Source organism: Levilactobacillus suantsaii, assembly GCF_004115745.1.
GTDB lineage: Bacteria > Bacillota > Bacilli > Lactobacillales > Lactobacillaceae > Levilactobacillus > Levilactobacillus suantsaii.
The window spans coordinates 1-57671 of sequence record NZ_QXIL01000007.1 but is presented as its reverse complement, the minus strand read 5'-3'; the positions used below and the strand labels follow the sequence as shown (position 1 = coordinate 57671).

At 51.4% G+C, this 57671-nt stretch carries 46 protein-coding genes, 2 tRNA genes and 2 pseudogenes; 27 read left to right on the top strand and 23 right to left on the bottom strand.

Going from position 1 to position 57671, the window contains the following annotated elements; all coding sequences use genetic code 11:
- Positions 1-264 precede the first annotated feature (264 nt).
- Both DXH47_RS05275 and DXH47_RS05270 read left to right on the top strand, forming a co-directional pair.
- A tRNA-Lys gene (locus DXH47_RS05275) sits at positions 265-337 on the top strand.
- A gap of 445 nt (positions 338-782) precedes the next feature.
- Positions 783-1082, top strand: coding sequence for a transposase (locus DXH47_RS05270; protein ID WP_318531346.1), 300 nt, complete (start codon positions 783-785; stop codon positions 1080-1082).
- Between the two features lie 148 nt (positions 1083-1230).
- On the opposite strand, the gene DXH47_RS11645 is transcribed toward DXH47_RS05270, so the two are convergent.
- Complete coding sequence (locus DXH47_RS11645; protein WP_170954958.1) at positions 1231-1368, bottom strand: hypothetical protein; 138 nt, start codon at positions 1366-1368, stop codon at positions 1231-1233.
- Positions 1369-1704: 336 nt separating this feature from the next.
- On the opposite strand from DXH47_RS11645, the gene DXH47_RS05265 reads away from it, so the two are divergent.
- A tRNA-Lys gene (locus tag DXH47_RS05265) sits at positions 1705-1777 on the top strand.
- Between the two features lie 182 nt (positions 1778-1959).
- On the opposite strand, the gene DXH47_RS05260 is transcribed toward DXH47_RS05265, so the two are convergent.
- The 3 genes from DXH47_RS05260 to DXH47_RS05250 form a co-directional block, all read right to left on the bottom strand.
- Entirely contained in the window at positions 1960-3570 is a 1611-nt protein-coding gene (locus DXH47_RS05260) for a peptide ABC transporter substrate-binding protein (RefSeq protein ID WP_129032248.1), read from the bottom strand.
- 533 nt (positions 3571-4103) lie between these two features.
- Positions 4104-4382, bottom strand: a complete 279-nt coding sequence (locus DXH47_RS05255; protein WP_129032246.1) for a hypothetical protein — start codon at positions 4380-4382, stop codon at positions 4104-4106.
- A gap of 65 nt (positions 4383-4447) precedes the next feature.
- Positions 4448-5623: an MDR family MFS transporter gene (locus tag DXH47_RS05250; protein WP_129032244.1), complete on the bottom strand. Its 1176-nt coding sequence runs from the start codon at positions 5621-5623 to the stop codon at positions 4448-4450.
- 189 nt (positions 5624-5812) lie between these two features.
- Between DXH47_RS05250 and DXH47_RS05245 the strand changes: the two genes are divergently transcribed.
- Both DXH47_RS05245 and DXH47_RS05240 read left to right on the top strand, forming a co-directional pair.
- Positions 5813-6349 carry a flavodoxin family protein gene (locus DXH47_RS05245; protein ID WP_129032242.1) on the top strand — a complete coding sequence of 179 codons (537 nt, stop codon included), beginning with the start codon at positions 5813-5815 and terminating at the stop codon, positions 6347-6349.
- 16 nt (positions 6350-6365) lie between these two features.
- A complete protein-coding gene (locus tag DXH47_RS05240) occupies positions 6366-6878 on the top strand; it encodes a methylated-DNA--[protein]-cysteine S-methyltransferase (RefSeq protein ID WP_129032240.1) in 513 nt (170 codons plus the stop codon).
- Between the two features lie 358 nt (positions 6879-7236).
- Here the strand turns inward: DXH47_RS05240 and dnaB are convergent, their stop codons facing one another.
- From dnaB to DXH47_RS05225, 3 genes are all read right to left on the bottom strand, one after another.
- Entirely contained in the window at positions 7237-8634 is a 1398-nt protein-coding gene (dnaB, locus tag DXH47_RS05235; protein WP_129032238.1) for a replicative DNA helicase, read from the bottom strand.
- Between the two features lie 252 nt (positions 8635-8886).
- Positions 8887-9345, bottom strand: a complete 459-nt coding sequence (rplI, locus tag DXH47_RS05230) for a 50S ribosomal protein L9 (RefSeq protein ID WP_129032236.1) — start codon at positions 9343-9345, stop codon at positions 8887-8889.
- A gap of 64 nt (positions 9346-9409) precedes the next feature.
- Positions 9410-11425, bottom strand: coding sequence for a DHH family phosphoesterase (locus tag DXH47_RS05225; protein ID WP_129032234.1), 2016 nt, complete (start codon positions 11423-11425; stop codon positions 9410-9412).
- Between the two features lie 147 nt (positions 11426-11572).
- Between DXH47_RS05225 and DXH47_RS11640 the strand changes: the two genes are divergently transcribed.
- The 6 genes from DXH47_RS11640 to DXH47_RS05200 all read left to right on the top strand — a co-directional run bounded on the left by DXH47_RS11640 (position 11573) and on the right by DXH47_RS05200 (position 19281).
- Entirely contained in the window at positions 11573-11749 is a 177-nt protein-coding gene (locus tag DXH47_RS11640) for a hypothetical protein (protein WP_170954957.1), read from the top strand.
- Between the two features lie 149 nt (positions 11750-11898).
- The gene (locus DXH47_RS05220; RefSeq protein WP_129032232.1) at positions 11899-12543 is read left to right on the top strand and encodes a nitroreductase; all 645 of its coding nucleotides are present in this window, start codon (positions 11899-11901) and stop codon (positions 12541-12543) included.
- Positions 12544-13045: 502 nt separating this feature from the next.
- Complete coding sequence (locus tag DXH47_RS05215) at positions 13046-14647, top strand: peptide ABC transporter substrate-binding protein (protein WP_129032230.1); 1602 nt, start codon at positions 13046-13048, stop codon at positions 14645-14647.
- A gap of 72 nt (positions 14648-14719) precedes the next feature.
- Positions 14720-15901: a metal-dependent hydrolase family protein gene (locus DXH47_RS05210; protein WP_129032228.1), complete on the top strand. Its 1182-nt coding sequence runs from the start codon at positions 14720-14722 to the stop codon at positions 15899-15901.
- A 521-nt stretch (positions 15902-16422) separates the two neighbouring features.
- Positions 16423-18024: a peptide ABC transporter substrate-binding protein gene (locus DXH47_RS05205; RefSeq protein ID WP_129032226.1), complete on the top strand. Its 1602-nt coding sequence runs from the start codon at positions 16423-16425 to the stop codon at positions 18022-18024.
- 72 nt (positions 18025-18096) lie between these two features.
- Positions 18097-19281 (top strand): metal-dependent hydrolase family protein, encoded by a 1185-nt coding sequence (locus DXH47_RS05200; RefSeq protein ID WP_129032224.1) that lies wholly within the window; start codon positions 18097-18099, stop codon positions 19279-19281.
- Positions 19282-19839: 558 nt separating this feature from the next.
- Here the strand turns inward: DXH47_RS05200 and rpsR are convergent.
- From rpsR to dnaA, 9 genes are all read right to left on the bottom strand, one after another.
- On the bottom strand, positions 19840-20079 hold the full coding sequence (gene rpsR, locus DXH47_RS05195) for a 30S ribosomal protein S18 (RefSeq protein WP_129032222.1): 240 nt from the start codon (positions 20077-20079) through the stop codon (positions 19840-19842).
- A 30-nt stretch (positions 20080-20109) separates the two neighbouring features.
- On the bottom strand, positions 20110-20700 hold the full coding sequence (gene ssb, locus DXH47_RS05190) for a single-stranded DNA-binding protein (protein ID WP_129032220.1): 591 nt from the start codon (positions 20698-20700) through the stop codon (positions 20110-20112).
- A 40-nt stretch (positions 20701-20740) separates the two neighbouring features.
- Entirely contained in the window at positions 20741-21037 is a 297-nt protein-coding gene (gene rpsF, locus DXH47_RS05185) for a 30S ribosomal protein S6 (RefSeq protein ID WP_129032218.1), read from the bottom strand.
- A 312-nt stretch (positions 21038-21349) separates the two neighbouring features.
- Positions 21350-23842, bottom strand: coding sequence for a DNA gyrase subunit A (gene gyrA / locus DXH47_RS05180; RefSeq protein ID WP_404820009.1), 2493 nt, complete (start codon positions 23840-23842; stop codon positions 21350-21352).
- 90 nt (positions 23843-23932) lie between these two features.
- Positions 23933-25879, bottom strand: coding sequence for a DNA topoisomerase (ATP-hydrolyzing) subunit B (gene gyrB, locus DXH47_RS05175; RefSeq protein ID WP_129032214.1), 1947 nt, complete (start codon positions 25877-25879; stop codon positions 23933-23935).
- Between the two features lie 20 nt (positions 25880-25899).
- Complete coding sequence (gene recF / locus DXH47_RS05170; RefSeq protein WP_129032212.1) at positions 25900-27045, bottom strand: DNA replication/repair protein RecF; 1146 nt, start codon at positions 27043-27045, stop codon at positions 25900-25902.
- On the bottom strand, positions 27045-27272 hold the full coding sequence (gene yaaA / locus DXH47_RS05165) for a S4 domain-containing protein YaaA (protein WP_129032210.1): 228 nt from the start codon (positions 27270-27272) through the stop codon (positions 27045-27047). Before yaaA ends, recF begins: the two co-directional genes overlap by 1 nt.
- A gap of 629 nt (positions 27273-27901) precedes the next feature.
- Complete coding sequence (gene dnaN / locus DXH47_RS05160) at positions 27902-29041, bottom strand: DNA polymerase III subunit beta (protein WP_129032208.1); 1140 nt, start codon at positions 29039-29041, stop codon at positions 27902-27904.
- A gap of 240 nt (positions 29042-29281) precedes the next feature.
- Positions 29282-30637 (bottom strand): chromosomal replication initiator protein DnaA, encoded by a 1356-nt coding sequence (gene dnaA / locus DXH47_RS05155; RefSeq protein ID WP_129032206.1) that lies wholly within the window; start codon positions 30635-30637, stop codon positions 29282-29284.
- Between the two features lie 535 nt (positions 30638-31172).
- Here dnaA and rpmH point away from each other — a divergent pair.
- The 6 genes and pseudogenes from rpmH to mnmG all read left to right on the top strand — a co-directional run bounded on the left by rpmH (position 31173) and on the right by mnmG (position 37245).
- Positions 31173-31307, top strand: coding sequence for a 50S ribosomal protein L34 (rpmH, locus tag DXH47_RS05150; RefSeq protein WP_083484058.1), 135 nt, complete (start codon positions 31173-31175; stop codon positions 31305-31307).
- Between the two features lie 137 nt (positions 31308-31444).
- Positions 31445-31801, top strand: a complete 357-nt coding sequence (gene rnpA, locus DXH47_RS05145) for a ribonuclease P protein component (protein ID WP_129032204.1) — start codon at positions 31445-31447, stop codon at positions 31799-31801.
- Positions 31802-31803: 2 nt separating this feature from the next.
- The gene (locus tag DXH47_RS05140; RefSeq protein ID WP_170954956.1) at positions 31804-32637 is read left to right on the top strand and encodes a YidC/Oxa1 family membrane protein insertase; all 834 of its coding nucleotides are present in this window, start codon (positions 31804-31806) and stop codon (positions 32635-32637) included.
- A gap of 159 nt (positions 32638-32796) precedes the next feature.
- Positions 32797-33621 (top strand): annotated as a pseudogene (jag, locus tag DXH47_RS12135) (RNA-binding cell elongation regulator Jag/EloR).
- Positions 33622-33802: 181 nt separating this feature from the next.
- Complete coding sequence (gene mnmE, locus DXH47_RS05130; RefSeq protein WP_170954955.1) at positions 33803-35197, top strand: tRNA uridine-5-carboxymethylaminomethyl(34) synthesis GTPase MnmE; 1395 nt, start codon at positions 33803-33805, stop codon at positions 35195-35197.
- Between the two features lie 137 nt (positions 35198-35334).
- Entirely contained in the window at positions 35335-37245 is a 1911-nt protein-coding gene (mnmG, locus tag DXH47_RS05125; RefSeq protein ID WP_129032200.1) for a tRNA uridine-5-carboxymethylaminomethyl(34) synthesis enzyme MnmG, read from the top strand.
- A gap of 687 nt (positions 37246-37932) precedes the next feature.
- On the opposite strand, the gene brnQ is transcribed toward mnmG, so the two are convergent.
- From brnQ to DXH47_RS05110, 3 genes are all read right to left on the bottom strand, one after another.
- The gene (brnQ, locus tag DXH47_RS05120) at positions 37933-39282 is read right to left on the bottom strand and encodes a branched-chain amino acid transport system II carrier protein (RefSeq protein WP_225423503.1); all 1350 of its coding nucleotides are present in this window, start codon (positions 39280-39282) and stop codon (positions 37933-37935) included.
- Positions 39283-39394: 112 nt separating this feature from the next.
- Positions 39395-40042 (bottom strand): NAD(P)-dependent oxidoreductase, encoded by a 648-nt coding sequence (locus DXH47_RS05115; RefSeq protein ID WP_129032198.1) that lies wholly within the window; start codon positions 40040-40042, stop codon positions 39395-39397.
- A gap of 88 nt (positions 40043-40130) precedes the next feature.
- Positions 40131-40655 carry an acyl-CoA thioesterase gene (locus DXH47_RS05110; protein ID WP_318531344.1) on the bottom strand — a complete coding sequence of 175 codons (525 nt, stop codon included), beginning with the start codon at positions 40653-40655 and terminating at the stop codon, positions 40131-40133.
- Positions 40656-40815: 160 nt separating this feature from the next.
- Here DXH47_RS05110 and DXH47_RS05105 point away from each other — a divergent pair, with 160 nt between their 5' ends.
- From DXH47_RS05105 to DXH47_RS05090, 4 genes are all read left to right on the top strand, one after another.
- Positions 40816-42027, top strand: coding sequence for a condensation domain-containing protein (locus DXH47_RS05105; RefSeq protein WP_129032196.1), 1212 nt, complete (start codon positions 40816-40818; stop codon positions 42025-42027).
- A gap of 185 nt (positions 42028-42212) precedes the next feature.
- Positions 42213-43367 carry an MFS transporter gene (locus DXH47_RS05100; protein WP_129032374.1) on the top strand — a complete coding sequence of 385 codons (1155 nt, stop codon included), beginning with the start codon at positions 42213-42215 and terminating at the stop codon, positions 43365-43367.
- 152 nt (positions 43368-43519) lie between these two features.
- Complete coding sequence (locus tag DXH47_RS05095) at positions 43520-44341, top strand: Cof-type HAD-IIB family hydrolase (protein ID WP_170954953.1); 822 nt, start codon at positions 43520-43522, stop codon at positions 44339-44341.
- A 169-nt stretch (positions 44342-44510) separates the two neighbouring features.
- Complete coding sequence (locus tag DXH47_RS05090; RefSeq protein WP_129032192.1) at positions 44511-45869, top strand: sugar porter family MFS transporter; 1359 nt, start codon at positions 44511-44513, stop codon at positions 45867-45869.
- 83 nt (positions 45870-45952) lie between these two features.
- Here the strand turns inward: DXH47_RS05090 and asnA are convergent, their stop codons facing one another.
- Together asnA and DXH47_RS05080 are read right to left on the bottom strand one after the other, a co-directional pair.
- Positions 45953-46960 (bottom strand): aspartate--ammonia ligase, encoded by a 1008-nt coding sequence (asnA, locus tag DXH47_RS05085; RefSeq protein WP_129032190.1) that lies wholly within the window; start codon positions 46958-46960, stop codon positions 45953-45955.
- A 615-nt stretch (positions 46961-47575) separates the two neighbouring features.
- Positions 47576-48748: an iron-containing alcohol dehydrogenase gene (locus tag DXH47_RS05080; protein ID WP_129032188.1), complete on the bottom strand. Its 1173-nt coding sequence runs from the start codon at positions 48746-48748 to the stop codon at positions 47576-47578.
- Positions 48749-49081: 333 nt separating this feature from the next.
- Here DXH47_RS05080 and DXH47_RS05075 point away from each other — a divergent pair, with 333 nt between their 5' ends.
- The 4 genes and pseudogenes from DXH47_RS05075 to DXH47_RS05060 all read left to right on the top strand — a co-directional run bounded on the left by DXH47_RS05075 (position 49082) and on the right by DXH47_RS05060 (position 53170).
- The gene (locus DXH47_RS05075; RefSeq protein WP_129032186.1) at positions 49082-50068 is read left to right on the top strand and encodes a cation diffusion facilitator family transporter; all 987 of its coding nucleotides are present in this window, start codon (positions 49082-49084) and stop codon (positions 50066-50068) included.
- An 81-nt stretch (positions 50069-50149) separates the two neighbouring features.
- Positions 50150-50554, top strand: a complete 405-nt coding sequence (locus DXH47_RS05070) for a winged helix-turn-helix transcriptional regulator (RefSeq protein WP_129032184.1) — start codon at positions 50150-50152, stop codon at positions 50552-50554.
- Between the two features lie 274 nt (positions 50555-50828).
- A pseudogene (locus tag DXH47_RS05065) lies at positions 50829-52006 on the top strand (NADH-dependent flavin oxidoreductase).
- A gap of 147 nt (positions 52007-52153) precedes the next feature.
- The gene (locus DXH47_RS05060; protein ID WP_129032182.1) at positions 52154-53170 is read left to right on the top strand and encodes an aldo/keto reductase; all 1017 of its coding nucleotides are present in this window, start codon (positions 52154-52156) and stop codon (positions 53168-53170) included.
- A 91-nt stretch (positions 53171-53261) separates the two neighbouring features.
- Here DXH47_RS05060 and DXH47_RS05055 read toward each other — a convergent pair whose 3' ends face one another.
- Positions 53262-53681 carry a MerR family transcriptional regulator gene (locus DXH47_RS05055; RefSeq protein WP_129032181.1) on the bottom strand — a complete coding sequence of 140 codons (420 nt, stop codon included), beginning with the start codon at positions 53679-53681 and terminating at the stop codon, positions 53262-53264.
- Positions 53682-53879: 198 nt separating this feature from the next.
- Here DXH47_RS05055 and DXH47_RS05050 point away from each other — a divergent pair, with 198 nt between their 5' ends.
- Entirely contained in the window at positions 53880-55220 is a 1341-nt protein-coding gene (locus tag DXH47_RS05050) for a dihydrolipoyl dehydrogenase family protein (protein WP_129032179.1), read from the top strand.
- Between the two features lie 363 nt (positions 55221-55583).
- Positions 55584-56795 (top strand): MFS transporter, encoded by a 1212-nt coding sequence (locus DXH47_RS05045; protein WP_129032177.1) that lies wholly within the window; start codon positions 55584-55586, stop codon positions 56793-56795.
- Positions 56796-56900: 105 nt separating this feature from the next.
- Here DXH47_RS05045 and DXH47_RS05040 read toward each other — a convergent pair whose 3' ends face one another.
- Positions 56901-57563, bottom strand: a complete 663-nt coding sequence (locus DXH47_RS05040; RefSeq protein ID WP_170954952.1) for a LysR substrate-binding domain-containing protein — start codon at positions 57561-57563, stop codon at positions 56901-56903.
- Positions 57564-57671: the final 108 nt, after the last annotated feature.

The following is a 57671-nucleotide window of genomic DNA, read 5'->3' as shown; positions in this document are numbered from 1 at the left end:
TCCCAGGAAATGTCGAGATGTGGGACTAATCGAGTCGAGCACCCCATTTTATCGTTATTAAAAATAATTAATCGGTTTTAAAAGTCCAAGGCTAACCTTTTAACTTTATATCGAGTTTTAACTGAAAAGTTTGCTTTTTAACGTTTATTTATCATGCGATAACACGTTATTTTTAAAAAAATTCCAATTTTAAGTCAAATTTTTTGACAAAAAGGATTGCGTCCCCTTAGCTGACATGCTATGATAGTTCTCGTCGAAAGATATGGGCAGTTAGCTCAGTTGGTAGAGCAACGGACTCTTAATCCGTGGGTCCAGGGTTCGAGCCCCTGACTGCCCATCATAGCATCACCACTAATCAGCTTTCACGAAGATTAACTTCGGGGTTGCTGATTTTTTTGACCAATAAATCATGAGTCTTCGTCAACTGAAGGTGAAAGATTGGCCCTATAACATCTGTTATTGATGATCAAGATAAACTTGATTGTTAGTAACAGATATTTTTGTGTGGACTTGATGGTACATTTTAAAGTACGCAAAAAAGAGATATAGTCAGCAGACTTATATCTATCCACTACCACATTTCAAAAAAAGAAGCGACTATACCCTAATGTCTCGGAATATCAAAAAAATGTTCGAAATTGAAGGTGCTCATATTAAAAGCGTTAAACTGATTAACCTCAATAGTACTGGCCCCTTTAAAGTAAAGAATACTTTGGACTATCATCCGCTATGATTGGCGCAAAGTTATGTTGAAATTGCTACGTTGTAGCGAATGAAACGTCATCCTATGTCTAAACAAGCGCTATTTTAGATATAACGAATGCAATATTCCTTTTGGCAGAGAGCGTGTAAAGGCCACCGTCACCGATATGAATTATACCTATCCACAGTTAGTCTCAGTCCTCCCTAATGCGCTTGTTGTCACGGATAGATTCCGCATTGTAAGTACTGCTACTAAAGCCTTTAATGCGACCCGAGTTCGTATCATGAAACGATACGGAACCACAACTCCTAAGTACAAATCCTTAAAACGATATTGGAAGCTTTTGCTTAAACCCAACGAACACCTCAGGCTACTATAGACACTTTCCGTTCATTAATTTCTAATTACATATTCGTTTAATTTTTAACCTAAAAAGGATACCTAAGTCGTTGTGCGACTAGGTACCCGAATATAAATTATCAACAACAGTTTATAAAGAACCGGAATTCCCCCGGCCAGTTATGTATCTATTCCGTTAATATTATTGTAATTGCCCAAATTAGTATCCAAGAAATAACCCCACAAACAGCGACAACAAATAAACCTTCAATCACCTCAAACAAATTTTTAATTAGCTCTCCCAAATCCTCCAAAAAATCAATCATTAATTAACCTCCTATATTATATATTGTACACGCCACAAGTATCAAAGTAATTAATTTCTTTATCCATTAGGCCGTATAAATCGCTTGAAGGTACTATACCACTGTCCTTCAATCCTAATGCGTTTAATACCATAATGTTTGCCCAAGTTCGCCATAACTTAAGTAGTCCCAGATTCAATAATTGCATCTATTAGGGCGCTCCTTATTCAATTAAGCGTTGTCCTTCATAAATTCAGCTCATTCAGTTTTAGGGATGTATAAACATGATTATTTTTTCAAAAAAGACTTGCATCACCCCCAGCTCGCATGGTATGATTGTTTTCGTTGAAAAGTTATGGGCAGTTAGCTCAGTTGGTAGAGCAACGGACTCTTAATCCGTGGGTCCAGGGTTCGAGCCCCTGACTGCCCATCTTATACAAAAGCGATGTCGGTAACGGCATCGCTTTTTTCGTCCGTGTATTTATCCACTTTCATTGATACTTATTCATTCATTGAATGAGTTGCTCATCACCTTTTACTCAGCTACGCCAAACGGGTGTCGCAGAACGTTTAATCGTTCTGCGGCACCCGTTTTTTGTGGCTCAGCGCTGATTATTTCCAATAAGCGTATTTATATTGGGCATCGCTCATCATAGTGTACTTCAACCCACCAACCTGTTTCGAGACCAAGTGAGCCTTAGCCTGCTGATACAACGGGACTAAGCCAGCTTGTTGTGTCACATACGTATCGGCTTGCTTCATTAAATCCCACCGTTGCTGAGTGGTGTATTTGCTCGTGTCATCGATTTCTTTCATTAAATTGGTGTAATGGGCGTTGTCCCACTTGGTGAAGTTGACCGAACTGGTCCCGTCCGCCATTTGCAGGAAGTCCGCGGGATCCCGCCAATCGGTCGTCCAGCCATCGAGGTCGATATCGTAATTGCCTTCGGACCCCTTATTGATCTGTTGGGCCAGCGGTAACGCCTTAATGGTCACGGTCAACCCCGGCATGTACTTTTGGGCTTGTTGCTGCAGATACTGGGCCACGTGTTGTTGTTCGTCCGTATCCGCCGTCAAAATTTCCAGGCTCGTTTTCTTGATGCCCAGTTCTTTTTTCGCTTGTTTCCAAAGGGCTGTGGCCTTCTTGGGGTTATAACTAACCAGGTTCCCCACTTCCTTGGAGAAGTCCTCGCCCGTCTTCGGATCATTGCCGTCGCCATAAGGAATCAGACTTTTAGCCGGTTGCGACCCGTCTTGTAAAACCTTATCGGTGACTTGCTTCCGGTTCACGATGTAGGAGAAGGCTTGCCGGACCTTAGTATTATGGGTGACCGACCGTTTGTCATTGAACTCTAAGAACCGCATCGAACTGTTCAACGTCGTGGTCAGTTGTGAGTTATTCGCATTTTGCTTGATGTATTGTCCCGATAAATAAGTTTCTTGGACCTTCCCCGATTTGAAAAGGTTGGCCGCGGTACTTGGCGTCTTGACCACTTGCACGCTGACCTTCGGAATTTGAACGTTCTTAGCGTTCCAGTAATGCGGGTTCTTCACGTAGGTCCAACTGTCACTGTTACCACTCCAGCCGACCAGTTTGTAAGCCCCCTCAGACATGGTCTTGGTGGCCGACGTCCCATAATGGCTGCCATACTTCTTAAAGAGATCCGTCTTCATCGGATATTCCGCCGTGGCTAAGATGTCCGGTAACCAGGGTTGCGGTTTCGATAACGTTAATTGCAGGGTCCGTTTGTTGAGGGCCTTGACTCCTAGTGCGCTGGGATCCTTCTTGCCGCTTTGCACAGCTGAATAATTCTTCAGATACTTTAGTTTATTGGCCACCTGCGACTTGGACTTCGGGTTGACCTGCCATTCAAACGAGGTCACGAAGTCTTGGGCGGTCACGGGGTCGCCGTTTTGCCACTTGGCATTCTGCTTGATTTTGAACGTGTAGACCGTGCCGTTTTTCGTTGGTTTGACCACCTTTTCGGCCACGCCCGCCACGACCTTGCCCTTCTTGTTCAGGGTATAAAGCCCCTCTTCCGTTTGCGAAATCATGCTCGAACTGTTCACGTCACCGGAGATGGCCGGGTTGGCCGTTGCGGGGTTGCCCACCAAAGTCACGTTCAACGTCGCGTCGTGACTCTTCGCTTCCGACGTCCCACAACCGGCTAATCCAATCACGGCCAATAAGCCAATACCCAATCCCATCATTTGTTTATGCATTCCGCTCAACTCCTCATTTAGACCAAAAAAGCATCCACTCTCGCCGACCATCCCTGGTCGACAAGGGCGAATGCTTCGCGGTACCACCTTGTTTTATCACTTATGGCATCAAATTCGATGCGCGCGGGGTAACGGCCGCCAGCCGGCATTGGCTACTTAGGTTCACCAATGAAACATCGCGATGCGGTTCACGTGGATTTGCGGTTTCGGCTGACAGCTACCCGAACTTGCTGGACGGGCCTTCACGTTACTCTTCGCAATCTAGTCTTTGCTTTGATTAATATTTAATTTATCACCATTCATTTTTAAAGTCAAACACTTTATAAATATTCATATTATTCGAAAATAATGCATAATCGCGTCTAAAAAAGGCAATCGGCTTAAAAATCAGGCACCACGTCATCCGCCGACAAAACTTTCTGGACGGCAAAAATCCCCACGTACCAGCCGCTTGGGCCTGATCCGTGGAGATTTTATCGATTACTTTTTCAGTACCGTTATTTATAATTGCCTTAATTTTCACCCAAACGTCATTACCGTTGGGAGGTGGTCGGCTGTTGCGGCGTCATCTTGGTGGTCTCGCGACTCACCGTTTTCCCCGCCTGACTAGTCGTTGTTTGAGTCTTCATTTCCACTTGACCGTGATGACCACTCGTACTATCCAACCGTACTGCCGTTTGGCCGGAAGTCGGTTGGACCACCGAATCCGTCACGGTCGATTGGGTCGGCGCCGTATGGATACCACCCCATAGAAAGAAGCCCAGCACTAACCCCAGTAGCAGGCCACTCATTCCCCGAATTTTCTTTTTCATGTGCATTCCCCTAATAACCTATATTCCACTACTATGATTTTATTATACACCCTACCCCCACAATATTATTTATAAACTTCCGCTTGTCGCCGATTTCCCGTGATAACGACCAGGTTCAGTCCCAAAACCAGGAGATTCGCCACCGCCGCCACCACGAAGAGTAGCGTATAGGAGCCAAAGTCGATGACCAGGCCCCCGAACAGCGGTCCGAACGCCCGGCCGACTGAAGCCCAAGCGTTGGCCATCCCCTGATACTGCCCTTTGACCACGGCCGGTGTCAGACTGTTAACGATGGCCGGAATCGCCGGAAAAGCCGTGGCTTCGCCCATGGTCAAGATGACCATGGCAATCACGAAGTGGGCGTAGTCCTTGGCAAAGATCAGCGTGACAAACGACAACGCCACGAAAAAGATGCCAGCATAAACTTGCAGGTACAAGTTGGTAAAAAAGTTCGCCAGCCAGTTCAACAGTGCCTGAAACACCACAATCAACGCGGCGTTGATGGTCCACAACAGACTATAATCGCGCATCAAGATGCCCATCCCGGTCATGTACACGGACAGATTAGAATTCCACTGCTCGTACATGATCCAGATGATGACCAGCGAAAAGAAAAAGCTGCCCATGATGTACCGATTCGCCTTGGGCAGGGTCACATGGTGTGTCGTTTTAGTTTGGACTTCGCGGTGCATCACCGCCGGGACGTGATAGGTCGTCAAGATGACCACCAAAAAGGCCCCAAACAAGCTGGTCGCGATGCTAAATAGCAACGTGATACTGACACTGTAGACGAACCCGACCATCGCGGTCCCCGCGACAATCCCCAAATTTTGCGCGAAATACAACATATTGAAGATATAGCGGCCATCGCGACTATGAATCGTAGTGCCCAGCGAATTGACCATGGTCAGTGACCAGCCCGACGCAAAGCCCAAGGATAAAAGTGCGATGGGAAACGCCGGCCAGCCGTGATTGAAAATCAACACCAGCATGGTAACAAAGGATAGCGTCACGCTGCCAATGATCAAATAAAACGGGTTCAACCGGTCGAACAACCGCCCCCCGCTGATACTCCCCAACACGTTGGCCAGGGAATAGAACAGTAAAATCACCCCCACTTGGGTCAAGGAGATGCCCAGGTGGTTATGTAAGTAAATGGTCGTTAGCGGCCAAATAAAACTCATGCCGATACTGCTGAAGAGCTCCCCCAGCAATAACCAACGCAGTCGAATCTCCCGCATTGCATAGCCTCCCTCTCTTCACGTGCATCCTGCTCCTCGCAGAGACGCGGACGCTAACATTAAATTTAGATGAGACACAAATTAAGACCCATTCTATCACGGATACCGGCGGGCGACTAGTTGCTTGGCCATATTAATTGCTTTTCGCCGGCACCTTTTCTACACTGAATTTAAAGGAGGCAATTACAGATGACGACACTCTTTATCGACGGCAGTTCCCGCTCCGACGGAAATACCGCTGCGCTAGGTGAACGCTTACTGGCGGACATCCCCCACCACACCGTCCACCTAGCACAGACACATTTAAATTTTGAACGGGATCACCGGGAGACCACCATGCCCCAACTCGACGAGTCCGACGACTACCTGACCATCATGGCACAGTTTCAGGCGGCCGACAACATCGTGTTGGGGACCCCCGTCTACTGGTACAACATGAGTGGCCAGCTCAAGGTCTTTATCGACCGCTGGTTTGACAGTTTCACGGCAGGAACATCGTTTGCTAATAAGCGGATTTTTCTCTTGATTGTGGGCGCCGATGACCCCCTCCACAAAGCCAAGCCCCTCATCGAACAGTCGATAAAGTTGTCCTGCGATTGGCTCAAAATGACCTTTATGGGGACCGCGACTTTGGTGGCCGACGCTCCCGATGATATTCGTAACTTACCGTCGCTACCGGCCAACGCCCAGGCGCTCCGGCAATCGTTGATTATGATTGAAGACTAAGAAAGGGAGACTTGCTATGTCGACCCAGTTGACCACGCCCTCACCCTTAGGCCCCTTGACGTTACTGGGCGATGATCATCATTTATACGGCTTATGGTTCAACGACCAAGCCCACTTTGGCGCTAATTACGACTTGACCGCTATCCCCACGGGCCAGACGGAATCACTACACTTAGCTCTCGATTGGCTCCACGCCTACTTTGCGGGTGAAGCACCAGACCCGTTTGCGTTACCCTTAACGCCGGAAGTGACCCCATTTCGTGCGCAGGTTCTCCAAGTGCTGACTCAGATTCCGTACGGGAAAACCGCGACATACCAACAAATCGCGACTCAGTTAGGGAAACCGCAGGCCGTGCGAGCCGTAGGTGGTGCCGTAGCCCACAATCCGCTAGCCATCGTCATCCCCTGTCATCGGGTGGTGGGCCATGATGGTGCCCTCACCGGTTACGCGGGTGGACTCGACCGCAAGCTTGCCTTGTTGACGTTAGAAGGACACGATTCCGTGGCGTTAGCCCACCATCATATTTAATCTCGACGCTAAAAGCGACCGTCAAGCCATCACGTGATGGCTTGGCGGTCGCTTCAATTTTGCGTAAAGAAAAACCACCGCTCGGGGAAAGCGATGGTCATCGGAGTAGGGGTAACGTCATAAGAATTATGACGTTAACTATTTTTTCATTATTCCAGGGGAGGAGGAGTACATGAAAAAAGATTGTTAATCTTTGGTAGAAGCAACGTTTGGGTTAACTTCTATGTTGCTTATAATAACTGGTAAATATGACGAAAATGTGAACTTTCTCGCACATCCTGATGAATTTTGCGTCTCACTGGACAATTCCCCAGTTAGCCGGTCTCCACCGTTCCCTGGAATCCAAGCTTAACCCTCGTTAGCCCTGGTCGTCCGGCACGTAGGCCACCGACGAGAATTTGTTAAACGACTTAACAAACAGTAATTTGACCGTTCCCCGCGGACCTGACCGGTTCTTTTCAATAATGACTTCGACTTCACCGACGTCTTGGTTCTCGTCATCACGGGGATCACTGTCACCCCCACCATCAGCGTCATCGCCTTCTCGTTCGTAATAGTCGTCCCGGTACAGGAACGAGACGATATCGGCATCTTGTTCGATCGACCCGGATTCCCGGATATCGGATAAGACTGGCCGCTTATCCTGCCGTTGTTCCACGCCCCGAGAAAGCTGAGATAATGCAATCACCGGGACGTGCAGTTCCTTGGCCAGCTTTTTCAATTGCCGAGAGATATCGGAAACTTCTTGCTGACGGCTCTCGTGATTGGTTCCTTCGATCAGTTGCAAATAATCGATCACAATCAGTCCCAGGTTCTGCTTTTCCTTGGCGAGCCGTCGACACTTGGCCCGAATCTCGGTAATCTTGTTCCCGGCCGTGTCGTCGATGTAAATGCTGGCCTTGGATAAACTCCCCATTGCCATGACTAAGTTGTTCCACTCGTCTTCGGTCAACTGACCAGTCCGCAAATGATTGGCGTCGATGGAGCCCTCCGCACACAGCATCCGGTTGACCAACGATTCGGCACTCATTTCCAGACTAAAGATGGCCACGGTCTTGTCGGTCCGGGTCCCCACGTTTTGCGCGATATTCAGGGCAAAGGCGGTCTTCCCGACGGCCGGCCGGGCCGCAAGAATCATCAGTTCATCGTCGTGTAGGCCGGTCGTCATCTTATCGAGTTCGGCGTAACCCGTCGATAATCCGGTGATGGCGTCACCCTTTTTCGAGAGTTCGTTGATGTCTTCAAAACTCTTGCTTAAGACTTCGCGAATCTGCCGGAACCCCGACTGACTGCGCATTTCCGCAACGTTCATGATATCGCGTTCGGCGTTGTCCAGGATTTCGGTGACGTTACCGTCCTGCTGATATCCCGTGGTGGCGATATTCGTCGCGGTTTGAATCAATCGCCGCAGAACGGCCTTGTTTTGCACGATCTTGGCGTAGTAGGTGGCGTTAGCGGCGGTCGGTACCGAACTCGCCAGTTCAGCGATATAGGAGACCCCGCCCACGTCATCCAATTCGTTTTTAGCGGTCAATAAATCCGTGATGGTGACCACGTCGATGGCTTCGTCGCGGTCATTTAGATCCACCATGGCTTGAAAAATAATTTGATGTTCCCGGCGATAAAAATCTTCCGGGGTCAAGACTTCCAACGCATCCACCAACGCGTCGGTACTCAAAAAGATCGCCCCTAAGACGGCCTTTTCGGCTTCGAGGTTTTGCGGTGGTGTGTGGTCTGTTAGTGCACTATTGTCCATTCGTATCTCACTAACTCCTCTACTTGATCTAGGCTGCCGATTTAACGGTCGTCATCCATTTTATACCATCTACAGTGAAACGACCCGGTTTAAAATTCGAAAATCAATTGGGGATGGTCTCGGACTTACAGTCCCAAGCACTCCCGTTTTTTAACTAAAATTCCCCCGGTCAATTCAGATAATCCATCATACCACGGAAAGAAAAAGCCGCCAACAGGGGGCGACTTTTTATCATCAATCTATTAGAACCTTTTATTTTTGCTTTTGAGCGACGTGGACCCGAATCTTGGCGGTCACGTCGGGGTGGAGCTTGACCGGCACGTTGGTGTAACCCAACGAGCGAATCGGTTCAGGCAAGTCGACCTTGTGCTTATCCAGCTTCAGGTCAAATTGCTTGGCTAAAGCCTGAACGATTTGCTTGCTCGGAATCGACCCGAACAAGCGGCCATCATCTCCGGCCTTGGCTAAGATTTCCACGACCGTCTTGTCGTCTTCCAAGTGTTGCTTGAGGTCGTTGGCTTCAGCCAATTCTTCGGCTTCGCGCCGTTGTTCGGCCTTCCGTTCGGCGTTGAGTTGACTCATCGCAGATTGGTTGGCTTGCTTGGCTAATCCTCGCTTGATTAAAAAGTTCTGGGCGTACCCATCAGGTACGTTCTTGATTTCACCGCGTTTACCTTTTCCGCGGACGTCCTTGGTAAAAATCACTTTCACGTCGGTCACTCCTCAATTTATCACTTATTTTATCCTACGCCGAATCCGCCCTTAACGCAATTAACTACTCGTCGGCGTTGGCTTCTTCGACCGTGTGGTTCAAGATGTCCAATAACTGTTGCTTGACTTCGGCCATCGACTTATCGGCGATTTGGGTCGCCGCGTTGGACAAGTGACCGCCACCGCCCATGGCTTCCATGGTCAGTTGGACGTTGATCTTGCCTAGCGACCGGGCCGAAATGCCGACCCGCCCGTCGTCGCGGCGGGTGATGACGTACGACGCATCAACGCCAGACATGTTCAGCAGGTCATCGGCTGCCTGCGCCGCCGTGACCGGATCGTAGGTTTGGTCCTCCTCACCGGCGACCACCGCCATGTCTTCATTGACGAACTCGACTAATTCAATCAGGTGGTTACGTTGCAGGTAACTATCAACGTTTTCCTTCATATATTGTTGCATCTTCATGGCATCCGCTCCCGCCGAACGCAGGTAACTGGCCGCATCGAAGGTCCGCGTCCCGGTCCGTAACGAGAAGTGCTTGGTGTCCACGAAGATCCCGGTCAGCATCGCCGTTGCTTCGACCTTGTTGATGGGTTCACTCTCTTGCGACTGGTACTCGAACATCTCGGTAATCAGTTCGCAGGTCGAGCTGGCGTACGGTTCGATGTAGACCAGTAACGGATTTTCGGGGAACTCTTCCCCACGCCGGTGATGGTCGAGAATCATCACCCGATTTTCCAACCGGTGGTAAAGTTCCGGTGAAATCGTAATCGACGGCCGGGAATGGTCGACCATCAGCAACATGCTTTGGTCGGTGGCCTTTTCCAAGGCGTCCTCCGGCGAAATGATGGCCGCAGCCACATCGGGATAATCTTGTAAATCATCCAGTAGCCGTTGCACGTCGGAGTGGACCATTTCGGCATCCAAGACGATCCAGCAGGTCTTATGGTTCATCTTGGCAATCCGGCGAATCCCCAAGCAAGCCCCCAGCGAATCCATATCTGGTTGGGTGTGGCCTTGTACGAAGATCTGATCAGATTCGTTCATTAATTCCTGCAAGGCCTGTGAAATCATCCGGGCCCGGACCCGCGTCCGTTTCTCCATTGGGTTGGTCTTCCCACCATAGTAACGGGCTTCACGGTCGGCAGCCTTCACTACGACCTGGTCCCCACCCCGGCCGAGGGCTAAGTCCAAGTTGCTTTGGGCTTGGTCGGCCAGCTTATTCAAGTTGGAATCCCCATAGGCAATCCCGATACTCAAAGTCAGCGGGAAGTTTTGCTTCGACGTACTTTCCCGGATGGTGTCCAGGATCTTAAACTTATCAGCCTCGATGGCGGCCAGCGACTTGGCGTACGCTAAGATGAAGTAATGGTCGTCATCCAATTGTTTCAGGTACATGTCGAATTCTTGGACCCACGACGACAACTCGTTGGTCACATAATTGCGTAGGTTAGAAATCTCCTGGTCAGTCATCGACTGAGTAATCTCATCGTAGTTATCCAGGAAAACCTGCCCAATTGCAATCTTTTCATTATCATAGCGTTCTTGAATCAACTGATAATGGGTAATGTCGTACAAATACACGGCGTGGAAATCGGGTTGCACGTATAGCGTCAATCGGTAATCATGCCAGCGCACCGTCGATAACGTTTCCGGTTTGGCCTTATCAACCAACTCTGCCAACTGGGCGTCAACTTCTTCCAATGGATGCCCCAACACATTTTGGTCGTCAAAATAATGTTGTAAGTACGGGTTGATCCATTCAATTTGGTTCGTCGTCCCAAGAATCATAACGCCCGGTGGCATCCGAATCAGTGATTCCTGCTCACCCTGTTGAATCCGATAGGATAAGTCAGAAATATACTGAGCCGTATCGGTCCCAATCTCCGCCATGGTATTGAACACCACTAGCATACCGATACCCACTAAGACTAAGATGACAATACCGAAGATCCAATTCATGAGAAACGACAAGACGATTCCTAAAATGGCTAAGCTTGCCGTTAAAATTGCGATTCCTCGGAGCCGCCGATTCTGTAAGAATTCGGGGACGTTTGCTCGCGAAAATAGTTTGTGCATACTTACTCCTCATCTGATTCGTCCTAAAATCGATTCGCGGTGGCGTCACCCGACAAAAAACGGTGCGCCGAAACCGCTCTAAAGAATACATTCATTTTATCACAATCCAGGGGTTTCACAAAATTTCGTTCTCCTAAGAATCCCGTCATGGCGGCGTTATACACGGATTCAGCCCGTCAGGTCAAGCCCCATAAGGTCTCCCGTAAACTCGCAACAAATTTAGCTGGTAATTGCAAGTCCTTGCACGTCAACTTTCAATTTTGGTTACTCATGGGTGGTGGTTTCATCATCAGCCATATTTTAGCCCGTTATTTGCCGGTTTAAACCATCATTTTCATATCAACTACCCATAAGCCATCGAGGTGATGTTTCACGTGAAACAATTCAAAATACCTTCAGAGGCCCTGACTTGCCTTCTGGGCGCAATCCGCTACACTAACAGGAGAAGCACTCAATGAAAGGAAGAGATTTTTATGTCGTCATCAATTCCAGTTCAACGCCACTCTGCCCGGGATTTCAGTGACCGCCCCGTTGCACTCGATACGTTACGCGCCATCTTGACCGAGGCCCAATTGGCTCCTTCTTGGGAAAATGCACAACCCTGGAAGGTCTACCTGGCAACCGGCAAGACCGCACAACACCTCCGCCAGAGTCACCAGGATTTGAACCAACAAGGGACTAAGAGTTGGACCGAAGTCGTGCCCCCTAAGGATTGGGCCACCCTGCCACAAACCAACATTACGGCCTGGCAGCAAAACATGCAACAATTCTACACCGCAAACGAACGCGACCAGTTCGTGTCTCGGCAACGGGGCCTGTTCAACGCTCCCGCCATCGTTTACTTGACTATGCCGAAAAATTCTTCGGCCTACTCGGCATACGACTTGGGGGCTTTCGGATACGGCATCTTGCTCGCCGCGACCCGTCACGGTGTCAGTGGTGTCCCGGCCTACGAACTGGTTCGTTACCCGGACGAGATTCGTGAAGCCTTTACGATTCCGGATGACGAGGCCATCTTTATGGGGATTGCCCTGGGCTACCCGCAAACCGATAGTCGGGTCAACGCCTTACGCCCCGGTCGCTCTGACTTGAATGATATTCTGCAGGTACGCGATTAATCGCATTAATTATTTAAAACAAAATATAGTTTATCCTTACGGCCCAGAAAAAACTTTCTGGGCCGTTTGTCTACCATCTACCCACACCCGTAAATTTTCACTCGGCCGTTGACATTTCTGAAATCCATGCTAAACTAGCAATCATTAACAATCGATGAGAAAATTAAAAAGTTATGAAGAAGACTAGTAAGTACGTGGCGTGGTCCAGCGATCCCGGTTTAGTGCAAGCGGGAACCCCAAGCGCAACCGAACTCCCTTCCGAACCGTCAGCTGAACTGTAGTAAGCCCGACCGGATGCAGCCGTTATCCTTGCCTTGAATCGTGGTGTGGCCCCACAGGACCTAGCCTGCGGGAAAAGTTGCCTCTAGGAGCCATGGTTCATGTTGAGATCAAATTAAGGTGGTACCGTGCAAATTCCTTTTGCGCCCTTACGGAGAAACACTTTCCGTAAGGGCGCTTTTTGTCGTCCACCACATCGATTGAACCTAGGAGGTTTTTGCCCATGCATCGTTCACTATTCACTATTCCCGTTGCGCTACTACTTACGGTCACCCTAGCCGGTTGCGGCCAGGCCAGTGGCCAATCCAAGAATAAGACCTTAAACGTGACCTTAGCCGATGAACCCGCGACGGCCGATCCTAATAAGATGACCGACACTAACAGCGGCAGCGTGGTCTTTCAAACCATGGAAGCTCTCTATACTTATAACAAATCAAATAAAATCGTGCCTGGCGTGGCGACCAAAATCGTAAAGCCCACCAATCATGGTAAGACTTATACGTTCAATCTTCGTAAAGATGCTAAGTGGGCCAATGGTCAGGATGTCACGGCGCAAGATTTCGTTACGTCCCTACGACGGATGGTCAACCCCAAGACCAAAGCACAATACGCTGATCTCCTTTCGGCCTTTAAAAATTACGATGCCATCCAACACAGTAAGATGTCTCCCAGCAAGTTAGGGGTCAAGGCCCTCAGCAAGACCAAGCTACGAATTCAATTGACAAAGGCTGTCCCTTACTTCAACGACCTAGCCGCCAGTAAGTATTACCCACTCAACACCGATGCCGTGAAAAAATATGGGTCCAAATATGGGACCAGCGCAGCTAAGACCATGAGTAACGGGCCATACAAGTTGGTCGGCTGGACCGGCAGCAATTCGACTTGGCACTACGTTAAGAACAAGCACTATTGGAACGCCAAGAACGTTCAGATCAACCGAGTCAAAGTCTCTGTCACCAAAGACGAGACCACCGCGGCCAACCTGTTCAAATCCGGCAAGATTCAAGAGACCACGGTCAGCGGCCAATATGTTCGTTCCAATGGTAACGATAAACAGTTGCAAACCCACCTGTTAGGCCGCATGAGCTTGTTGGTCTTTAACAGCAAGCGCAAAGCCACGAAATCTGAAAACCTGCGGCAAGCCGTCTCCTACGTCATCGACCGGCAGAAGCTGGTCAAGAGCGTTTTAGGTGATGGGTCCAAAGCCGCCACTAGTGCCGTGCCGAAGGGCGACCAAGCCAATCCTAAGACCGGCGAAGATATGGCCAGTGAGGTCGGCAACCTTTTGCCCCACAACGTGACCAAGGCTAAAGCTTATTGGCAAAAGTACCTGAAAGAAACCGGGAAAAGCAAGGCTACCCTGAACATTTTGACCGATGATAGCGATGCCGATAAACACGTCGGCACTTACATTCAAGCCGTCATGGAAAAGAACTTTAAGGGGTTGACTGTCAATATCACTGCTTTGCCACACGCCCAACACGTGGCCCGCGACTTCGACCAGAAGTACGATATCAACCTGATTGGCTGGTCGACCAACTGGCTGGACGCCGACGACTACTTGGAATTGGCCGCCAAAGATAATTCGGTCAATTTCACCCATTGGAACGACTCGACTTATAACCAAATGCTGACCAGTGCCAACGCAAAGACTGGTCTGGCCCGGTACAAGGGATTGATGGCCGCCGATAAATACCTGATGAGCGTTAAGGGCTACGTGCCCGTTTACCAGCCATCCGAAGCGAAACTGGTCAGCAAGGATGTCGGCGGGCTGACCTACTCGTTGTTGAATGAAGCCCAATACCAATACGCTTACTGGAAATGACCCACTCAGCTTTAAGGAGGCGACCAATCCGTTTCAATCGCATCACCATTACAACTTTCTGGAGGTAATTTTATGACCACATTTTATCATTGCAATTTCTTTGACGGCACCACCGACCACAACACCCCAGACGCTTGGTTCACGGTCGACGACCAGACCGGCCGGATCACAGCTCGTGGCACCGGCGCTCCCACTGGGGACGATGAGCAAGTCGACTTTCACGGCCAGTACGTCATGCCGGGCTTCTTCAACGTCCACACCCACGTGACGTCTGGTCCGGACACGCCGGACGGGTCTTACGGTCAATCTGAAGCCGAATCGGCAGTCTTTGCCACCCAAAACCTCCAGCAACTTCTAAAATCTGGCGTCACCTATATCCGTCAGTGCGGGACCGCCTACGACGTCGACATTGCGCTTAAACGCATGCAACGCGACGGCAAGCTTCCTCATACCCCGCACATGATGGTTTCAGGCAAAGCCTTCTCGATGACCGGGGGCCACGGTGATTCCCCGCACGGCGGGCATGCAGTCGATTCACCCGACGAGATGCGCAAGGCCGTCCGTACCGCCTTTAAAAACGGCGCCGAATGTATCAAGGTCATGGCGACCGGCGGGGTCATGACGCCCAACGACTTCATGGAAGACCCACAACTATCCGTAGCGGAAATGCACGCTGCCGTAGAAGAAGCCCACCACAAGCGCCGCATCGTGGCGGCGCATGCGGAAGGCAACCCTGGGATTCAAAACGCGCTTGACGCAGGGGTCGATTCCATCGAACATGGCTTCTACGTCAACGAGGCTGAGGCCCACCAGATGGTCAAGCAAGGGACTTACCTCACCCCAACTCTAATCGCCGAATGGGCCGCCGCCAAGGACGGTATCGGGGTTCTCCCGGATTGGGAGATCAAGAAGGCCGAAGACGCCCTCGACGACACCTACGTCAACCTCACCCGGGCCGTCAAAATCGGCGTCAAGTTCACCTGTGGGACCGATGCTGGCACGCCGTACAACGGGTTCGACCGGACCCCCGAAGAGTTCGGGATGCTCACTAAGATTGGAATGACTCCCGCCCAAGCTTATCAATGTTCCTGCATCAATTCGGCAACGCTACTAGGGGTCGCCGACGACTATGGCACCCTTGAGGTCGGCAAGTTCGCTGATTTCCAGGTCCTCAAGAGCGACCCGGTCGTGGACACCGCCAACGTGGTCCAAGCCGATAAACAAGTCTACATCGGCGGCCACCGCGAATTTTAAGTCAAAAGGAAAACGTGGCAACCAGGAAGTGGTCAACGCCCTTTCTACCGCGCTTCTCTTTTCCAAAATTTTCTGAAAACGTGGATAAAAAATGAAAATCCGACGTTGACAAACAAAATTTCGGTGCTAAACTAGCAATTATTAACAATTGATTAGAACATTAAAAAGTGATGATGAAGTTCAGTAACGTTGGTGGCCCTGTTAGCGAACCCGGTTTAGTGCAAGCGGGTCAGGTCCTAAAACGTGAACATCCCTTCGGAGCCGTCCACCGAATTCAAGTAAGTGTTCAACCGGGAAGCATCCCGTTATCCGTGCAGTGAATCGTAAGGCTCGCGAGCGTTAAAAGCCTAGTTTAGCACTCGCGTCTAGGCGCCCTACCGTTCATGTTGAAGGCGATGGGTCTCTCATCGCAAAAATAAGGTGGTACCGTGCGAGTTGCACCCTTATGGAAGTGTCTTTATTCCATAAGGGTGCTTTTTTGTTCTTAAACCTTAGATCAATTGTGCTAGGAGGTTTTTTAGATGACTCATAAATTTTGGCTTACCGTAACCGCATTATTAACATTAGGTCCTTTAAGTGGCTGTGGACAAGCATCCGGTCAAACGAATCAAAGCAAAACATTGAATGTTACCCTGGCCAGCGAACCAGCCACTGCCGATCCCAATAAATCTACAGATACCAACAGTGGTAGCGTGATTTCGCAGACTATGGAGGGGCTGTACACCTACAACAAGCAAGGCAAAATTGTCGCCGGCGTGGCCACTAAAATGGTGAAACCTACCAATCATGGTAAAACCTATACCTTTACCCTTAAAAAGAATGCCAAGTGGGCTAACGGTCAACAAGTGACCGCTCAAGATTTCGTGACTTCCTTGCAGCGGTGGGTCAATCCTAAAACCAAGGCGCAATACGCCAACTTACTGAGTGCTTTTAAGAATTATTCAGCCATTCAAACAGGAAAGCTACCTGCTAGTAAGTTAGGGGTCAAAGCCCTCAGTAAAACCAAGCTTCAATTTCAGCTCACCAAAGCTGTTCCGTACTTTAACGACCTGGTAGCCGGTTATTACCCGCTAAACACGGCTGCTGTGAAGAAATACGGCCAAAAATATGGTACTAGCGCCGCCAAAACCGTTAGTAACGGCGCCTACAAATTAGTTGGTTGGACTGGTAGTAATTCCTCCTGGACCTACGTCAAGAATCCCCATTATTGGGATGCCTCGCAGGTCGGTATCAAGAAAGTTAAGGTCAGCGTGACCAAAGATGAATCTACCGCGGCTAACCTATTCAAATCAGGAAAAGTTCAAGAGACCACCGTTAGTGGGCAATACGTCCGCGCAAATGGCAACGATAACCAGCTTCATACTCACCTGTTAGGCCGTTTACAGTACCTTTACGTTAATAGTAAAAAAACTAAAACCAATTCCGAAAACTTACGCCAAGCCGTTTCCTACGTCATGAACCGGAAAACTCTAACGAATAAAATTTTACAAGATGGCTCAAAACCCGCCTTAAGCGCCATTCCCCATGGGGATCAGGCTAATCCAAAAACGGGCCAAGACATGGCTACTGAAATCGGTAATCTCCTACCAACCGACGTCTCTAAAGCCAAAACGTACTGGCATAAATACTTACAAGAAACCGGTCAAAGTAAGGTCACCTTGAACTTATTGACCGATGACACGGATGATGACAAGCACGTGGGGACTTACCTCCAATCGGTCATGCAGAAAAACTTTAAGGAATTGACCGTTAACATCACTTCAATCCCCCACGCGCAACATGTCGCCCGCGATTTTGCAGGAAATTTCGAACTGAATTTAACTGGTTGGTCGACTAATTGGTTAGATGCTTCTGATTTTCTTAGTTTGGCGGCGAAAACCAATACGGTCAACTTTACCGGCTGGAACGATTCGAAATTCAACCAATTATTGAATCAAGCTAACAATAAAACTGGCTTAGCTCGTTACAACGGGTTAATGGCTGCCGACAAACGTCTTATGTCAGTTAAAGGCTACATTCCCGTTTACCAACCTGCCGAAGCCAAGCTCACCTCCAAAAACGTTACCGGCTTGACCTACTCTTTACTCCACGAAGCTCAATATAAATACGCTGCTTGGAAATAACTAACAAGCATCCGGAATCGAGGTGATGCCTCTGTTACACCAGACTTAACTTAATTTTAGGAGGACTTTACAATGACTAAAACCACATTTTTCAACTTTACCTTATTTGATGGCACGACCGATCAAAATTTAACCGACGCCTGGTTCACCGTTGATAACGAAACGGGACGCTTGGTAGACCGGGGACAAGGAACACCCGCCACTGCTGATACTCAAGTTGACCTGCACGCCCAATATGTCATGCCTGGCTTCTTCAACGTTCACACCCACGTCTCGGCTAATCCCTTAGCTTTGAACGGCAGTGATAATTCTGAATCCGAAACCGCCGTCTTCGCTTGGACGAACCTCCAAGCCCTTCTAAAATCCGGCGTCACCTACACCCGGGGCTGTGGGAACGATTATGACGTCGACGTCAAACTAAAAAAACTTCAGAAAAGTGGGCAACTTCCCCATACCCCGCACATGCTAACATCCGGAATGGCCTTTTCGATGACCGGGGGCCATGGCGATTCACCACACGGTGGCCATGCCGTTGATTCACCCGACGAAATGCGCAAAGCCGTCCGGACCGCTTTTAAGAATGGGGCTGAAAGTATTAAAGTCATGGCAACTGGTGGCGTCATGACGCCGAACGACTTCATGGAAGACGCCCAGCTTTCGGCGGCCGAAATGCACGTCGCCGTCGAAGAAGCCCACCACAAGCGTCGCGTGGTTGCCGCCCATGCCGAAGGAAACCCAGGCATTCAAAACGCTCTCGACGCTGGTGTCGACTCGGTGGAACACGGCTTTTACGTGACCGAAGATGAAGCTAAACAGATGGTTAAACAAGGGACTTATCTGACCCCGACCTTAATCGCTGAATGGGTCATCCCAGAATTTGGCAAAGGCGAACTCCCCGATTGGGAAGTCAAAAAAGCTGCTGACGCCCTTGACGACACCTACGTCAACATGCGCCGAGCTTTCAAACTTGGGGTAAAGTTCACTTGTGGGACCGACGCTGGGACCCCCTACAACGGGTTCGACAAAACTCCGGAAGAATTTGGCTTACTGACCAAGTTAGGAATGACCCCGGCTCAAGCTTACCAATGCTCCAGCCTAAATTCTGCTCAACTCTTAGGCGTCGCAGATGATTACGGGACCCTTGAGGTTGGTAAATTTGCAGATTTCCAAGTTCTTAAGAAAGATCCCTTAGCAGACACTGCTAACGTCGTCCAGGATGATAAACAAGTTTATCTGAGCGGCCAGCGTGAATTCTAATCCGATCCAACTAATCCCCCTGAGTTCAAGCTCAGGGGGATTTTTAGAAGGGTAAATTAACAATTGAAACGCCACAACTAAGAAGAGAATAAAAAGGAACTCATAGCTTGAATTCCTTAAAATTTCCGTGTAAAAATCCAGTTAAGTTACCCCACAATAGCTGGTTTAGTCGATTTAATCTAATTTATCGGCGCCAGTCATCCAGGGAATCTAACCCGCTATCACGCACCAAGTTATGCACAGTTTTATCCACATTATCCCCATAAGATGGGGATAACTCAGGCTATTTATCACCTAGCCTTTGAATTGCATAACCGCATGAGGTTATTTCACTAAATTAACTTTAAGTTTAACCATTTTCATAGCTTAATTTTTACAGCTCTTAGTCTATCCGCTGATTTGTATATTTACACACAATTGCCCCCATATTTAGGGGAAATCACTGACTTATCCCCCAAATATGGTAGTTATACACCAAAAGCTGTGCATAACTCGTCCGTTTTTGGGGATAAGTGGCAAAAAAAAGGAATCACTCGATTGAGTGATTCCTTTTCCATGCTAACCTTCGTCGCTAACGAATGGCATTAAGCCCATGATCCGTGAACGCTTGATAGCAATAGTTAACTTCCGTTGGTTCTTGGCACTGGTACCAGTGACCCGACGAGGTAAAATCTTGCCCCGTTCGGAGATGAACCGACGTAATAAGTCAGTGTCTTTGTAATCAATGTATTCGATGTGGTTGGCTGCGATGAAGTCAACCTTACGACGGCGACGGCCGCCACGACGTTGTCCTGCCATGGATAAGTCCCTCCTTATAGTGTTAGTTTTTTAGAACGGTAAATCATCGTCAGAAATGTCAATCGAATCGCCAGTGTTTGCAAACGGGTCGTTGGCGTTGTTGCCATTGTTCCCGTTATTGTTCTGGTTGCCGTTAGCCGGGGCGTTATTGCCCGTTGGCGCAGCGGAATTTGGATTCCCTTGTGGGGCGTTCGACGGGTTCCCACTCGTGAACGGATTGGTATTTTGCGATTGATTAGTCTGAGGAGCATTATTCGCAGGTGTGCCGTAATTATTGCCACCTTGAGCCCCACGGTTACGATTGCGGGGTTCCAAGAAGGAAAAGTTTTCGACGACCACTTCGGTCACATAGACCCGTTGGCCCTGTTGATTTTCATAGTTCCGGGTCTGAACGCGGCCTTCAATGCCGACCAAAGATCCTTTGTGCATATACTGGGCAAAATTCTCCGCGGACTTGCGCCAAATCACACAACTAATGAAATCAGCTTCCCGCTCACCTTGCTGGTTGGTGAACCGCCGATCAACGGCCAAAGTAAAAGTGGCAACAGCAGCACCGCTTTGGGTGTATCGTAATTCAACATCCCGTGTTAGTCGGCCAGTAAGTACTACTCGGTTGATCATTGCTGAATAACTCCTCTCAAGTTAAAAGTTAAGGTTAAAATTAATCTTCGCGCTTAACGATCATATGACGTAAGATATCGCCATTGATCTTGGATAAACGGTCGAATTCGTTTAAAGGCGTGTCGTTGTCAGTGTTCAACGTTACGACGTGGTAGATACCTTCGTTGTAGCCACCAAATTCGTAAGCGAAGCGACGCTTAGACCAGTCTTTAGAACTGATAATTTCTGCACCGTTGTCCGTCACGATCTTGTCAAAACGTTCTACCAAGGCAGTCTTAGTAGCGTCGTCAAGATCTGGACGAATGATGTAGGTAATTTCGTATTTCGTAGTTTCCATGAATCGTACACCTCCTTATGGACTTCAGGCTTCCACCAGATTGTGGAAGCAAGGAGAGTCACTAGCGTAAGCCAGATACTCACAAGCTAGAAGTATAGCATAAAAAACGGGGTGACGCAAATCGGGGCCGACCGATGGGGGTGAAAAACGATACACGCTTAACTCCGATGTTGAACCGGGATTTTTTCCGACTTCGCAAATCCCAGCCAAACTAATTGCACTTAAAAAAGGGACGTGGAAAGATTACCTTTCCACATCCCTTAGCTTCTCGTGATCGACCCCGTGGTCCAACCCAAGCAGCATACTGTTCAATTAAGCTTCAGAATCGTCGTCCGTCGGCGTATCTGGCGTGGACTTAGCCACCGGTGCGTCTGCTGAATCACTATCAGTCGACTTTTCCGTCGTGTCATCCGGCGTGTCGTCTTCCTTAGCGACCTTGGCCATCGTGGCCACCTTCGAGTCCTCACCTAAGCGAATCAGATGAACCCCCAATGTCGCCCGGCCGGTGACGGAAACGTCGGCGACCCCGAAGCGAATCATGACCCCTTTATCGGTAATCAACATGATATCTTCGTCGCCGTTGACCGTGGTCAGACCCGCTAACGGCCCGTTCTTTGCGGATACGTTGACGGTCTTGATACCTTTTCCGCCACGACCCTTAATCGGGTACTCGCTGGCCGGCGTCTGCTTGCCGTAACCCTTTTCGGAAATGACAAAGACGTGGTCGTCTGGTTTCAAGACACTGGCACCAATGACGTAATCGTTGTCCCGCAGGCGAATGCCCCGGACCCCGGTCGCTGACCGCCCCATGGACCGAACTGCGGATGCCGAGAAACTAACCGCGTAACCCTGGTGCGTTCCAATGATGATATTGGCCGTTTCCTGAATAATAGCCACGTTCATTAGTTCGTCGCCGTCCTTCAGGTTCAACGCCTTCAGTCCGTTACTACGGATATTGGCGAATTCAGCCACGGGCGTCCGCTTGACCGTCCCGTTGACCGTGGTGAAGAACAAGTCGTTGTCGTCATTTTGACCGGAATTGGCCACGTTGATGACAGCTTGAACGTGTTCATCAGTATTGATTCCCAAGAGGTTAATGACCGGAATGCCTTTGGCCGAGCGCCCGTATTCGGGAATCTCGTACCCCTTCATCCGGTAGACCTTCCCGGTGTTGGTAAAGAATAGCAACATGTCATGCGTAGACGTGGCGACTAAGTGTTCAATAAAGTCGTCATCGTGAACGCCCATGCCTTGAATTCCTTTACCACCCCGGTTTTGGGCCTTGAATTCAGTGGTTGGCAACCGTTTGATGTACCCGTTATGGGTCAAGGAGACCACGACGTCTTCTTCGGCAATCAGGTCTTCGTCTTCGATACTCAAGACCTCCCCGACCATCAATTCGGTCCGGCGCTTGTCACCAAACTTATTTTGAATGTCGAGTAATTCTTGGTAGATGATTTCCTGTTGGCGGTCCTTGGACGCCAAGATGGCCTTGTAATCAGTGATGGATGCCTGCAAGTTCTTGTACTCGTTTTCGACCTTTTCACGTTCCAGTCCCGTCAACCGAACCAACCGCATGTCCAAAATGGCTTGCGATTGCTTGTCCGACAAGCTGAACCGACTCATCAACTGGTTCTTGGCCAATTCCGAGGTCTGGGATTGGCGGATGATCGTGATGATTTCATCGATATGGTCCAGCGCAATCCGGAGCCCCTCCAGGATGTGGGCCCGCGCTTGGGCCTTCTTCAAATCAAAGGCCGTCCGCCGCCGGATAACCTCCAGCTGGAATTTCAGGTAGTACTGTAAGATGGCTTTTAAGCCCAACACTTTGGGCGCGCCGTCCACAATGGCCAGCATGTTGATGCCAAAGGAAGTCTGCATCAACGTCATCTTGTACAAGTTGTTCAAAATGACTTCGGCGCTGGCATCCCGGCGGACATCAATAACAATCCGCATCCCGGTCCGGTCAGACTCATCGTTGACATCGGTGATGCCTTCGATACGTTTGTCTCGTGCCAGTTCGGCGATGCGTTCAATCAGCTTAGCCTTGTTGACCATGTATGGAATCTCAGTGGCCACGATGCGTTGCTTACCGTTCTTTTCTTCTTCGATGTCGACCTTCGCCCGTAAGGTAATGGTCCCCTTACCGGTCTCGTAAGCCCGGCGAATGGCCGCCTTACCCATGACGATCCCGCCGGTTGGAAAATCGGGACCCGGTAAGGCCTCCATCAATTCCGCCAACGTGGCGTCAGGGTTGTTCATCAAAATGTGTAGCGCACTGATGACCTCGCTCAAGTTGTGGGGCGGAATGTTCGTCGCCATCCCCACGGCGATTCCGGACGCCCCGTTCACTAAGAGGTTCGGAAACCGGGATGGGAGCACGACGGGTTCGCGTTCACTGCCATCGTAGTTATCCTGATAATCGATCGTATCTTTATTGATGTCGCGCAGCATTTCCAGCGCGATTTTACTCAACCGGGCTTCGGTATACCGCATGGCTGCGGCGCCATCACCGTCGACGGACCCGAAGTTTCCGTGACCGTCAACTAACATGTAGCGGTAGGAGAAGTCTTGTGCCATCCGCACCATCGATTCGTAAACCGCCGAATCACCGTGGGGGTGATACTTCCCTAAAACGTCTCCGACCACCCGGGCCGATTTCCGGAAGGGCTTGTCGGGCGTGATGCCCAGTTCATGCATATCGTACAAAATCCGCCGGTGAACCGGTTTGAGTCCATCGCGCACGTCAGGCAAAGCCCGGGCCACGATAACGCTCATCGCGTAGTCCAGAAACGATGTCCGCATGGTTTTTGAAAGATCCACATCGGTTATTCGCGTGTGGGTAAAATCTTGATCAGCCAAATTCTTATCCTCCGTTCCTACTTCCGCGTAACGCTAAACATCGAGGTCAGCAAACGTGGCGTTATCTTCGATAAACTGCCGCCGTGGCGCCACCTTATCGCCCATCAACATACTGAAAACTTGATCAGCGTTGATGGCATCCTGTGAGTCGACCCGCAAGAGCCGCCGATTTTCGGGGTTCATGGTCGTGTCCCACAGTTGTTCCGCATCCATTTCACCTAACCCTTTGTACCGTTGAATCTGCGGCTTCGGTGACGGGGCCAATTGGCCTAAGATGGCTTTTAATTCTTCGTCCGAATCGATGTAGCGTTGGAACTTCCCTTGGCGGACCCGGTACAACGGTGGACAGGCAATGTAGACAAAGCCGGCATCGAGTAACGGCCGCATGTAACGGTAGATCAACGTCAGTAACAGCGTCCGAATATGAGCCCCATCGACATCGGCATCGGTCATAATAATCAACTTATGGTAGTTGGCTTTGGAGACGTCGAAATCGTCGCCGAAGCCGGTCCCCATGGCCGTAAACATCGAGCGGATTTCTTCGTTCGCTAAAATGCGGTCCATCGAGGCTTTTTCGACGTTCAAAATCTTCCCCCGAATCGGCAAGATGGCTTGGGTCAATCGCGACCGGCCCTGCTTGGCGGATCCACCGGCAGAGTCCCCTTCGACGATGAATAATTCGGAGATTTCCGGGTCCTTGGACGTATTGTCCGCTAATTTACCGGGCAGGTTACTGATTTCGAGTCCACTCTTCTTCCGGGTGACTTCCCGCGCTCGCTTAGCAGCGACCCGCGCCTTAGACGCCAAGGTCCCCTTGTCGACGACCTTGCGCGCTACGTCGGGGTGTTCCATCAAGAAGCGCATGAAGTGGTCCGCAAAGGTGTGGTCCACCGCGGTCCGCGCATCGGAGTTCCCCAGCTTGGTCTTGGTCTGCCCTTCGAATTGTGGGTCCGGGTGCTTGACCGAAACGACGGCTGTTAAGCCTTCACGCACGTCATCCCCGGTCAGGTTAGCATCGCTATCCTTCATCAGCTTGTTTTGCCGCGCATAGTCGTTGACGACTCGCGTCAAGGCTCGCTTGAAGCCTTCTTCATGGGTCCCACCTTCGTAGGTGTGAATGTTGTTGGTAAAGGTCAGTAAGTTGTTGTGGTAGTCCTCGGTGTATTGGAGGGCCACTTCAACGGTGATGCCGTTTTCTTCCCCTTCCACGTAAATCGGGGGTTCAAACAACGTCGTTTTGTTTTTATTCAGGTAATCGACGTAGTGGCGAATCCCACCTTCGTAGAGGAAATCCTCTTCGGTCGGGGTCTCGGGGCGTTCATCACGAATCGTGATCCGTAACCCCTTGTTCAAAAAGGCCAGTTCCCGAATCCGGGTGGTCAACGTCTGAATATCGAAGGTCGTGGTTTCTTGGAAAATATACGGGTCTGGTAAGAAGTGCACGTAGGTCCCGTGCTTTTCTTCTGGCAACCCGGTCTCCGTGACGTGCATCGGCGTCTTGACGTGGCCGCGGGTGAAGTCCATGGCGTAACGCTTGCCATCCCGAACGACTTGGACGTCCAGTTCGGTCGACAGAGCGTTCACGACGGAAGCCCCGACCCCGTGGAGTCCACCAGAAACCTTGTACCCGCCACCGCCGAATTTCCCCCCGGCGTGCAGAATCGTAAAGACGGTCTCCAAAGCGGGTTTGCCAGTCTTCTTTTGGATATCGACTGGAATCCCCCGACCATTATCGGTCACGGTAATACTGTTATCTTTTTTTACCGTGACGTGAATGGCGTTGGCAAAGCCCGCCAAGGCCTCGTCAATCCCGTTATCCACAATTTCCCAGACCAGATGGTGCAGGCCTTGGGAACTCGTGGTTCCGATGTACATCCCGGGCCGCTTCCGGACGGCTTCCAGCCCTTCTAGGACTTGAATCTGGCTGGCGTCATATTCGCGGGCGCGTTCTTCTTTGGTTTCATTTTCGTTATTAGCCACTGTCTAATCCTCCTTACAGACTACTCGGTCGACGCTGAATCGTCGGCCGCAGTATCGGCCACCACGGTACCAGCCTCAACGTGAAAGATCGTCGGGTCGGTAATCAGCTTGCGGGTCACCCCGCTCAAACTGGTGGTGGTTATAAACGTTTGCACTTTGTCTTGAATGGCCGTGAGTAAATGGGTCTGGCGGGCATCGTCCAGTTCGGACAACACATCGTCGAGTAGTAAGACGGGGTACTCACCCGTCTCGGCCTTCATCAGTTCAATTTCCGCTAGCTTGACGCTTAACGCGGTCGTCCGCTGTTGCCCTTGCGAGCCGAAGGTCTGGACGTTCTTGTCGTTGACCTGGAAGCGTAAGTCGTCGCGGTGGGGCCCCACCAAGGTCGTCCCTTGATAAAGCTCCTTGTCTCGTTGCTTGTGGTACAACGCCGTCAACGCATCACAAATGGTCTTGGAATCCGTTAACGCCGTCTCGGCCACCTGCGTCGCGTAATGAAAGGTGAGCGTTTCGTGGTGTTGCGAAATCTCAGCGTGAATCGTTTGCGCCCATTGCTCCAAGCGTTGGAGTAAGACCAACCGCTGATGAATAATATCAGCGCCGTACGCGGCCAATTGGTCGGTCAACACGTCCAAAAACAACTGGTCGTGTTGGCGGTGGTGCTGTAAATCCTTTAGGTATTGGTTGCGCTGCTTCAGTAGCGTCCGGTAACGACTCAGGTTATACAGGTACCGCGGGTTCATCTGGCCAAATTCCATGTCCATGAACCGCCGCCGAACCGTCGGCGCCCCTTTGACGATGGCCAGGTCCTCCGGCGCAAATAAAATCACGTTGAGCTGACCCACGTATTGGGACAAGCGGGCCTGTTCTAAGTGATTGATTTTCGCGCGTTTACCTTGCCGGGAAAACGTTAGCTCTAACGGCGTCGTGCCGCTGCCTTTGACCACGCGTCCCGCTACCTGGGCCGTTTTGGCCTGCCAGTTGATCAGGTCGTGGTCGTTAGCGGTCCGGTGACTGCGCGTCAACGCTAACGCATAAATCGCCTCTAAGAGGTTGGTCTTTCCCTGAGCATTGGCTCCTAAAAGGACGTTAATTCCGCGACCGAAGTGCAGATCCGCCGACGCGTAATTTCGAAAGTTTTGGAGCTGCAACTCTTGCAAATACATTATTCACCCTGCTTTGAGCGTATAAAAAATAATCCGACATCAGGGACGGCCACCGTATCACCCGGGTAGAGCTTGCGACCACGCCGATTATCCGGCTCGTCGTTGACCATTACGGTCGTTTCTCGCAAATACCACTTGGCTTGACCGCCTGTACTGATTATGGATTCTTCCTTGAGCATCTGACCTAGTGTCATGTAGGGCGTCTCAATGAAAACCGCTTTTTTCACAACTTCACCCCTTCATTATCTTTACTTATATTATACCGCTTTTTAGCGAAAAGTACAGGCGAACCATCTGATTTCAGCGCTCTGAGTCCGTTGGTCGCATTTTTGATATTTTTGCTATAAAACGGGTAAATCTGCTCAGAGGCCATTTCAACGCCGTCTACCAGAATTGGCCCATTTTTCGTTCGATTTTCAAAATAATTTCATTTGTGAAACCGTTGCGCACGCAATTACGAAAAAATCCCGTATAGTAAAACGTTATACGATTTTCCACCAATCAGCGCGTCCAAAACTAGACCGCTTGCCGGCTTACAGCAAGCGGTTAGGACTAATAATCGATGCCCCAAACTGACGAACCTAACGGAACGTGGGGTGGCTTTCGTCTTTAGTCAGACTGCTGGCACCAGCAAAACTGCCGGCGTTAGCCCATCACTTACGCCCCCAAAGACTTATCCCCAAAACGCCGTAGTTATGCCCAGATTGGGGGATAACTCGGCCTAACTTCCAAGAAATTTTATCCACCTGTGATTAAGCTGCGGCCTAACTGAGTTATCCCCACACTTGTGGACAACAAAAAACGTGCACCCCAATTGGGGTGCACGTTTTCCACAGTGTTGGACCAGTCAGGCGCTTTAGAACGTCCGCACTGGGGTGATTAACTGGATAAAGTTGCTGGTGTCCTCTGTTGGGACCAACGTAAATGGTCGCAACGGGGACGTGAAGGCCACGCGGATGGCACTTTGGCCAAAGGAACGCAATGCATCCTTCATGTAATCCGGATTGAAGGAGATTTCCAAGTCGGCGCCGTCCATATCCTTAGGCGTCAAGTTTTCTTCAACGTTCCCGACATCCGGTGAGTTACTAAAGATGGTGACCGTCTTAGAAGTCGGCTTCAGGGTCAGCTTGACCACGTTGTTGCGGGACTCATGAGACAGTAACGATGCCCGTTCGACGGCGGCCAAGAGTTCGGGCGCTTCAATTTCCACCGTGGTGGACGCCGTCTTCGGAATCAACCGCGATGTATCAGGGTAGTTACCTTCGAGTAACCGGGAGTAAAACGAGGTGTCGCCCAATAAGAAGAGCACCTGATTTTCGGAGAACTGCATCTTCACGTCCTCGTCGCCGTCACCGATCATCCGGGACAGTTCGGTCAGACTCTTACCGGGAATGATCACGTCAAAGTTGGCGTCGGTCGGTTGTGGTAATTCGATCTGCCGTTGGCTCAACCGGTGACTATCGGTCGCCACGGCTAAGAATTGGTTATCGTTCAAGACGAAGTGCACCCCAGTCAGAATCGGGCGACTTTCCTGGGTGGAGACCGCAATAACGGTCTGACTGATCAATTCTTTGAAAACAGCGCCGGATAACACCACGGAGTCCTCAGCATCGACTTCGGGCAGGTGGGGATAATTGTTCGCGTCTTGACCGTTGATGTTGAAGGCGGCGGTTCCAGAAGTGATTTCGGTCTGGAAGCCATCCTTCACGGCAACCGTCATGGTCTTTTCAGGGAGACGCTTAACGATTTCACTAAAGAAGTGCGCCGTCAAGACGATAGCCCCGGGATCATCTATGGTGAGGCCGTTATCGGGATCATCGGCCCGAATCAAGCTTTCAATCGAGATGTCGGCGTTCGACCCGGTTAGTAATAAGCCCGCGTCGCTCGCGACGATTTTCAGACCAGTAAGAATCGGAATCGTAGTTTTCGAAGAAATAGCCCGGGAGACGTTATTGAGTTCTTTGACAAACGCTGTCCGGTTAATCGTAAATTGCATACGGAATGACACTCCTTTTATCTGACTCCCTCGAGACGAGGGGTTAACTTAATTAAAAGAAAAAACAGTAGTCGTAGTGGGGCCTGTAGATAGTGTGGATAAACGTGCGGAACATGCGGTGAATTAACAAAGTGACCTGTGGAAAAGTTGTGGATAACCAGCAATGTTATCCACCTGCTATCCACAGGGCCACTTTGATTGGGTTGTTAACCACAGAATCTAGGGCTGCATAATTGGTCGTTAATGCCGCAATTCTTCCTTCAAATCGGCAATGTCTTTTTGCAGGTCGGGATCGGTTTTTAACGATGCGGTAATTTTATCATACGCGTGGATGACGGTGGTGTGATCTTTGCCGCCAAACTCGTTACCAATCCGCGGTAACGACGAATCGGTCAGTTCGCGCGAGAGGTACATGGCAATTTGGCGCGGAATCACGATTGTTTTTTTGCGTTTCTTTCCTTTAAGATCCTTCAACGAGACGTTAAAGTAGTCCGCCACCCGATTTTGAATCACGGGAATCGTGACTGTGGTTTCGGCGTGAGCTAAATTCAAGCCCTTTAATGCTTCAGCGGCCAAATCGGTCGTGATGGGTTGGCGCATCAAACGGTGGTACGCTTGGACGCGGGCAAGTGCGCCTTCGAGTTCACGGACGTTAGAATCGATTTGCCCGGCGATGTAACTGAGGGTGTCGTCAGGGATGTCGACTTGGTCGGCATCGGCTTTGTTGCGCAAGATGGCGATACGCGTTTCCAGGTCGGGTGGCGTGATATCCACCGAGAGCCCCCACGCAAAGCGCGAGACTAAACGGTCCTGGAGCTTTGGAATCTCGTTAGGCAAGCGGTCGGACGTTAAGACAATCTGCTTGCCTTCATCATACAACGTGTTGAACGTATGGAAGAATTCTTCCTGCGTTCCTTCCTTATTAGCAAAGAACTGAATATCATCGACGAGTAACAAATCAACGTTGCGGTACTCTTGACGGAACTGCTCCTGCGTCCGGGTCTGAATTGCGTTAATGAAGTCGTTGGTAAAAGCTTCACTGGTGACGTACTTGACCTTGGTCTCGGGATGATCTTCTAGCATCTTGTTCCCGATGGCGTGCATCAAGTGGGTCTTGCCCAATCCGACGCCCCCGTAAAAGAACAGCGGGTTGTACATGACCCCGGGTTCTTCGGAGACCACCAGAGCGGCGGCGTGCGCCATCTGGTTGCCCTTGCCGATTACGAACGTGTCGAACGTGTAGCGGGGGTTCAACGTCGTTTCCTTCATAAAAGTGGGCGTGGGTTCGCGATTGTCGGTCGCGTCCGGGTCAGCTTGGGCCTTTAAGGTGGCCTGTTGCTGGCGCTCACCTTCGAGAATCAACACGGGTTGAACGTCTTCGTGGGTGGCTTGATAAGCGTATTCGACGAGCTGCTGGTCCAAGTGTTGGTTGGTCCAGTAATCCCGATGCAGGGGTGACGGCAGTTCCAACGTCAGTTTATTGCCCACCAGAGAAACGGGCTTGGCGGAAGCAATCCAAGTCGCGTAGGACGTTTTCGAGTAGCTCTGTTTGAACGACTCTTGGATATCAGTCCATAAAGTTGACATATCTGGCACTAATGGGATCCCCCTCACTGAAAAAATTAATGACAGGCACCCCTAGTCGAGTAGGGGACCCTGAAAAACGTATCTTTAGTGTAGCATGCCGAAAAAAAGTTTTCCACAGGTAAATGGGACCTGTGACTAATTGTTTCACAGGCGGTTGACAACGGTTATCCACAGGATGCTGATTTCTGTGGATTTAGAAAGTTATTCCCAGTTATCCACAGACCCAAAATGTTGGGAAACATTATTACGTTGCGTGTTTCACAAGTTATCCACATTTTGAACAGGCCACAAAAATTGAGTATGCACACGTTGTGATTCGGTGGATAACTTGGTGGGTAAGTCCGGGATAACTTTTTGCCGTCCCCGAAACCATCCACAGCAATTGTGCATAAGGCGAGCTAAATTGGGGAGAAGTTTTTGGGCAAAATCGGAAGTTCTGGTTTCCATTCAGCAGGTTTTATGCTAATATAGTCAGGAAATGCATTTAGTCTGTTTGGTACCTACCAAGCAACCAATCAAAAATAAGTTATAAGGAGGTGTCACGATGAAGCGCACTTACCAACCAAAGAAGCGTCACCGTTCACGTGTACACGGTTTCCGCAAGCGGATGAGTACTAGCAACGGCCGTCACGTCTTAGCACGTCGCCGTCAAAAAGGACGTAAAGTATTGTCTGCATAGGCCGCTGAAGGTTCAGTGGTCTTTTTATTTTATCTGAGTCGGTACTGGGACTCCAATGCCCCTCGGACTGTTTGTGCCAGTCAGCCGGCTGGCAGTCAATTTCGATCATTAGATCGTTAAAGTTTTGGAGATGCACCATGCGAAAATCTTACCGCATTAAGAAAGAAGCGGAATTCCAGCAGGTCTTTGAGACCAGAAATTCGGTCGCTAATCGGCAGTTTGTGGTGTACTCAATGGCTAAGCCAGCGCAAAAGCACTTTCGGGTCGGCATTTCGGTCGGCAAGAAAATTGGAAACGCCGTTCATCGTAACTGGGTCAAACGGCGAATCCGGCAGAGCCTTCTCGAGTTGAAGCCCTTCTTGAAACAAGATGTGGACTTTCTCGTGATCGCCCGGCCCAGAGCAGACGGAATTTCGATGGCGGATGCCAAGAAGAGCATGATTCACGTGCTCAAGCTGGCGCAATTGCTAGATTCCAACTATAGTGAGGAATAACTGTGAAAAAGTACAGACGCACCCTACTAATGTTAGGTATCGTGAGTCTGGTGTTGCTTCTCTCGGCTTGTAGCAATAAGCCAATCACTAATCAAAGTACGGGGATTTGGGACGGGTTAATCGTCTTGAACTTCTCGCGGGCGATTATCTGGTTGTCTCATTTCTTCGGCCATAGCTACGGCATCGGGATTATCCTCTTTACCGTTATCATTCGGATTATCCTGTTACCGTTGATGATCTTCCAAACACGCAGTATGCGGAAGACCCAAGAGATTCAACCCCAGATCAAGGCCTTACAGAAAAAATATTCATCGAAGGATCGGGAAACGGTCCAAAAATTACAATCTGAACAGCAGAAGTTGTACGCCGAGGCGGGCATTAACCCGTTGATGGGGTGCTTACCAATGCTCGTTCAGTTACCCATTATTTGGGCGTTGTATCAAGCCATCTGGCGGACCTCAGTCTTGCGGTCCGGGGACTTCTTGTGGTTGCAACTGGGCCACAAGGACCCGTACTTTGTCTTGCCGGTGTTGGCGGCCTTAGCAACGTTGGTCAGTTCTTGGCTGACCACGAAATCGGCGCCAGAAACTAGCTCGATGAACACCATGATGATCGTCGGGATGCCGGTGGTCGTCTTCTTCACCGCCCTCAACATTGCCTCGTCCATCTCACTTTACTGGACGATTTCCTACGTGTTCCAAGTGGGGCAAACCCTCTTGATTCAAAACCCGTGGAAGATTAATGCCGAGCGGGAAAAGAAGGAAAAGGCGAAAGCCGAACATGATCGGTCGATTCGCCGGGCCATTCGGAAAGCCAAACAAAGTCGTCGTAAATAGTCAGGAACTTAAATGCATTTTAACCGCTGAGCTGTTTTGGGCTTGAGCGGTTTTTTTATGCGCGGGGCAGGATTGGTGCCCGTTAAGGTTTAACCTGGCGTTGAAGCCGGAGAATGGTATACTAGCAATTGACTGAAATGCAGAACGGAGGAAGACACGATGACGATTTTTACGGGGAAAACGGAAGCGGCCGCAATCGCGGCTGGTCTGGCGACCTTGACGGCCAAGCGCGACCAGGTAACGGTGAAGGTGGTCCGAACGGCGCGCAAGGGCTGGCTAGGCATCGGGCGGCGTGACGCCCAGGTGGACGTTCAACTGAAGGCCGCCCAACCCGCGCCGGCGGTTCAACCGGCCAAACAGCCGGTCCACTCCCAGACGCCCCCCGCCGCCACGGCTTCTCAACCCCAAAAAGCAGCGGTGCGCCCCGCAGCCACCCCGGCATCGGCCTCAACCAAGCCGGCATCGCAACCAGCTCACGATACGGCGACGCCTAAGGTGCAGCCAGCCCACGACGCAACAACGCCTACTAACCGGGAAGCCGCCATCAAGGCTCTGACGACTTACGTCACGACCATCGTTTCGTAGCTGGGTATCGAAGCGACCGTCACGGTAGAGCACCCCGCGCGGCGGCAGGTTCGAGTCGCCTTTGCGACCGACAAGGAAGGGTTGTTGATCGGTAAACACGGTCGCACCATCAATGCGTTGCAGAGTCTAGCGCAACTCTTTTTGAACCATCATGGCGCAGCTCACGTGATGGTCGAACTCGACGTCGCGGATTATCGCGAGCGCCGGGCAGCCACCTTGGCCCGTTTAGCCGATAACACCGCCCGTGAAGTGGTGGCGTCCGGCAAGCCAATTTATCTGGACCCGATGCCCTCGTTTGAACGCAAGCAGATTCACGCCGCTTTGGCCAGCAACCATTACGTGACGACTTACTCGGCGGGCAAGGAACCCCACCGCGCGGTAGTGATTGAACCGGCCTAAACGTTGGGTTTGACAAATTTGGCAAAGCACCTTATAGTGAAGATAATCATTCTTATCAAGTTTGCGATAAAGTAGTGAAAGTACTTTATCCGCGTCTGTTAGGTGGCGTGGAGTAGGTGCTTTTTTTTATGGCGTTAAATGACACGCCAGGGTAGTTGACTTGAAAAACAAAGGGAGGATCATGATGGCAACGACCACAGAATTCGATACGATTGCGGCAATTTCGACTCCGCCTGGTGAAGGCGGCATCGCCATTATTCGATTAAGCGGCGACGCGGTCTTTGACGTGATTGAGAAGTTGTTTAAGGGTAAAGACTTGCGCCAAGTAGCGAGTCACACCATCAACTACGGGCACATTATCGACCCGGAAAATGATGAAGAAGTCGATGAAGTCATGGTGTCCGTGATGCGGGCGCCCAAGACCTACACCAAAGAAGACATCATTGAAATCAACTGTCACGGTGGGATCGTGGCGACCAACCGCATCTTACAGCTGTGCTTGAGTTACGGTGCACGCTTAGCGGAACCTGGTGAGTACACCAAGCGGGCCTTTTTAAACGGTCGGATCGACCTTTCGCAGGCTGAAGCCGTGATGGACTTGATTCGCGCCAAGACTGACAAGTCGATGAAGGTGGCTTTGAACCAGTTGGACGGAGACCTGTCCCACTTGATTCGCCACCTGCGCCAAGACATCTTGGATGCCTTAGCCCAGGTCGAAGTCAACATTGATTACCCCGAATACGACGACGTAGAGACCATGACCACCAAGATGCTCTTGGAAAAGGCCACGGAAGTCCAAGCCCAGATCAAGACCTTATTGGCCACGGCCAAGCAAGGGAAAGTCTTGCGGGAAGGCCTGGCGACGGCCATCGTCGGCCGGCCTAACGTCGGCAAGAGTAGTCTGCTTAACCATCTGTTGCACGAAGATAAGGCCATCGTCACTGACGTGGCCGGAACCACCCGGGACGTTATCGAGGAATACGTGAACGTCAAGGGCGTCCCGTTGAAACTTATTGACACGGCCGGGATTCGCGACACCACCGATAAGGTCGAAAAGATTGGGGTGGAACGCTCGCGCAAGGCCATCAATACGGCGGATCTGGTCCTACTGGTCTTGGATGCCAGCGAACCGCTCTCGGCGGAAGACCAGGAGCTGTTGAAAGCCACGGCCGATACCCAACGCATCTTGATTTTGAACAAGACCGACTTACCTGCCAAGCTTGATTTGGCGGCGGTCAAAGCAGCGGCTGGCAAGAGTCCGTTGATTGAGACGTCGATCCTGAAGCGTACGGGGATGGACGAGCTGGAAAGTACCATCGCTCACCTGTTCTTCAACGAAGGCATCGAGTCATCACAAAACAACGTGATGGTCACTAACGCCCGGCACATCGGGTTGTTACACCAGGCTAGCCAGGCGTTAGACGACGTTAAGCACGGAATTGCCATGGGGATGCCAGTGGACCTGGTCCAAATCGACATGACCCACGCCTGGGACTTACTGGGTGAAATCACGGGTGACAGCTACCAAGACGAATTGTTGGACCAATTGTTCAGCCAGTTCTGCCTCGGCAAATAAAAGTATCCACCGGTGGATAACGAAATTTTTAAAAAGTTATCCCCAAGTGGACAACTGTAGTTAAAAATAGTTATTAACAGGAATGAACGTTTGGCGGCGGAGAAGTCCAAAACCAGGTATGGAGGGAAAGAGAAACCATGACGGAAGTAAAACAATACCCCGGTGAGGACTACGATGTCATCATCGTGGGTGCTGGCCATGCCGGCAGTGAAGCCGCACTAGCGGCCGCCCGGATGGGCAACAAGACGTTGTTAATGACGATCAACCTGGATATGGTCGCCTTTATGCCATGTAACCCCTCGGTCGGGGGCCCGGCCAAGGGAATCGTGGTCCGGGAAATCGACGCGTTAGGTGGCGAGATGGGGAAAAACATCGACAAGACCTATGTGCAGATGCGGATGTTGAACACTGGTAAGGGCCCGGCCGTCCGCGCTTTACGGGCGCAGGCCGATAAGCATGCCTACCACGCGGAAATGAAGCATACCTTGGAAAGAGAACCTAACTTGACCTTACGTCAGGGTATCGTCGATGATCTGATCGTGGAAGACGACGAGTGTAAAGGGGTCATCACCAACACCGGCGCGAGCTATCGGGCCAAGGCCGTGGTTATCGCAGCCGGGACCGCGGCGCGGGGGAAGATTATTATCGGTGAACTGATGTACTCGTCGGGCCCGAACAACTCGCAACCAGCGACTAAGCTAACGGCCAACCTGCCGAAGTACGGTTTTGATTTGGAACGCTTCAAGACCGGGACCCCGCCGCGGGTGGATGGCAACACCATCCACTACGATGAGACCGAGGAGCAACCCGGCGACGAACAGCCGAACCACTTCAGTTTCACCACGCCAGACAGTGCTTACTTAAAACTGAAGAACCAACTGTCTTGCTGGTTGACTTACACCAACACCAAGACTCACGAAATCATCCGCGAAAACCTCAATCGCGCGCCGATGTTTACCGGTGTGATTGAAGGGGTCGGCCCCCGGTACTGCCCATCAATCGAGGATAAGATCGTCCGGTTTGCCGACAAGCCGCGCCACCAGCTTTTCTTGGAGCCAGAAGGCCGGCACACCGATGAATGGTACGTTCAGGGGTTATCGACCTCGATGCCCGAAGAAGTGCAACAGAAGATCTTGCACTCTATTCAGGGGCTCGAGGACGCCCAAATGATGCGCCCGGGTTACGCCATCGAATATGATGTCGTGTCGCCATACCAGTTGCGACCAACGTTGGAGACTAAGGTCTTAAAGAACCTGTTTACGGCCGGTCAGACCAACGGGACGTCCGGTTACGAGGAAGCGGCGGGCCAAGGCTTGTTAGCCGGTATCAATGCCGGTTTACGGGCACAAGGCAAGCCAGGCTTCACCTTGAAGCGGTCGGACGCTTACATCGGTGTGATGGTCGACGACTTGGTGACCAAGGGCACCAACGAACCTTACCGGCTGTTGACCAGCCGGGCTGAGTACCGCTTGATTTTGCGGCACGACAACGCTGACTTGCGGTTGACGGCAAAGGGCCATGAGCTGGGGTTGATCAGTGACGACCGGTACCAAGCCTTCCTCGACAAGAAGGCCGCGATTCAGGCCGAAATTGACCGCTTGAATAAGATTCGCATCAAGCCTAACGACGCGGTCAACGCCTTTATCACCAGCCATGGGGATAAGCCGTTGCAAGACGGTGTGACGGCAGCGGTCTTCTTACGGCGCCCATACGTGGACTATGAAGCCTTATCGCAGTTCATTCCGGCACCAGAACACCCGTTGGACCGACACATCGTTGAAGAAATCGAGATTTCCTTGAAGTACGCTGGCTACATCAAGAAGGCCGAAGCCAACGTGGCTAAGTTGAAGCGGATGGAAGCCAAGACAATCCCAGATAAGATTGACTACGACGCTATCGACGGTCTGGCGACCGAAGCGCACCAGAAGTTGAAGAAGATTCAACCGGAGACGCTGGCCCAGGCCAGTCGAATCAGTGGGGTCAACCCCGCCGACATCGCTATCTTGAGCGTTTATATCGAACAGGGGAAAATCGCTAAGGTCAACTAAAGAAACGTGAATTACTGAAAGGCCCAAGCAACACGTTGTTGCTTGGGCCTTTTTGGTTGGTTTAGTCTGGATAAGGGGTGGGGAGCGAAAAACGACAACCAACGTTATGTGGGGCGCCAAAAAAGGGTGGTGCCTGCTTGAATCTTATTATTAATAACAAAATTATGATAGCAGAGTGACAGATATACAAAAACTTTACAATAAAGAGACCGAAATCATAATTTAGCCTGCTAAACTAAGCCGTACAGTGAACGTTGAGGACACCCGATTACGCTGGTGTGTGGCCTAACGTTACATAGCTCAGGCGGTGACGGTTAACGGGGATAACCTCCCGCTCGCGGCGTGACAGTTGATGGTCATTTAAAACGTTAGGCAGGCCAGCGAAGCCACGGGGCTTGATTGGTCGCTGGTGACCCGTTCACTGTAGGTAGTCATAAATGAGGAGGAGTAGCACTAAAGATGGACCTAATCTGATTTGAACAACGTTAGGTTCAGGCTTATTCGGTTAAGTGTGACGGATAATCTTTGGTAGATGCTCTAGGTGGGCTGATGAGTTGTGGTGGACCGTGAGCGTCCCCTCAGCCACGGTCAGCCCACCGTTACTGACACCCCGCTGTGAGCAGGGTGTCAGGTCATCCCAAAAGAAAAGCGGCACCCGGTGAGGGGGTGTCGCTTTTTGTGTAGTGTTTAGTCGGTGGACGTTTTGGCCCGATACAAGTGACTGGCTACTTGACCGATAATGAGGCCTAAGATAGCCGGGACCACCCAGCCAAAACCATTGGCAGCTAAGGGCAGGTAGTCGTTGGCCGTGAGGATGGCTTGGCACCACCCAGTTGCTTGCCAACTGGCGGGTAAGGAACCGGCGGCAGACCCAATCGCGGGGAGCAGTGTGAATAGGATCGTCACGTTATAAAGAATCCGGGAACTCCCGAATAGTGGCGTGAGGACCGCTAAGATGATCAACGCGATCGCCAATGGATACAAGAACATCAAGACCGGTGTCGAATAGGCAATCAAGCGGGTCAAGCCGACGTTAGCGAACAGGCAGGGCAGGATAGCCGCAAAGGCGGTCACCGCGTTATAGGGAAGCTTGGGGAACAGGTCGTGCATGGTATCCCCAAACGCCGAAATCAAACCGATCGCCGTTTTGAGGCAAGCGATGATGACCAGTAAGGCCAATAAGCCGTTTCCCCACGATCCAAAGTAGTAGTGGGCAATCTGAGCGAGCGTCACGCCGCCGTTGGCCGCGGCGGCGAAATGTCCCAGACTCATGGTCCCCATCAATGCCAGCAAAGTGTAGATGACGCCCATCAAAAGCATGCTGATGGTCCCCGCCTTGATGGTGTCTTGGGCGATTTGCCGCGGGTCGGTGACCCCTAGCGAGCGAATGGTGTCGATGACCACGATGCCAAAGGCTAACGCCGCTAAGGCATCCATGGTGTTGTAACCTTCGGTGAAACCGCTGAGCACCGGACTAGTGGCGTAAGCCCCTCGCGTGGGGCCGCTTAACGGCCCCATGGGGTGCAGCAACGCCGCGCCGATGATGATGGCAAGTAAAATTAAAAAGAGGGGAGTCAGCCATTTGCCGATGTAAGTCATCAGTTTCCCGGGATGCCGGGCCAGCAACCAGGCGACCAAGAAGAAGGCCACCGAGAAAAGGGCCAAGCCCCAGGTCTGACTGCCAGAGTTGAGGAAGGGGACGGCCCCGATTTGAAACGAGGTGGTGGCTAACCGGGGGATGGCGAAGAAGGGACCCAACGTGAGGTACAACACGATGGTGAAGCCATAGGCGAACGGCCGGTTGACCTTGCTGGCCAAGGCAAAGACGCCTTCGCTTCGTGACAACCCCATCCCGGTGACCCCCAACAGTGGGAGCCCAATCCCGGTCAGCAACAAGCCCAGGATAGCCGCCCAAATGTGACTCCCAGCTTGTTGCCCCAGGTAAATGGGGAAAATCAGGTTGCCGGCACCGAAGAACAAGCCAAAGAGCATGGTGCCGATGAACCCAGTTTCCCGCCAGGTGAGACGAGTTTTCAAAATAATCGCAACTTTCTATGATTTGACATGTAAAACCCCTACTATCTTAGCAAAATAATTGAAAAACGCTAGCCCCAAATGGGACTAGCGTCGAATTTTTTTTAACATTAAGCTAGTTATCGGCCACGGTGAAGCGAACTTGATGGTGCTTGGGCGTTTCGAGTTCGGCAATGATGGCTTCGGCCATGGTCCCGGCTGAGGTCTCTGATTTGCCTTGGTCATTTTTCAGTAACTCGTCGGTCCCGTACAGTGCGGATTGCGCGTCTCCGGCATGGAAGTCAGCGGCCGGGGAAACGCCGACCCAGTTGACGTTAGTCACGGTCCGCAGGAAGGTCAACTCGGCAAGCTGGTTCTGAGGCACGGCGACAAAGGCGGCCGCATTGGGGTCCTGCTCGATGTCGTGGACGAAAAGGTGGTGGTCCGCACCGGTCAAGAGACTCCCGGCGCCCAGGATGAAGACCAGCCGAGGACTAGTGGTCTCCCGCAATTGGGCGACTAAGTGGGCGGCGAGATCCACGTGCAAGTAGGCTTGTGCGGGCGCGGTCGCAAAGGCGTCAATCACCGCGTCACTGTGGCTGAGGTCGGCTTTCGTCAGGCCAAAGGCGTCCTGCGCGCGGGTGGTCAGATGTTCGTCTTGAGGCAGTTGCGCCAACTTTTCGGCGGACCGGGCGATAGCGGTGACCGAGTGGCCATGCTGCAATGCGGCGGTAACCAGGGCGGAACCGGCCATTCCGGTGGCTCCAATAATGGTAATGTTCATCAAAAACTCCTCCTTTTGACGTCACGATAAGTATAGTGACTTTCCCAACGAAAACCAAGGGATTAGCGGGGATGTTTCACGTGGAACATTAAGGCTGAAACGGAGAATCCAGGTTGACGTGATTGATTAGTGCCTGTTCCGATGCACGTTGGGCTTGCCGTTCCTGGTAACGTTGCAGGTAGCCGGCGCAGACGTAGCGTTGTTCTTTAGTCACGGGTCTGACCGTGGGTAAGCTGGCAGCTTGTGGGGTGGACAGGACATAGGTAAGAAAACAGGTGAAACCCAAGAAGCGTTTACCAGTCATCAGGTCTTCCCCGATGAGCTTGGCAAAGACTTCCAGTGACCGGTGACCGGTCCCACTGACGTAGGCTTCCATGGAGATAATATTGTCGAGTTGGAAGGGAACCAAAAAGTTGATGTGGTCCAAAGATGCCGTGACGACTTTGGCGTGGGTCAAGCGGACGGCAGCCACGGAGGCACTGTCATCCACTAAGGACAGGAGTTTTCCCCCGAAAACGGTTTGGTGTTCATTCAGGTCGGGTGGAAAAATACGATGGGTGGCGACGGCCAGGGTTTGGTTACAAGAAATGGGTTGGATAGACAAATTAATCACCTCGTAAAGTATCAGATACGCATTCATTCTACCAGAGTTGTCCGGGTGGGGACCTTAAGTTACAGGATTATTAATTTTTCACAATAACTCAACAACTTTAAGGACGGTTAGGAAATGGCTTTGCTATACTGAGGGCAGTTAGAATTGAGGGGTGATTAGGGTGAACTATCATGGTGAACCGTTAGATTTAATGCCAACGTTAAACTTGACTCAGATTCGGCCGTTACTGGAGTGTACTTTGAGCTTAACGCAGCCAATCGATATTGAGCGCTTACGGCAGGCCGTACAAGCCACCCAAAGTGTGGTGCCCCAGATTACGGGTCGGTATAACATCACTTGGAATCGATTCGAAGTCCCCAACCACGCGGCGCGGCAACCGGTTATTGAGGAGTATCCGGCCAGTCACGATCCAGAGCGCGCCCGCTTAGATGTGCTCGCGGGGCCGCAACTGAAGATCCAGGTGATTCATCACCAGGGCTACGACCGGGTGCGCCTCTCCATGAGTCGGTTGTTGACTGACGAAGAGGGGTTCAAACACTACTTATACCTGTTGTCGGCGGCTTATGCCGGGGATGACCTGACTCATTTCGTCAACGAACGGAGCGGCCGGCGTATCGTGAGTTATTTGCGGCATCCCCACCGGCCCCTCCCCGAACTCAAAGCGACGGCGAGTGCCGGCGAGACCTTTCCGGCAATGCACGGTGACGTGCATCACCACCATGGGGAAACCGTGATTTCGCGCTTAGAGACGCGACGGTTACAACGGAAGGCTCGCGCACAAGGCGTGACGCAAAACGCGGTACTCCTAGCTGCGTATGCGTTAGCGCTGTTCACCCTGACTGGGAACCACAACCTGGTGATTCCCTACCAAGTGGATCTGCGGTTACACGGCCCGGTTGCGGCCGTCAACGTGGTCCAGGTTGCTAATCTGACCAGTGAGATGCCGTTGCCGATTCGGGTCAACGATTACGATACCTTAGCAACGGTGGCACAGCGGGTCCAAGATACGCTCTCGGACTACCACGCCCACTTGGCTTATTTAACGCCATTGGTGGAAATCAACCGGATGAGCCAGGCATTGCCCCCGCAAATCGTCCGGCGTCTCGCCGGGAAGTACCAACCGACTGCCCGCATCTCCTTTGCGAACTTCGGCCGTATCGATCAGACTCGTTTGCAATTTGCGGGGAGTCGGGTCGCCCAGGTCTACTTCGCGGGAGCTTACCAAGCCATGCCGTACTTTCAGTTGACCGTTAGCGGGTACCAGGACGCCTGGACGTTAGCCTTTCGGATGCTGGGTTCGGAACCGGACTATCAATTAGGGATTAAAATTTTAAAAAACGTGGAGACTCAGCTGACACAGTGGGGCGCTTAGATTAAACTGGTCACGATTTGGTGGCCAGTTTTTTGTTGTCATCATTTTATGGCGCAACTGAGAACCCAAGCTGAACCGGCCTCACTGGGTGTTTTCATTTTGCTTCCAAAAGGCTACACTACTTAATGTAGGAGGGATTGGAAGTGAAAGAACCAGCAACGTTATCGCGAAAAAAGATTTTGTTAATGGCGGTCGTGACCGGGGTGATCGTGGCCAATCTGAATTTTATTCAACCCATCGAAAACTTGATTGCCACGGACTTCGGCCTGGCCAAGTCGGTGGTCGGGGCGCTCGCTATGGTGACCCAACTTGGGTACGCCTTCGGACTTTTGTTGATCGTCCCGTTGGGGGACATCTTTGACCGCTATCATTTGATTCAATTTATGATTGGGTTATCCATTGTTTCCTTATTATTGGCCTATTGGGCCCCCAACGCGGGCGTCTTTGCGGTGGTGACCACGTTAGTCGGCATTACCTCGGTGGCGCCACAAATCATCATTCCCTACGCCGGTTATTTAGCCCCGGCGCTGCAACGGGGCAAGGTCTTGGGCATCGTCTTGAGTGGACTCTTGACGGGAATCTTGTTGTCGCGGTCGTTTAGTGGCCTGCTGGGTAGTTGGTTACCCTGGCAAGACATCTATCTGATTGCGGCGGTCATTGACCTGGTCTTTTTGGTCATCGTTCACTACGCGTTGCCCCACGATGAACGCGGGCACCAGGACTTGCAATACTGGCCGGTCATTCGGACGTTACCGAAGTTGTTCGCTCGACAACGGGCCTTACGGGGGTCGGCTATCAACGGCTTTTGCCTCTTTGGGATGTCCAACGTCCTGTGGTCGACGTTGGCTTTTTATCTGGCGGCCAAATACCACCTGGGTAGTAACGTAGCCGGCTTATTGGGGCTATTAGGTATCGCTGGGGTCTTAGCGGCGCCAATGATTGGGACTATGGTCGACCAGCGTTCCCCGAAACTGACGATTGGGTTGAGTATGATCTTTTCGGGCGTGGCCTTCGTCATCTTTTGGCTGTTAGGGACCTGGATGATTGGCCTCATCGTCGGCATCGTCTTGCTCGACTTGGGGACCCAGTTCAGCCAGGTGTCTAACCAGGCCATCGTGCAGTCCTTGAACCGCAAGGAAAGTAGCCGGAACAATTCCGTCTTCATGTTCAGCTACTTCCTAGGCGGTTCGATTGGGACCTTGAGTGCGACTTGGGCCTGGAGCCACGCCGGTTGGCTGGGGGTCTGCGGCGTCGCGCTGGTCTTCTTGATCATCGCGGTCCTGGGGCACCTGGTCATCGGCGAACCGGAACGGTTGAACACCGAAGAAGTGACCGATTAAGCTTAGTGTGACGGGCCTGGTGAAACTGCCAGGCCCGTTTTGTTGTCCGCTAATGGGGGAATGTGACACACTCAGCCATGTTTCACATGAAACATTGTGGCCCTTTGTGGTATGCTAACTCTATTATTGGATTTTTAGGGAGGCAACGGCAGATGACGATTAAATTAGTCGCGTTTGATATGGACGGGACGTTTTTGAACGACGAAAACACCTACAACCATCAACGCTTCGCGGAGTTATTACCTAAGTTACGGGCGAGAAAGATTCATGTCGTGGCCGCCAGTGGCTCACAGTACCAACGGTTACAAACTCAGTTTCAGGAATTCCAGGACCACATGGATTTCGTGTCCCAAAATGGGGCGGTCGTGCATAGCAACGGCCAACCGCTGAAGGTGACGGCCATGCCCGCCGATGCGGTGGCCGCTACGTTGGACGTCATTCAACAAAAGTTCACGGCCGATGAGATTGCGGAACACATCGTGGTCGGGTTCAAATCGGCCTACGTGGACCAGCGTATCTCCCAAGGGGCGTACGATTTGACCCACCGGTATTACGGCCATCTGCAACGGGTGGCGGACCTGCCAACGGTCACCCCGACGCGGTTGAACGACCAAATCACCAGCATCGGCATCACCTTCCAGCCCCACGTGGACTTTACGCACGTGATGACGACGTTGCGCCATTCTTTGCCCGCCGAACTAGCGAGTCAGACCTCGGGGTACAACACCGAACTGATTAGCGAAAGTTCAGTTAACAAAGCGGCGGGATTGCGGCAACTACAGGACAAGTACCAGATTGCCGACGATGAAATCATGACCTTCGGCGACAATGAAAACGACCTGAGTATGTTGCAATTGACCCCTTACGGTTACGCGGTCGAAAACGCCACACCGACCGTCAAGGCTCAAGTTGGCCACTTTACCCAAACCAATAATGACGAGGGTGTCTTAAACGTTCTCTCGACGTTAGTTTAGGGAATTAGACCAGTCAGACGGTCCCATTTTCATAGGTAAACTTTACGTGAAAGCCGGCGAAAGCGGGCTTTTTTTGTTGGCGGCAAAAACTCGCAGGTTAAACCGTTTCCTTTCGCGGCGCGGCACCTTATATTAAGGGAAAATTTAAGATGTGGGGGGAGTGAAAGCGATGCGACCACGATTGAGTACCACGTTTATTTTTGTCTTCGGGGCCTTAGGGGGCCTATTGTTCGGGTTTGATACCGGAATTATTTCGGGCGCGTCACCACTGATTGAAGCCAACTTTAAATTAGGGATTGCCGAAACGGGCTTCATTACGTCATCCGTATTGATTGGCTCGTCCGTAGGGGCCCTTGGCGTGGGGCCCTTAGCTGACCGCTACGGCCGGCGGAAACTCTTGATTTTAGCGGCCGTTTTGTTTCTCTTAGGGTCGTCACTGTCGATGGTGGCCGTGGGCTTTGGGTCCATGATCGTTGCCCGTATTATCTTAGGCTTAGCCGTGGGCTCGGCGTCCGCGTTGACCCCGGCGTATCTGGCGGAACTGGCCCCGGCGGACCGGCGCGGGTCGTTGGGCACCATGTTTCAACTGATGATTACGCTTGGAATTTTACTGGCCTACGTCTCGAACCTGGGTTTCTTGGGCCACAACCTCTTGGGCGTGCGGGACTGGCGGTGGATGTTGGGGTCCGCGCTGATTCCTGCCGCCGCGTTATTGATTGGCGGTCTATTGTTGCCGGAATCACCGCGCTACCTGGTGGAACGTGGACAAGTCGACGCTGCCCGGCAGGTCTTGACCTACCTGCGGCAACAAAGTGACGTTGACCCGAACGCCGAGCTGGCAGACATCCAAGAGATTGCCCACCAACCACGCGGCGGTATCAAAATGCTCTTCACGATTGCCCGGCCAGCCGTGGTGGCGGCCATCGGTATCATGTTGCTGCAACAATTAGTCGGCATTAATTCGGTGATTTATTTTTTGCCCCAAGTCTTCATCAAGGGCTTTGGTTTTGCCGAAAACAGTGCCATTTGGATTTCCGTGGGGATTGGCGTGGTCAACTTCTTGGTCACGATTCTGGCGTACGGCGTGATGGATAAGTTCAACCGCAAGACGTTACTGGACTTCGGGTCAATCGTGATGGCCGGCTCACTGGGCGTGCTCGCGGTCTTGAACTTTACTTTGAGTATCCACCAGACCGCGATTCCGACCATGATTTTGATTGCCGTGTACATCTTCGGTTTCGCCATTTCCTGGGGGCCCATCGCCTGGGTTATGATTGGTGAAATCTTTCCATTGAGTGTCCGGGGCATCGGGTCATCGATCGGGTCGGCGGCCAACTGGATTGGCAACTTCATCGTGTCCCAATTTTTCCTGGTTTTGCTCAGTGCCTTCCATAATAACGTGGGCGGACCGTTCGCTATCTTCGCGGTCTTTGCCGTGTTGTCCTTGGTCTTCGTACACTATCTGGTCCCCGAAACGCGCGGCAAGTCCCTCGAACAGATCGAAATGGATTTGCGGCACGAGGCTTAAAGGTAAGATGACAAAACGGGTTGTTCAGGACAAGACGTCCTGGGCAACCCGTTTTAATTTTACGCGTGAAGTAAGACTTTAATTTAAAGAATCTGGATGTGGTTGGCGTAGCATTTGTCAATCATAGCTTGCGGCCAAACGCTGGCTTGGACTTCTCCCACGTGGGCTTTGCCTAATAACAACATGCACAGTCGTGACTGACCGATCCCACCCCCGATGGTGTAGGGGAGTTCACCGTTTAGCAGCATTTTATGGAACGGTAATTGGGCGCGGTCTTCGGCGTGGGCATCCTTGAGTTGGGCGCGCATCGAGTCTTCGCTGACCCGAATCCCCATGCTGGAGATTTCGAGGGCGTGTTGTAACGGTTCATACCAGAACAAGATGTCCCCGTTCAGTTTCCAATCGTCGTAGTCGGGGGCCCGGCCATCGTGGCGTTGGCCACTCTTGAGCTTGCCGCCGATTTGCATCAAGAAGACGGCGCCGTAACGCTTGGTGATGGCGTCTTCGCGTTCCTTCGGCGTGAGCGTTGGGAACTCGTCTTCCAGTTCTTGGGTGGTGACAAAGTGAATCTCGTCGGGCAAGTGGTGGACAGCCTTCGGGAACTTGTACCAAACTTCGTGTTCCATGTGCTTGATGACCTTGAAGATGGTCTTGACCGTGCTCTCCAGCGTGGCCGTGGTCCGTTCTTCCTTGCTGATGATCTTTTCCCAGTCCCACTGGTCGACGTAGATCGAGTGGATGTTGTCAAGGTTTTCGTCCTTGCGAATCGCGTTCATGTTGGTGTAGAGACCGGTGTGTAACTCGAAGCCGTACCGCTTCAAGGCCAGGCGTTTCCACTTGGCCAGAGAGTGGACGATTTCGATGGTCTTACCCGGCATGTCCTGCATGGTAAAGGAGACCGGCTTTTCGACCCCGTTCAAGTTATCGTTCAACCCGGTGCCCTTTTCAACGAACATTGGCGCGGAAAGCCGCGTTAAATTCAGTTCCTTGCCAAATTCATCCTGGAAGGTTTCACGAATATAGCGAATCGCCTTTTGGGTTTCAATCACGTTTAATTTTGGATCATAGTCCTTAGGAATAATTAAGTCCATAGTTGTCCACTCCTTGTTCAGCTAAGTTATTGCAAAATAAAAAAGTCTTCCGTCCCTAATACAGGGACGAAAGACTTTTCGCGGTACCACCCAGATTGCCTATCTCAAATAGGCCTCCTCAAAGAAGAGCACTAACATGCTCCACCGCTGGTAACGTACCGGTCAACGTCTAAACCTACTCGCCACATGGGTTTCAGCCAGAAACTTAAGAAAGGGTTATTCAGCTAGTTCAAGGTCTGGGTTGGGTTCTCACTACTCCCAAGTCACTGTCAGGGTGAAGAAGCTTACTCTGCTTTCTTATCGCTTTTATCTTGTTGCCAATAGAATAGCACTAAAAAATAAAATGTAAAAGCAAAATTTGAAATTAATTAGAGTTACCGCCGAGTTTTAATCGAAAATCCGCAGATCAGGATGGCAGATAAAACCGTGACTGGAAAGGGCTAAGCCGACTTACGGGGGTGGTAGATTTTGGGACATAAAATTTTTTATGACGAGGAAGCGAGCCAGCAACGTGTCGATGGACCCGCCCATGACAAACGGGACAGGGGGACACGCAGGCGGTTAAACGCCCGGTGTCTCGCTATCCCTTTTGGTTAATTGCTAGAGTTTAAAGATTTATTTAGCGTCGTAAGCGGCTTGGAAAATCTTGATGATGTCTTCCTTGGTGCCCTTGCGCGGGTTGGAGAAGGCGTTGCCGTCTTTCAAGGCGTTTTCGGCCATCAGCTCAAAGTCTTCTGGCTTAGCGCCGATATCCTTGATGGACTTCGGGATGCCCACGTCTTCGCTCATCTGCTTCATGGCCTTGATAGCCAATTCGGCAGCGTCGCGGGTGGACAGGCCGTCCGTGTTTTCGCCCATGATCTTCGCTAATTCGGCAAAGCGTTCTGGGCAGGCGATGATGTTGTATTCCTCAACGTAAGGCAACAACAGTGCGCAGCAAACCCCGTGTGGGGCGTCGTATTGACCACCTAATTGGTGCGCCATGGCATGAACATAGCCCAAGTTAGCGTTGTTGAAGGCCATCCCAGCTAACATTTCCGCTTCGACCATCTTGGTCCGCGCATCCAGGTTGTGGCCGTTAGCCACGGCTTCACGCAAGGAGGTTTCAATCAACTTGATGGCTTCGATACACTGTGAGTCGGTAATCGGGTTGTGGTCCACGGACACGTAAGGTTCGATGGACTGAACGAAGGCGTCCATCCCGGTCGCGGCGGTCAAGTTCTTTGGCACGTCCAGCATTAACGTTGGGTCGTTGAAGGAGACCAGCGGAATGTTGCGCCAGGAGACCACAACGAACTTCAAGTGAGTCTTTTCGTTGGTGATGACCGCGTGACGGGTCAATTCGGAGCCAGTTCCGGCCGTGGTATTGACGGCAATCAGTGGGGGTAGCGGGTTGTCCAGCGTCTCAATCCCAGCCAACTTGGTGATGTCGTCGCCGTTGGCCAAGATGATGCCGGCACCTTTCCCGGTATCGTGGGCGGAACCGCCACCAACCGTAATGATGGAATCCGCACCAGAGTCTTGGTAGAGCTTCTTCACTTCTTGGATGTTGTGAATCTTCGGGTTTGGTTCGACGTTATTGTAGATCACGTAATCCACGCCGGCCGCCTTCAAGGAAGCGAGGGTCTGTTGAACCGCCCCATCCTTCATGCTTTCCAGGAACTTATCCGTTACGACAACGGGCTTTTTCATTCCCAGGGTCTTTGCTCGATCACCAATCTTGTTAATTACGCCAGGGCCAAAGAAGTTGACACTGGGCATCAGAAAATCATAACTACGTTCAGTCATTGTCAAATGCCTTCTTTCAGAAGTTTTGAAAATCTTTGATACCTATTTCACAACGTAATTATAACTAAATTAATTACAGTTGGCAACCGCTTTCACAAAAAAGTTTGTTTAGTGGCCGTCAAAATCCGGTCCTCATCGCGGTTGGCTCTAAGGATGGTCGCGATTTTAAAAAAATATAAGGCGCTTTCAAAATGCATCAAAATTAAGTAAGGATTACACAATCTAGTTTCAACCTGCGCTCAGCTGGTGTCCGGCGGCCCGGGTAAGTCGTTTGCACGCTCAACCGGGTGGAAGTGGGTATAATGGGGGCAGCATTAGGGGAGGCAGATGGGTATGCAGGAATTACGACATCACCAGCAGGCCGAAGCCGCCGAGTGGCGGGACATCCAGGCCCAAGAATTGCAGAAGTTACATCAGGCCCAGCACCAACTGTGGCTGAACGTTGGTGCTTATTTAGTCATTTCGGGCATCGAGTTTTATTTGTCGATCATCGGACACTCGCAAACTTTGCGGGCCGATGCGTTGAATAATTTGGCGGGCATCGTGTCGGCGGCGTTGCTGTTGACGGGAATCTTTATCGCCCGGGATATTCACGATGACGATTTGATGGGCAAGCCCTTACCCACGGATATTCAACAAAACGGCCAGCGGCTGCAGTTGACGCGGTTTCATTACGAGACGGTCTACACCTTGATCACGGGGGTGGTGATGATTGCCATCGCGGTCGGCGTCATTTATGACGGGCTCAAAAGCCTGGTGATTCCGACCACCCGGACGATTCCCCAGCCGATTACCTTGGTTGGGGCAGGGATGGCGCTGGGCATCATGCTACTAATTTGGTGGTTGAACCGGCGCGCCGGGCGACGATTGCAAAATGCGGCGTTAACGGCGGCCGCGCAGGACAGCTTGAGTGACGCGCTGACCAGTTTGGGCACGCTGGTGGCCATCGCCGGTGCCCTAGCGTTTCACGTGGACTGGCTCGATGGGGTGGCCAGTATCGTGGTCGGTGGTTTTATCCTGTTAGCGGGCATCAAAATTTTTCGGGAAAGCAGTTTGAACTTAGCCGACTACTTCGACCCGCAGGCGGAAAAACAGTTCCGTATCGCCATCGACCAGTGGCCCCAAGTCATCGCAATCCGGGACTTGAAGGCCCACTACAACGGCAACATGGTAACCCTCGACGTCATCATTGCGGTGGACGCCCACATGGAAGTCCAGGACAGCTACCGGTTGGGCGAGAAGATTGAAGCCCAGATGCGCCGACAGTTCGATATCGTGGCCACCGATGTGATGGTGATTCCGGCAGACCCGCAAGCTTAAACGTCCTCGAAAATTGCCCTCGTCAAATGGTGCTTGAACGGGTATACTGAGGCTTTAAAAACCACGAGAGGAAGCGGGAGCATGACGCGAAAAACCTATCGGTTGGGGATGGAGGCCACTTTAGCTGTCATCAGTGGCAAATGGAAGCCCCAACTGCTCTGCCATTTGAGTAACGGCCCGCAACGAACCTGTGATTTGCGCGTCGCGTTGCCGGAGATTTCGCAAAAGGTCTTGACCCAACAGTTGCGTGAACTAATGGGAGACGGCATTGTTTCCCGGCAAGTTTACGGGGAGCGAGCCCCGTTCAAGGTAGTCTACACCCTCACGGAAACGGGCCGTTCCTTGGGGCTGGTTCTGGTCCAAATGTCGGTCTGGGGCGAATGCCACGTGGCGGCGTTGCGCGCTAGCGGGAAGCAAGACGTGGCCGTTCGGGACGACCATACGGGCTTTGACCGGTTACTGAACACGCCGGAAGACGCCCATTAGGCCTGAAGGGGGCGGGCAATGACCCGGACTTTTTTGATTCCACGAAGGGGGCACTTTAAAGTGCCTTCTTTTTTTTCGGCGCCAAATCGGTACACTAGGGAACATAGGAGGTGGACCATGACGGCTAAATGGTCCAGCGATGGGGCACCTCAAGTGGCAATAACTCATGATGTTTCACGTGGAACATTGAGGCTAACGCTTATCGCCCACGGGCGAAAGCTTACGCCCCTTCGACAATAGCGACTCACTCACCAACAACAGGAGGAATTTTGAAATGGCTTATCAATTCATGCAACCCTATACGTTTGCCAACGGCGTGACGGTGAAAAACCGGATGGCGATGGCCCCCACCACGACCATGTCAAGCTTTTATGACGGTCAAGTGACCGATGACGAAATCGCTTTTTACGGCCACCGTGCGGTTTAGGTCTCATCATTGGTGAGGTCGCTAACGTGATTGCCAGTGGCAAGGGCTTCGAAGGCGAACTGTCGATTGCGCAGGACAGTGATATCGCCGGTTTGAGTCGTTTGGCGAATGCGATGAAGCGTAACGGCACCAAGGCTGTGCTACAGATTTTCCACGCTGGCCGAAAGTCCAACAATCAAATCTTACGGGGTGCCCAACCGGTCAGTGCCAGTGCCGTGGCGGCCGCTTATCCCGAAGATTCCCAGGAGCCCCGGGCGTTGACCGCCGCGGAAATCGACGAGATCATCGTCGCCTTTGGGGCGGCCACGCGCCGGGCCATCCAGGCGGGGTTTGACGGGGTGGAACTTCACGGGGCCAACACTTACTTGCTTCAGCAGTTCTTCTCCCCAAACTCGAACCGCCGCACGGACAAGTGGGGTCAGGACCGGATGGTCTTTGCCAAGGCCGTGATTGCGCAGGCCCAACAAGCCGTGACCCAGTACGCTGACCGGCCCTTCTTGCTCGGGTACCGGATTTCCCCCGAAGAAATCGAAACGCCGGGGATTCGGTTAGCCGATTCGTTGCGGTTTGTTGACATGCTGGGGGATTCCGTCGTGGATTACGTCCACGTGTCGATGGGCTCAGCCCACCGGACATCGTTGAACGACAAGTCCGACCATACGCCGATCCTGACCCAAATCAAGACCCAACTTGCTGGTCGCAAGCCGTTGATTGGCGTGGGGTCCGTGGAGACGCCCGCTGATGCGGAAGGGGTCATGGACCTGGGGGCCGATATCGTGGCGATGGGTCGCGAGATGATTCGGGAACCGCAATGGGTCGAAAAGGTGGCCAGAGGTGACGAGGCCAGTCTGCGGTTCAAGCTTTCGCCGGACGAGATGGATGGACTTCGCATTCCCCGCGCCATGCAGGGGTACTTGAAGGGAGCCTTTTATCCCGTGATGCACTTTACCGATGACCCGGAGACCGTCCAGACTTATCAAAACCAGGCGGCACCGATGGAAGGCTTTGAAAAGAAAATGTCGTAATCGAATTTTGAGATTAAAGGTTTGAGCAAGGGACACCCGACCATCGGTATGGCGGGGTGTCCTTTTTGTGGTGGGACAAAGAAGGCTGTTGCAAACTAAATGAAAGCGATATCCTTAAGGGGACAATAATTTGAGGAGGTTATGTTTATGTATCAAGCAGCAGCACACCGTTACGCCACCATGCCCTATAATCGGGTTGGGGACAGTGGCTTAAAGTTATCGGCCATCGGGTTGGGCCTATGGAACAACTTTGGTAGCGTGGATGCGTTGGCCAACCAACGGGCCATGTTACACCAGGCCTTTGACCTGGGCATTACCTACTTTGATTTGGCTAACAACTACGGGCCCGCACCGGGGAGTGCCGAACGAAATTTTGGGCGCATCATGGCCCAAGACTTCCGGCCATACCGTGACGAGATGGTGATTGCCAGCAAGGCGGGTTACGTGATGTGGCCGGGCCCGTACGGGAATTGGGGGTCGCGCAAGAGCATCATCGCTAGTGCGAACCAGAGTTTGGCCCGTACCGGACTCGAGTATTTTGACATCTTTTACAGTCACCGACCGGACCCCCATACGGCGGTGGAAGAGACCGCGCTGGCGCTTGATCAATTGGTGCGGCAGGGAAAGACCCTCTACGTGGGAATCTCGAATTACAGTGGTGCGCAGACGGCGGCGATTACGGCAATTTTTAAGGACCTGCGGACGCCATTTATCATTCATCAGCCGCGCTATAACATGTTTAACCGTGACGTGGAAACGGACCTCTTTCCGGTCCTCAAGCGGGAACATAAGGCGGCAGTCGGGTTCAGTTCGCTTTCGCAGGGCCTGTTGACTGATAAGTACCGCTACGGGATTCCCGTGACATCACGCGCTCACAAGCAGACGATTCCCTTCTTAAATTCGACCCAGGTCGAGCAAACGTTGGCCACGGTTCAAAAGTTGACTGCGGTCGCCACGAAGCGAGGCCAAAGCCTAGCCCAGATGGCGTTGGCGTGGAACCTACGGGTGCCAGAAGTGGCCAGTGTTTTGATTGGCGCCAGTCGACCGGAACAAATCGTAGCCAACGTTCAAGCGCTCAACCACCCGGATTTTACGACCGCCGAACTGACGACAATTGATAAAATTTTAGCCCAGCAAGGTCCTATTGCGTGGGGCGCCCACTAATGTGAGTAAGCAAAAAAAGTAGTCGAAGTGAAGCCTCCGACTACTTTTTATTTAAATTTAGCTTTGTTATTAGTAGTTATTAATAATAAAGCTATCGGGAAACGGACTTGGTTGTGGGCAGGTCTTGCGGCACGAAACTGTCGGGTTGGCCCGTGGCAAGAATGTCATGGTAGTGATCGACTTTGTGGGTGATGATGGCCAAATGGGCCTGCGTGGTCGCCAATTCCTGCTGGGCTTGAGCTTGCTGGGCCTGCATAATGGCGTAGCGTTCGGGAATGGTGGTGTCGCCTTGTTGAACTAAATCTAAGTAGTGACGGATGCGTTTCAATGGCATGCCCGTCTGGCGCAAGCACTTGATCAGGTTGAGCCACTCCAAGTCGATGTCGTGAAAGACCCGGTTATTATGGGCGTCCCGTTGGACAAAGGGCAGCATGCCGTGGTCGTGATAATAGCGAATACTATAAGTAGAAAGGTGACACTTTTGGGCCACTTCTTGAATCCGATAAGCCAAGGTAATCCCTCCAATTAAATCAAATAAAATCTATCCTACGCGTCACAATGCGTGACCGCAAGCGCAAAACCCTGTAGACTAACCCTGTAAGTTGAAAAAAGAGCTAAATGGTTGCGGGTGAGGCGAAAGTTAGGTAGACTAAAATTAGATTTTGTACAATTGAATTGACTGCTACAATTACTTGGGAGGCTATTACAAATGGCAAAGCAAACGTATCAGTATGATGTCTTATATCTTGGTTGTGGTCACGGCACGTTCGATGGCGCGGCTCCGTTAGCTGGTAAGGGGGTTAAGGTCGGAATCATTGAAGCCGATAAGATCGGTGGGACCTGCCCGAACCGGGGTTGTAACGCTAAAATCTCGTTGGACGCTCCGGTGGCGCTTCAACGGCAATTAGCGGAATTGAATCCGATTTTGACGGGGCAAACTCGCTTGAATTGGGACGCGAACGTGGCCCATAAGAACGACGTGATTGGCGGCTTGCCCGACATGATCTGCGGATTGCTCGAAGACAGTGGCATTGATGTGATTCACGGTTACGGCCGGTTAGTTGATGCCCACACCATTCGGGTGGACGCCGAGACCTACACTGCCGAAAACATCGTATTAGCGACTGGCTTACACCCGCACCGGTTAGATATTCCGGGCCGCGAATTTCTCCACGATAGTACCGACTTCATGGACTTACCAACGATGCCGAAGCGTCTGACAGTTATTGGAGGCGGCTACATCGCCTTAGAAATGGCCAGCATCGCCAACGCGGCGGGTAGTGACGTCACCATCGTCTTACATGGCGACAAGGCGTTACGGGCCTTCTACCAGCCGTTCGTCGAACAAGTCTTAAGTGATTTGACCGACCACGGCGTCAAGATTTTGCGGGAGACGACCGTTACGGCGGTGACCCACGAAGCCGACGACTACGAACTGACGACGGATACCGACCAGACGTTGACGGCTGATTGGATCTTAGACGCCACGGGGCGGAACCCGAACACGGCTGATCTGGGCTTAGACGAGGTCGGCGTTGACTATACGGATGCCGGCATCACGGTCAATGACCACTTACAGACCAGCGTGGACAACATCTACGCGTCTGGGGACGTCATCGCTAAGGACCAACCACGCTTGACGCCAACGGCCATCTTCGAATCTATGTACCTGATGCACACCTTTGCCGGTGAGACCACTGAAGCCATCGACTACCCGCCGATTCCCACGGTCGTCTTCACCTCACCACGGATCGCCCAAGTGGGTGTGACTGTGGACCAAGCCCAAGCAGATCCGGACCACTACACGGTGGTCAAGAACCATATTCCGGATGACTGGTATCGTCAAGTTACCCAGGAAACTACGGGGGATAACGCCTTGATTTACGATGCCGACCATCATTTGGTCGGGGTCACTGAAGTCAGTGCCCAGGCGGCCGACGTCATCAACACGTTATTGCCAGCTATCACCTTCAAGTACGGTCCCGCCGAGTTGGAACGGTTAGTGCCATTGTTCCCAACCATCGGTGCCGATGCCTGGGGCGAAATCTAAATAGAATTAACCTGATTGGCACTATGCTTGCCGACCAAAACGGGAACCGGGGGAACGACCTGGTTTCCGTTTTTTGTTAATAGGCGGTAGGACCATGAATGGGCCCAGAGGCATACGTTGCACCACAGCGGTCCGCAGGAGGGATGATGCCATGCCCAAGCCGACTGCCAGGATGAATTTCAGGGCTTAAACAAAGGTCATTTAATGTAGGAAAAGGCGTCCGGCTAATTTAAGCGGGCGCCTTTAATGGGTCAGAGTCAAGATGAATTCATCTTGACAGAAAGTGAGCAAGCCTTTATTGTTATTCAATGAGCATTTGTGCTTTGTTACTCAATTCAAATTTATCAAGGTGCAGGTGATTGAATGACACATGCAGAACGACGAAAAACGACTTTTTGTTTATATTTTAATTATCTGATCCACGGGATGGCGATTGTCATTCTCGCGCAAAACATGTTGGCGCTCAGTCATAGCTGGCACGTAGATATGGCCGGTGTCTCGTTGGTGATTTCTTCACTTGGTATCGGACGCTTACTGGTCCTGTACCTGGCGGGGACGTTATCTGACCGGTGGGGTCGGCGGATTTTTGTTCAAATCGGGATTGTGACGTACATGGGCTTTTTCGTTGGAATCTTGATTTCGCCCAACATTTATGTGGCCTACTTTTTCGGGATTTTAGCTGGGATGGCAAATTCATTCTTAGATTCGGGGACCTACCCCGCCTTGATGGAATTGTATCCCGAACATCAAGCAACGGCCAATATCGTGATTAAGGCTTTCGCTTCAATTGGTGAATTGATTCTACCGTTGTTGGTTGCCGGGTTAGAAGGTGCCCATCTCTGGTATGGTTGGTCGTTCGTGATTTGTGCGGTGGGGATGGCCTTTAGTTTCTTGGCCGTGCGCAAGCGGCAATTTGCGGCCCCAGGCTCGACCGCAGCCACAGTGGAAACCGCCATTACGCCCCAAACCCAACTGACTATGGCTCATAAACGGATTCTGGCCGTAACGCTAACTATCTTTGGTTACGTCTCTATGGCGACCTTCTATTTGATTAGCCAGTGGCTGACCGAGTATGGGAGTCGGGTGGTAGATCTATCGATGTTACACGCCCGGATGTTAGTCAGTATTTATAGCGTTGGGTCCATTTTAGGGGTCATCGTGACTGCCGTCTTGGTTGAAAGGTGGGTCAAACCAGTTTGGTTCATGTTACTGGATACTGTAGTCTCGTTAGCGGCATTGCTGCTCATGGCGGCTTGGCCGGTCCTGGCGGTTATGCAAATCGGGGCGTTTTTAATCGGTTGCTTTGCAGCTGGTGGCGTGATGCAAATTGGTCTGACTATTATGGGAAACGTCTTTCCCCGGGCCAAGGGCAAAATCACCGGCATTTACTATACAGCTAGCGGCTTAGCGTCCTTCACGATTCCCGTAATCACCGCGGTCATTTCGCAAAATAGCGTCCATGATCTCATGTGGTTCGATGCGCTTTTAGCGGTCATTGGTGTCGGCTGTAGCTTGGTCGTAGTGGCTGTTTACCAGCGGGCTCGAGCACTGGTGACACGTTCGATAGAAGTCTAGGTTTATCAAAATTAAAGACGATACGGCTACCGGCCGCACCCAAAAGTTAGTCTTTGGGTGCGGCCGGTTGTGTTTCTACAACTTAATACTTAAGGCGATAGACCATCAAATAAGTTGTTGCGGTTGGGTGAAATGTTGCCAACAGTACTGGCGAGTGAATTCCTGAAATCGCTGAACTGAGGGGGTCATAAATTTATTTTGGCGGGTGACGAGGTAGAGTTCATGCTCTAACTGGTTGTCTTCCAAGTGACGGATTGTCACGGTATCCGGATCCAAGTGAGACAAATGGGGGACTAAAGCGACGCCTAAGCCGCGTTGGACGAAGCCAACCATGGTGTAATCTTCTTCCACCTGAAACTTAATGTGGGGGCGAATCTGTTTTTGGGCAAAAATTTTATCGATCAACGGGCGTAACCCACTATTTTGGGAGTACATGATGAACGGTTCGTTGGCCAAATCGGTCAGATGCAGATGGGGCTTTTGGGCTAGGGGGTGGTCATTGGGGAGCGCGGCAACGATTTCTTGCTGAACGATGGGGTAAAAATTCAATAGGCGGTCAGTCTCTTGGTCGTGCAGTTGAGTGACCAGCGAAGAAAGTACCAAATCATATTTTTCGTGGATCAAATCATCGAGTAAGTCGTGGGAGTTACTCTGGCCTAGACTGAATGTGATTTTTTGATTATGCACTTGGGAGGAAAAATTTTCAATCAACTCCGGAACGAGCCGTTGACCCAAAGTGTAGGTGAAGCCCAGATTGGGTAGCGTCAAGAATCTTGTGTAAATGAAATGCCTTCGTACATATAATATGTATCTAACTTAAATAAATGATGCTTCCAAGGTGTCCTGGAGTCCTTTGAACCCTCGGTGGATCCGCTT

What these genes read in the sequence shown, in the direction of transcription:
- DXH47_RS05220 (WP_129032232.1), top strand. Translation starts at nt 11,899, where the DNA reads ATGTCGTCATCAATTCCAGTTCAACGCCACTCTGCCCGGGATTTCAGT.
- rpsR (WP_129032222.1), bottom strand. Translation starts at nt 20,079, where the DNA reads ATGGCAGGACAACGTCGTGGCGGCCGTCGCCGTCGTAAGGTTGACTTC.
- DXH47_RS05215 (WP_129032230.1), top strand. Translation starts at nt 13,046, where the DNA reads ATGCATCGTTCACTATTCACTATTCCCGTTGCGCTACTACTTACGGTC.
- DXH47_RS05240 (WP_129032240.1), top strand. Translation starts at nt 6,366, where the DNA reads ATGTCGACCCAGTTGACCACGCCCTCACCCTTAGGCCCCTTGACGTTA.
- DXH47_RS05210 (WP_129032228.1), top strand. Translation starts at nt 14,720, where the DNA reads ATGACCACATTTTATCATTGCAATTTCTTTGACGGCACCACCGACCAC.
- DXH47_RS05095 (WP_170954953.1), top strand. Translation starts at nt 43,520, where the DNA reads ATGACGATTAAATTAGTCGCGTTTGATATGGACGGGACGTTTTTGAAC.
- DXH47_RS05070 (WP_129032184.1), top strand. Translation starts at nt 50,150, where the DNA reads ATGACGCGAAAAACCTATCGGTTGGGGATGGAGGCCACTTTAGCTGTC.
- DXH47_RS05045 (WP_129032177.1), top strand. Translation starts at nt 55,584, where the DNA reads ATGACACATGCAGAACGACGAAAAACGACTTTTTGTTTATATTTTAAT.
- DXH47_RS05100 (WP_129032374.1), top strand. Translation starts at nt 42,213, where the DNA reads ATGGCGGTCGTGACCGGGGTGATCGTGGCCAATCTGAATTTTATTCAA.
- DXH47_RS05225 (WP_129032234.1), bottom strand. Translation starts at nt 11,425, where the DNA reads ATGCACAAACTATTTTCGCGAGCAAACGTCCCCGAATTCTTACAGAAT.
- DXH47_RS05090 (WP_129032192.1), top strand. Translation starts at nt 44,511, where the DNA reads ATGCGACCACGATTGAGTACCACGTTTATTTTTGTCTTCGGGGCCTTA.
- DXH47_RS05250 (WP_129032244.1), bottom strand. Translation starts at nt 5,623, where the DNA reads ATGCGGGAGATTCGACTGCGTTGGTTATTGCTGGGGGAGCTCTTCAGC.
- DXH47_RS05260 (WP_129032248.1), bottom strand. Translation starts at nt 3,570, where the DNA reads ATGCATAAACAAATGATGGGATTGGGTATTGGCTTATTGGCCGTGATT.
- rpsF (WP_129032218.1), bottom strand. Translation starts at nt 21,037, where the DNA reads ATGGAAACTACGAAATACGAAATTACCTACATCATTCGTCCAGATCTT.
- DXH47_RS05200 (WP_129032224.1), top strand. Translation starts at nt 18,097, where the DNA reads ATGACTAAAACCACATTTTTCAACTTTACCTTATTTGATGGCACGACC.
- DXH47_RS11645 (WP_170954958.1), bottom strand. Translation starts at nt 1,368, where the DNA reads ATGATTGATTTTTTGGAGGATTTGGGAGAGCTAATTAAAAATTTGTTT.
- DXH47_RS05255 (WP_129032246.1), bottom strand. Translation starts at nt 4,382, where the DNA reads ATGAAAAAGAAAATTCGGGGAATGAGTGGCCTGCTACTGGGGTTAGTG.
- DXH47_RS05050 (WP_129032179.1), top strand. Translation starts at nt 53,880, where the DNA reads ATGGCAAAGCAAACGTATCAGTATGATGTCTTATATCTTGGTTGTGGT.
- DXH47_RS05075 (WP_129032186.1), top strand. Translation starts at nt 49,082, where the DNA reads ATGCAGGAATTACGACATCACCAGCAGGCCGAAGCCGCCGAGTGGCGG.
- ssb (WP_129032220.1), bottom strand. Translation starts at nt 20,700, where the DNA reads ATGATCAACCGAGTAGTACTTACTGGCCGACTAACACGGGATGTTGAA.
- DXH47_RS11640 (WP_170954957.1), top strand. Translation starts at nt 11,573, where the DNA reads ATGGCGGCGTTATACACGGATTCAGCCCGTCAGGTCAAGCCCCATAAG.
- mnmG (WP_129032200.1), top strand. Translation starts at nt 35,335, where the DNA reads ATGACGGAAGTAAAACAATACCCCGGTGAGGACTACGATGTCATCATC.
- DXH47_RS05060 (WP_129032182.1), top strand. Translation starts at nt 52,154, where the DNA reads ATGTATCAAGCAGCAGCACACCGTTACGCCACCATGCCCTATAATCGG.
- asnA (WP_129032190.1), bottom strand. Translation starts at nt 46,960, where the DNA reads ATGGACTTAATTATTCCTAAGGACTATGATCCAAAATTAAACGTGATT.
- DXH47_RS05115 (WP_129032198.1), bottom strand. Translation starts at nt 40,042, where the DNA reads ATGAACATTACCATTATTGGAGCCACCGGAATGGCCGGTTCCGCCCTG.
- rnpA (WP_129032204.1), top strand. Translation starts at nt 31,445, where the DNA reads ATGCGAAAATCTTACCGCATTAAGAAAGAAGCGGAATTCCAGCAGGTC.
- DXH47_RS05245 (WP_129032242.1), top strand. Translation starts at nt 5,813, where the DNA reads ATGACGACACTCTTTATCGACGGCAGTTCCCGCTCCGACGGAAATACC.
- mnmE (WP_170954955.1), top strand. Translation starts at nt 33,803, where the DNA reads ATGATGGCAACGACCACAGAATTCGATACGATTGCGGCAATTTCGACT.
- DXH47_RS05205 (WP_129032226.1), top strand. Translation starts at nt 16,423, where the DNA reads ATGACTCATAAATTTTGGCTTACCGTAACCGCATTATTAACATTAGGT.
- DXH47_RS05080 (WP_129032188.1), bottom strand. Translation starts at nt 48,748, where the DNA reads ATGACTGAACGTAGTTATGATTTTCTGATGCCCAGTGTCAACTTCTTT.
- dnaN (WP_129032208.1), bottom strand. Translation starts at nt 29,041, where the DNA reads ATGCAATTTACGATTAACCGGACAGCGTTTGTCAAAGAACTCAATAAC.
- dnaB (WP_129032238.1), bottom strand. Translation starts at nt 8,634, where the DNA reads ATGGACAATAGTGCACTAACAGACCACACACCACCGCAAAACCTCGAA.
- gyrA (WP_404820009.1), bottom strand. Translation starts at nt 23,842, where the DNA reads ATGCGGACATCGTTTCTGGACTACGCGATGAGCGTTATCGTGGCCCGG.
- rpmH (WP_083484058.1), top strand. Translation starts at nt 31,173, where the DNA reads ATGAAGCGCACTTACCAACCAAAGAAGCGTCACCGTTCACGTGTACAC.
- recF (WP_129032212.1), bottom strand. Translation starts at nt 27,045, where the DNA reads ATGTATTTGCAAGAGTTGCAGCTCCAAAACTTTCGAAATTACGCGTCG.